The following is a 55,173-nucleotide window of genomic DNA, read 5'->3' as shown; positions in this document are numbered from 1 at the left end:
GCCTGATATCGGGCCACTGTAAGCGACAGCACATTGTCCGTGGCGTCGATCCGGTCGATGCCCGCAGCCGCGAGGGCCGCAAAGCGGCCCACCGACATGGCACCGATCGTCGCACCCGTGTCGGCAAGCGTCACCGTGTCCGCTGCCGTCAGCACCACCTTTCCCAGCGCCTGATACTGCGCCGCCGTCAGCGTGAGCACATCAGCCGTGGCATCGATCCGGTCGATCCCCTTGCCCGCCAGCGCAGCGATGTCGGCCGCCGTCAGCGCAGCCAGCGCGACACCCGTATCGGCCAACGTCACCGTGTCCGCTGCCGTCAGCGCCACCGTCCCCAGCGCCTGGTACCGGGCCACCGAAAGGGACAACACATTGTCCGTGGCGTCGATCCGGTCGATGCCCGCAGCCGCGAGGGCCGCAAAGCGGCCCACCGACATGGCACCGATCGTCGCACCCGTGTCGGCAAGCGTCACCGTGTCCGCTGCCGTCAGCGCCACCGTTCCCAGCGCCTGATACTGCGCCGCCGTCAGAATCAGGCTGTCGTTCGTGGCGTCCATCCTGTCGATGCGCTTGCCCGCCAGACCGGCGATTTGGGCCGGCGTGAGCGCCTGCAGGTTGGTGGCGCTGTCGGCCAAGACGACGACGTCAGAGGCCGTCAATCCGACCGAGCCAAGCTGGAGGTACTGCGCGACGCTCAGCTCGAGCAGGTTGTCCGTGGCGTCGAGCATGTCGACGCCGCGCCCCGCCAACTCTCCGATCTGGGCTGGCGTATAGAGCTTCAGATGCGCGCCTGTATCGGCAATTGTCACCGTCAGACCGCCGGCGACCGACCAGAACTGGTTGTGCTGCGCCACGGTCATCCTGACGCTGCCCTCTCCCATCAAGGTGAGATACTCGACCCCGGACAGCGTCGGGAAACGAGTCGTGAAATCGACGTTTCCATCCACTCCGACGTGAAGCGTGTCGGTTCCGTCCGACAGGTCGAAAGAAGTGACCTGACCAAACTGCTCATCGGTGACATTGAGAGTATCGGCGTCATTTCCGCCAAATATCTGCAACAACTCGACATTGGACAGGTTGAACCATGCTCCTGTCGTGTAGTCCGAAATGACCATATTGCCCCAGAAGGTCAGCTTCACCGTGTCGGTGGCACCGCCGCCATCGAACATTTTGAAGGCAGCGAATTGGGGCAAGGTAAGCGTGATCGTGTCGCTTGAGTTCGTGCCCACAAACGCTTCAACTTCCCAGATCGATGAACTGCTGAGGTCGGCCACTGCCCCGTAGAGTCCGAGCGTGTCGTAACCAGCTCCACCGTAGATGCCATAACCGGCTGCTGCGCCGGCAACGTAAAGAAAGTCGCCATCGTCGCCGCCGGCCAGGTTTTTTACGCCACCACCCTCTGCAATCAAGGTATCGCTGCCGGCACCGCCGTCGGCTACGCTCATGCCGCTACCGTTGATGTGCAGCGTATCGTCACCACCGTAACCCATGAGCTGATCGTCCCCGCCATTGCCGATCGCGGTATCGTTGAATTCGGTGCCAATGAACGTGTCGTCCGCCGAAGTGCCGGTAAAGTTTGCCATTTCCCGAGTACCCCCAAGTACAGTCGCCACACACCAAAGCAGGCCGCGAGGCGGCCGCTAGTCTTCAAGCGTCGGGATTTAAGGTAGCGCTGTGCGGTCGGCAGTTTCCTGCCGCAAACGGATGAGACGCTCACCCCGCGCTCATCACATTCCCCAAGTACGCGACGCCGAGCCCCCAACTTCCCATTCACAGTCCGGGCGTCAGTAAAGGGATAAAACGATTACTTGTAAATTGCCAACTGCACTCAACTGGCAATAAGTTTCCCTTGATCTGTCACATCCCGTACACAACCCGACGTTATGCGAGTCGATGTACCGGCTGCAACCCATGGGGATGCGCGCAACTGTTGACAAGCCGGAGAGGCCTCAACCGAAGAGAATAATTCACGATGCGCGCAAATCAAGGCGGGTGCTGAATAGCGGTACCCGCGGCGAAAGCCCCTCCCGGGGGCTTTCGCGATATCGAAACGATGATGAAGTCTAGAAGCCCAATGCCTTCGCCTGGACGACGCCCTCGATGCCGCCGATCTTGCCCATCAGCTCGGGCGAAATCGGCTGGTCGACCTGGACCAGCGCGATGGCCGATCCGCCCGGCTTGTCGCGGCCGAGATGGAAGGTGGCGATATTGACCTTGCCCTCGCCCATCAGGGTGCCCAGGCGGCCGATGAAGCCCGGCTTGTCGTCGTTGGTGATGTAGAGCATGTGCGGCGCGAACTCGGCGTCGATCTCGATGCCCTTGATCTCGACGATGCGCGGATGCTTGCCGCCGAACAGCGTGCCCGTGACCGAGCGCGTGTACTTCTCCGTCGTGACCGAGAGGCGGATCATCGAATTGTAGTCGGTCTCGCGCTCGTGCTTGACCTCGGCCACCTCAATGCCGCGCTCGCGGGCGATCACCGGCGCGTTGACCATGTTCACCGTGTCGAGCTGCGGGCGCAGCACGCCCATCAACGCCACCTGGGTGAGCGGCTTGACGTTGAGCTTCGCCACCTGGCCCTCGTACTCGATCGAGACGGCCTTGATGTCGGTGTCGGTGAGCTGGCCCGCGAACGAGCCCAGCTTCTCGGCGAGGTCGAGGAACGGCGCCAGCTTGGGTGCATCCTCGGCCGAGACGTTCGGCATGTTGAGCGAGTTGGTGACGGCGCCGGTCAGCAGGTAGTCGGCCATCTGCTCGGCGACCTGCAGCGCCACGTTCTCCTGCGCTTCCACCGTCGAGGCGCCGAGATGCGGCGTGCAGACGAGGTTGGGCGCGCCGAACAGCACGTTCGCCTTGGCCGGCTCCTCGACGAACACGTCGAAGCCCGCGCCCGCGATGTGGCCCGAGACCAGCAGGTCGCGCACCGCCAGCTCGTCGACCAGGCCGCCGCGCGCGCAGTTGACGATGCGCACGCCCTTCTTGGTCTTCATCAGGTTGGCGCGCGACAGGATGTTCTTCGTCTGCTCGGTGAGCGGCGTGTGCACCGTGATGAAGTCGGCGCGGGCCAGCACCTGCTCCAGGGTCGCCTTCTCGACGCCCAGCTCGGTGGCGCGCTGGTCGCTCAGGAACGGATCGTAGGCCACGACGCGCATCTTGAGGCCGATGGCGCGCTCGGCGACGATCGAGCCGATATTGCCGCATCCGATCAGGCCCAGCGTCTTGAAGCTGAGCTCGGTGCCCATGAACTTGTTCTTTTCCCACTTGCCGGCCTGGGTGCTGGTATTGGCCTCCGGTACCTGGCGGGCGACGGCGAACATCAGCGCGATGGCATGCTCGGCGGTGGTGATGGCGTTGCCGAACGGCGTGTTCATGACGACGACGCCGTGCGAGGTCGCGGCCTTGATGTCGACATTGTCGACGCCGATGCCGGCGCGGCCCACGACCTTCAGCTTCCTGGCCTCGGCCAGGACTTCGGCGGTGACCTTGGTGGCCGAGCGGATCGCCAGGCCTTCGTAGTTGCCGATGATGGCGCGCAGCTCGGCGGGCTTCAGGCCCGGCTTGAAATCGACGTCGCAGCCGCGCTCCGAGAAGATCTCGACGGAACGCGGGGACAGCTCATCGGAAATGAGAACCTTGGGCTTTGCCATGGGATGACTCCAAATTCTTTGCTGGGTGCGCGCCACTCCAGTGGCGCGTCATGCGATGCAGCAGCAGGAAGATCGCGTCACTGGAGTGACGCGTCCCCAGCTACGAGAAATCGCGCTCGATCTCGGCGTAGGCCCAATCGAGCCACGGCAGCAGCGCTTCGAGATCGGCCTTCTCGACCGTCGCGCCGCACCAGATGCGCAGGCCCGGCGGGGCGTCGCGGTACGAGCCGACGTCGTAGCCCGCCTTCTCGGTCTCGAGCAGGTCGCCCATCTTCTTGGCCGCCGCGGCCTGCTTGTCGGCCGGCAGCGCCGTGAACCAGGGCGCCTTGATCACGAGGCAGACCGAGGTGTTGGAGCGGATCGCCTTGTCGGTCGCCAGGAAGGCGGCCCACGACCGGGACTCGACGAACGTCTCGAGCACGCCGAGATTGCCCTCGGAGCGGGCCATCAGGCCCTTGAGCCCGCCGACGCCCTCGCCCCACTTCAGGCCGTCGATCGCGTCCTCGATGCAGAGCAGCGACGGCGTGTTGATCGTGTCGCCCTTGAAGATGGCCTCGGAGAATTTGCCGCCCGAGGTCAGGCGGAAGATCTTCGGCATCGGCCAGGAAGGCGTGTAGCTTTCGAGCCGCTGGATGGCGCGCGGCGACAGCACGAGCATGCCGTGTGCGCCCTCACCGCCCATGACCTTTTGCCAGGACCAGGTGACGACATCGAGCTTGGCCCACGGCAGGTCCATCGCGAACACGGCCGAGGTCGCATCGCAGATCGCAAGGCCTTCGCGGTCGTCGGCGATCCAGTCGCCGTTGGGAACCTTCACGCCGGAGGTCGTGCCGTTCCAGGTGAAGACGACGTCGTGCGTCCAGTCGACCGAATTGAGATCGGCGATCTGGCCGTAGGGCGCCTTGAGCGTGCGGGTGTCCTTGAGCTTGAGCTGCTTCACCACGTCGGTGACCCAGCCTTCGCCGAAACTTTCCCAGGTCAGCATGTCGACCGGGCGGGCGCCCAGCAGCGACCACAGTGCCATCTCGACCGCGCCGGTATCGGACGCGGGAACGATGGCGATGCGATGGTCGGCGGGAATGCCGAGGATCGCGCGCGTACGATCGACCGCTTCGACAATCTTCTTCTTGCCGAGCTTCGAACGATGGGACCGCCCGACGGCGGCATCTTTGAGAACTTCCGGTGTCCAGCCCGGACGCTTGGCGCAGGGACCCGAAGAAAAGTCGGGACGCGCAGGACGCATTGACGGCTTCGTCATTGTCATTCTCCCTTACAGAAGAAATGCACTCCGGTGGGGGAGCGTGGCCCGCGGCCGATATACGGATATCGAAGGGTGTCGTCAATGCGTGGTCTTGGGGAGAAGAACGCAATAAATGAGACTTATGGAGAGATTTTCTCGCGCGTTCGTCGCAACCCTGGCCACGCTCGTCATGTCGGTAATCGTCGCGGAGCTGGTTGCACGCTGGGTGTTCGGCCTGCAGCCGCTGCATTATCGCTGGCCGTACCAGCCACTGTTCGTCACCGGCGACTACCAGTACCTCGTGCCCAACGACCGCCTGCCCTTCGCACCGGGCGGTCCCGATTCGCTGGGCTACCGCGAGCGCGGCTTCGGCTTCTACACCTCGCCCGAGGTGGCGCCTGCCTCCTCCACACCGCTGTCCGATTTCCTGTTCAGCCATGACCGCGCGCGCTACTCCGCCGCCGAGGTCGATCGCATCGCCTGCGACGAACCCGATGCGATCCTGATCTATGTGCTGGGCGGCTCGGTGGCGCAGGGTTTCTCGGCGACCGGCAAGGCCACGACCTGGCACGCTTTGCTCGAGAAGCGGTTGCGCGAGACGCTCGGTCGCCAGGACGTCTATGTCTTCAACGCCGCGATGGGCGGTTTCGTGTCGCTGCAGGAGCGGCTCGCCTTCCATCTCGCGGTGGTGCCGCGCAACGCCACCCTCGCCCTCGTGCTCGACGGCTACAACGACGTCACCATTCCCGCCAACTCGGGCGTGCGGCCGGGCGATCCGTTCCAGCTCGGCCTGCGCTTCAGCCAGTTCTACGGCGACGGCTTCTTCTGGTGGCTGTCGACCCACAGCGCGATCCTGCACACGATGATGCAGAACCAGCTCGAAGCCGAGGTGCTGGCCTTCCGCCGCCAACTCGACCAGGACGATGCGGTGTTCACGCGCCACGCCCAGTCGATCGCCGGGCTCTATACCGAGAACATGAACGAGGTGCTGACCTCATGCGCCGGCCGCAAGCTCGCCTGCTTCGTGGCGCTCCAGCCCGGCCGCGCGATGAGCGCCGCCAACTCCGGCATCGCCCGCGACGACATACTGAGCCAGAAGCGCATGGTGGCGCTGTACGACACGCTCAAGGCTGCTGTCGCAACAAGTCCGCAGCGCGAGCGCTTCGTCGACCTCACGCACCTCTTCGACGGCGCCGACAAGCTCGCGCTCTACAAGGACAGCGTCCATCCGGGCGATGCCGGCCAGGCACTCCTGGGAGAAGCGCTGCTCGCCCCGACCCTGGCGGCTCTCGCCAATGCCACGCAGGTCAAGCCGGCGCCGCAGCGCTGCGAGCGTCTGCGCCAGGCAAGGTAGTCAGCGGCGGCGCAGCTCGTAATAGGTTCCGGCGATCGGATCCTTGAAGGCTTCGGTCGCACGGAAATCGTCGTGCAGCATCCGGTAGATCGCATCGGTGCGGCCCGCGGCGGCAACGGTGCCGAGATAGGCCGCCAACACGTCGGATGGCCATGACCACATGTCGGAGACGATGACGCGATAGCCGCGGTCGAGCGCCAGGTCGATGTCGCGCTTCAGCGACGCCGCGTGTTCGGCGGCCGTCCAGCCGGGATGGCGAATCGCACCGGCATTGACGGCAATCCATTTGAACTTCGGATCGGCGGAGGGCGCCGGTGGGATCGCGACCTTGTTGTCCCAATCCCAGGTGCGGCTCCACAACGCGTACTTCCACGTCGTGATCGGCTCGTAGCCGAAATAGAGGAAGACGCTGGAGTCCGGCGGGAAGCGCTTCTCCAGCTCAGCCATCGCCGTGAGCCAGCGCGTGTCGTCGCCGCGCCACTTGGCGAGCGCCGGGACGTTCCAGGCGAAGGGCGCAAACGACAGGACCGCAAGCGCGATGGCCGCGACGCGCCGCGCCGGCAGCGCCGCCGCGAGCAGCAGCGCCCAGGCCACCGTGAGCCACGGCATGACGTTGAGCTGCATCTGCGGATCCTGCGGCTGGGAATAGAAGTTCAGGACCTGCCCGGCTCCCAGCGTGCCGAGGAAGACAATCACGACGGCGCGCAGGCGCGGCTCGTGTCGGCGCGGCCACAGGACGCTCGCGCTCGCGATGAAGATCGCGACCTGCACGAGCACGGAAAGCGACAGTGGAAGCATGGCTTCGCGCGCCGATCGCGGGTCGACGAAGCCGCCGACCAGCAGCAGGTAGTTGCCGACGCCGGACAGCATCATCCAGGCCTTGTCCCAGGTGACGCCGGCCCAGCCGGTGGCCACGCCCTTGCCCGTCCACAGGATGTCATGCAGGCCGATGGCCCCGTTATGGCCCTCCCACAGGAGCTGGACGATGCCCGACGTGGCGAGGACCGAAGCCACCAGCACAAGCACGTGGCCGAGACGCTGCCGCACCGGCTCCGGCGCGACCAGCAGCGCCAGCACGAGCGCCGGCAAGGTCGGGAACATCAGGCGCCATTCGATCAGCCAACCCAGGGTAAACAGCACGCCGACAATGGCGACGCGCTTCCAGGTCGGCCTGTCGAACCACAGTCCGGCCAGCGCCATCGAGGCGAGGACGAACACGTAGCCCGGCATGATGTCTTCGCTGATGACCGACAGGAGCAGGACGAAGCCGCATCCGAGATGGAACACCGAGGCCAGCGTCGCAACGGCAGCCCTGCCCGTCAGGCGATGGACGAAGGCATAGATGACGACCGTGCCGAGACTCGCCCAGAAGGCATTGAGATAGGCGAACTGTTTCCAGGGCACGCCGCGCAGGATGCCGAGCGCATCGAGTAGCTGGGCGCTGACGCCATAGAGCGGGAAGAACAGGTAATTCGACGGATCGAGGCGCGCGGTCGATGGATCGGCGATCCAGGGCTCGGCCTGGATGCTCTTGTACATCCCGTTATTGCTGATGATGTGGACATTCTGCAGCCAGCCGATCAGGCCGCACAGCACTGTCAGCGATAATGCGAACGCCAGCAGGAGCTGCCAGGCTGGCGTCGTCCTCGTCACTAGTGCTTGCGGCCGACCAGGGTCACGGCGCCTTCGGGACCGAACGTCTCGGTGTGCGGGCAACCGCGCGCCATGGTGAAGACCTCGCCGGGGCTGAAGGTCTGCGTCTTGCCGTCCCAGGCGAGCGTGATTGCGCCGTCGATCACCATCGCCTTCACATCGTAGGGATGGCTGTGCTCGGTGTTGTGCTTGGGACCGGCGGTCGTGCCGGTGAGGATCTCGTCGTAGCCGTCACGTTTCAGCTCGGTCTCGAAAACCTGGCGATCCATCCATCCCTCCTCAGGCCGCTTTACGGGCCGTGACCGCATACTGCGCGCCCATCGGCAGCCACGCCAGCAGGGGATCGATACCGCGGAGGAAAGCCAGGCCGGGCGGCATGAACATCAGGTACTCGGTGTCCAGATCGTAGCGCGCTGCATCGAGCAGGCCGTGCCGGACCTCGCCCGCGTCGAGCAGGATGGCGTTGCGGTCGATCGGGGTGCGGGCGATGACGTAGCGCACCAGCGGATTGCGCGGATTGTGCTCGAAGACATAGAGCCGGCCACCGGGCTTCAGCACGCGGCCGAGTTCGGCATAGACCGAAGGCCGGTCCGCAATCGGCACGTGATGCAACACCGCGCTGATCAGGGCGATGTCGAAGCTTGCGTCGGGAAAAGGCGTGCTTGCACCCTGCTGTGGCGCCAGCGCCGGCGGCGCGCCCAGCTCGCGCGGCCAGCGCTTCTCGACCTGGCGCAGCATGCCGGTCGAGATGTCACAGCCGGTGAACGATCCCTTGGCACCGAGCCCGATCAGGACGCGCATCAGGCTGCCGACGCCGCAGCCATAGTCGAGTACGGAAAGCCCACCAGTCCGCAGCGCCGGCTCGTGGCGCAGCAGCCAGCGCGCCTTCACGGCGATGAACTGGTCGGGCGAACTGCCCATCAGGCGCTTGATGGGATTGTCGAGGCCGCCCTGGTATTCCGCCGCATAGTCGTCGAACTCCGCCGGCTCGCCCGACCAGGATGGCGGATCGGGCGTGCTCACTTCGGACCCTCGATCTGCCCGCCCATCTGGCCACCCACGATATCGCGGATCATGAACAGCGGCCGTCCCTTGCTCTGATCGTAGAGCCGGCCGAGATAGGAGCCGATGACTCCCAGCATCAGGAACTGCATGCCGCCCAGCAGGCCGACCGCGGCCATCAGCGAGGTCCAGCCCGGCAGCGTGTGGCCGTTCCACCAGCCGACGATCGAGTAGATGAAGAAGCCGAAGCCCAGGGCCGCCATGATCCAGCCGATGGTCATCGAGGCCATCAGCGGCACGACCGAGAACGAGGTGATGGCGTCGACGGCGAAGCGGACCATCTTGGCGATCGGATACTTGCTCTCGCCGGCAACGCGCGCGTGGCGGTCATAGACCAGCGGCACCTGGCGGCCGCCGATCCACGCCACCATGCCGCGAATGAAACGGTGACGTTCCGGCATCGCCAGCAACAGATCCAGCACGCGCCGCGTCACGAGGCGGAAGTCGCCGGCATCCGGCGGGATCTGCACATCGGTCAGGCGGCCGATCAGGCGATAGAAGGCGGCCGCGGTGGCGCGCTTGAACAGGCTCTCGCCGTTGCGCTGGCGGCGCTGGCCGTAGACCACGTCGGCGCCTTCGTCGATCAGCTTCATCATGTCGGTCAGCAGCTCGGGCGGATCCTGCAGGTCGGCGTCGATGATCAGGATGCGCTCGCCCCGGCACACCGAAAGCCCGGCGGTGAGGGCAAGCTGATGGCCATGGTTGCGCATCAGGCGCACGGCGACGATCCGCGGATCGCGGCCTGCGGCGTCAGCCAATACATCCCAGGTGCGATCGCGCGATCCGTCGTCGACCAGCACGATTTCGCCGGTGCCGCCGATCCCGTCGAGAACCGCGCAGACCCGGCGCAGGAACTCGGGCAGGACATCCTGTTCATTATAACAGGGCGCCACAACGGAGACGGCCGGACGGGGGGCGGGATTCATTCGAGGAGCAATAACCCATGCGCGATGGGAAAACGAGCCGCGCCTCCCCCGCCTTCCTCCTGTCTCCCCAATGTCAGCACAATGGGCTATCAAGCGGCACCATGAATTCCAACGACAACGACCATCGCGGCCTGCTCCCGGCAGGACTGGCCGATCTGCTGCCTCCCGACGCGGCGCGCGAAGCGCGCGCCATCGACGTCGCCATCGAACGCTTCGCCGCCTTCGGCTACGAGCGGGTGAAGCCGCCGCTGGTCGAATTCGAGGAGTCGCTGCTAGGCGGACCGGGCGCCGCCCTCGCGCCGCAGACCTTCCGCCTCATGGATCCGGTCTCGCAGCGCATGATGGGCGTCCGCCCCGACATGACGGTCCAGGTCGCGCGCATCGCCGTGACGCGCCTGAAGCACGAGCCCCGCCCGCTGCGCCTCTCCTACGGCGGCAACGTGATCCGTGTCCGCGGCAGCGCGCTGAAGCCCGAGCGCCAGTTCGCACAGGTCGGCACCGAGCTGATCGGCGTCGACAGCGCCGAGGCCGATGCCGAAGCGGTGCTGCTGGCGGTCGATGCGCTGCGCGCGATCGGCGTGTCGGACCTGACGGTGGACCTCAACCTGCCCACGCTCGTCGCCGCCGTCGCGGGCGGCGTGGACCAGCCCGAGGAGGCGATGAGCCGCCTGCGCCGGGCGCTCGATCGCAAGGACGAGGGCGGCGTCGCCAAGGCCGGCGTCGACAGGAAGGCAGTCGATCTTTTCGTCGGCCTCCTGCGGGCCGCCGGCCCTGCCGACAAGGGCCTCGCGGAGCTCGGCAAGCTCAAGTTGCCGGAGGCCGCTGCGGCCGAAGCCGCCCGCCTCGCCGAGGTCGTGAAACTTGTCGCCGCGGCCGAGGACGGCCTGCCGCTCACCATCGACCCCGTCGAATATCGCGGGCTGGAATACCAGACCGGCGTCTCCTTCTCGGTGTTCGCGCTCAAGGGCCGCGAGGAATTGGCACGCGGCGGGCGCTATTCCGCAGGCTATCCCGAGGACGGCGTCAGCGAATCGGCGACCGGTTTCACGGTCTACATGGACGCGGTTCTGGCCGCCTCCGAGCCACCGGCCGAGCGACCGCGTCTCTACGTCGAGATGGGCACGCGCTGGGACGATGCCGCGATCTGGCAGGCCAAGGGCTATGCCGTCGTGCGCGCTGTCGTCGCGGCGCCCGAGCCGCGGACCGAGGCCAAGCGCCTGCGTTGCAGCCATGCCCTGATCGACGGCCAGGCCGTGCCGCTCTGAGGATGCATTTCGCCTCGCTCCGGGCGGGGGGAAGTGCTATCCGACATCACGCCTCTCCGGAACCGGCCCCGGGGAGGCGTTTTCGTGTGTGAAGGGAACCGGCCGAAGGAAAACAGGCAATGGCCAACGTGGCAGTGATCGGCGCCCAGTGGGGCGACGAAGGCAAAGGCAAGATCGTCGACTGGCTGAGCGAACGCGCCGAGGTCGTGGTGCGTTTCCAGGGCGGTCACAATGCCGGCCATACGCTGGTCATCGGCAACCAGACCTACAAGCTGGCGCTGCTGCCGTCGGGCGTGGTGCGCGAGGGGAAGCTCTCGATCATCGGCAACGGCGTTGTGATCGACCCCTGGCATTTCCTCGAGGAAGTGAAGAAGGTCACCGAGCAGGGCCTGTCGGTGACGCCGAAGAGCCTCAAGATCGCCAACCATGCCGTGCTGATCCTGCCGCTGCATCGCGACCTCGACGGCTGGCGCGAGGATGCGCCTGGCGTCATCCGCGTCGGCACGACGCGGCGCGGCATCGGTCCCGCCTATGAGGACAAGGTCGGCCGCCGTGCCATCCGCGTCGGCGATCTCGCCGAGCCGGACATGCTGCCGCTCAAGGTCAACACGCTGCTGGCACACCACAATGCGCTGCGCACGGGGCTGGGCCAGCCCCTCATCGATGCGGCCAAGCTGACGGCCGAGTTGCTCGAGCTGGCGCCGAAGATCCTGCCCTTCGCGGAAGACGTCTGGGAACGGCTCGACGCCTTGCGCGCCGCCGGCAAGCGCATCCTGTTCGAAGGCGCGCAGGCCACCATGCTCGACATCGACCACGGCACCTACCCCTACGTCACCTCGTCCAACACGGTGGCGGCGCAGGCGATGATCGGCAGCGGCATGGGCAACGGCGCGGTCGGCTACGTACTGGGCATCGCCAAGGCCTACACCACGCGCGTCGGCGACGGCCCCTTCCCCACCGAACTGACCGATGCGATCGGCCAGGGCCTGGGCGATCGCGGCAAGGAGTTCGGCACCAACACCGGCCGCCGCCGCCGCTGCGGCTGGTTCGACGCGGTAATGGTGCGCCAAGCGGTGAAGCTGAACGGCATCGACGGCATCGCGCTGACCAAGCTCGACGTGCTCGACGGCGAGAAGGTCATCAAGGTCTGCGTCGGTTACGAGCTCGACGGCAAGCGCATCGAGCGCTTCCCCTTCACCATGGGCGCGCAGGCCAAGCTGAAGCCGATCTGGGAAGAGTTCGAAGGCTGGAGCGAGAGCACCCAGGGCGCCCGTTCCTTCGCCGAGCTGCCGGCCACCTGCATCAAGTACGTGCGCCGCGTCGAGGAGCTGGTCGGCTGCCCGGTGGCGCTGCTCAGCACCAGCCCGCAGCGCGAGGACACGATCCTGATGACCGATCCGTTCCGCGACTGATCGTGGAGTACGTCAACGAACTGCTCACACGGGCCAATCTCGGCACATGGGACAGCTGGAGCATGCAGTATCGCGTGCTCGCGGTGGTCATCGGGCTGATCATCGCCTACTGGGCGCTGCAGATCATCCTGCCGGTCATGCTGCGCGTGCTGCGGCCGTTCATCTTCCTGGCGGTCATCCTGGTCGCGGTCTGGGCCCTCTTCCCGGCCGAGGTCTGCTCGCTCGAGATGCTGTCCAAGATCCCGAAGCTCTGCGCGCGTTGAAGTCTTCGCCGGGCGCTTGTCCTACCACATCATCCTGAAGCCACCGGTAAGGGAGTTGGTGGAGGAGCCCGTGGAGAACTCGCCGGCGTAGCGGAGGTAGAGCTGGGTTCCGTCGGCAACGGCGGTCGAGACGCCGAAGCCGAGCGTGACGCCGTCGCGCTGCGGGGCAGCGCCATAGACCGTGAAGTTCTGTCTCGGCGCGCCGGCGAAGGCCGCCGTCGTCGGCCGCGCCGTGTCGGCATACTCGTGCGCCCAGCCCAGCCGGAACAGCAGCGCGAGCTTCTCCGCCCAGCCCACATCGATGTCGCCCGCAAGCTCCGCACCCAGCACCGTGCGCACCGACGACGTCGTCTGCTGTGCCACGGTGAGGTTGAGCGACTGTGCCCCGTTCTCGCTGAATCCCGCCTGGTTGATGCTGGTGGCCTGCAGGCGCGCGAAGGGCGTGAGGGAAGCGTTGGCCCGATCGTAGAGGCCGATCCGGTAGCCCGCCTCGGCCTGGCCCAGGAACTGGTTGGCGCCGGTGCGGCCCTGCGCCGCGCGCGCCGCCAGGTTGGGCAGCACGATCTGCCGCGTCATCTGGTTGTCGTTGTAGCCATAGCCCGCCAGTGCATCGAGGTAGAACGCGCCCGGCGTGAACGAGGCGAACAGGCTCGCCTGGTAGCTGTTGGTCGTGCCTTGCCCGCTGAACCCGCCCAGCCACTGGGTGCCGCTGGCGAAGCCGACGCCGCCGCCCAACAGCAGCGTGGGATCGAGGCGGTAGTCGAGGCCCGTGGCAAAGCCGCCGGCATTGTAGGTCAGGGTGCCGGCATTGGCGTCGCCGGCCACCGTGGCGAGGCCGCCCATGGCGGTGCCCCACAGGCTCCACGGACTCTTGCGCTCGCTGTCGCAGGCCTCAATGGCGAACGGGTCGCAGCCCTCGGCCAGCGCCATCCGGCTGACCTCGCCACGCCCGGTGCGCACTGCGGACAGCTGCTGGGCGAGCGCGCTCATGAACATCACGCCGCCGCCGACATTGGCGGTGCCGAATCCCGAGTAGTTCTGGCCGCTGATGGCGTTCATCGCCGCCTGGCCCTGGGCCAGCGTGTACGTCGCCATGGTGCCGACGACGGTGGCGAGATCGCCGCTCGACCCGGCGACGCTCCGGTCGAGCGCGCGGCCCACCGCCGACTGGTTGGCCGTGGCGCCGCCGGCGCCGAAGCCGCCCGGCCTCAGCGTCAGGTAGACGTTGTTGGCGTCGTAGCTCAGCGACGGCTGCAGGAAGGGATAGAGGCTGGCTGCACCGGCATAGGCGCCGGTGACACCGCCGGTGGCATTGAGGATGGTGTAGGTGGTGCTGGGCGCATAGACGCCGGTCGCGCCGGTCACGACCACCGTGCCGCCGGCGAGGTTGGCGGTGCCCGCTACACCGGTGACATTGATACTGTCAGCCTGACCCGCGCTGTTGGTCTCCACCTGGTAGCTGCTGCCGGCTGCCTGGGTGTAGGAGCCGTTCACCGTCAGCGAGCCGATCGAGTTGCCCGGCGCGGTGGCGCCGAGGACATTCACGCTGCCGAAGATGGTGCCGATGCCACCGAGGTTGCCGGCGGGGCCGACCGTCACGTCGCTGGTGATCGAACCGTTGACCGAAAGGCGGCCGCCCGCGACGTTGGTCGGGCCCGTGTAGGTGTTGATGCCGGTGAGCATCAGCAGGCCCGGACCCTGCATGGTCAGGCCGCCCGTGCCGGTGATGGTTCCAGCGAAGGCCGTACTGTCCTGCCCCGCCACGGTAAGGTCGGCGCTGCCCAGCGAGATCGTGCCACCCACGCCCGCCAGCCCGTTCACGGTGGCGTTGTTGCCGTTGAAGTCCATCGTCCCGCCGTTGACGACCAGCGCACCGCTCGAGGGCAGCGCCGCTCCCGGGGCCAATTGCAACGTGCCGGCGTTCACCACCGTGCCGCCGGTGTAGCTGTTGACGCCCGACAGGGCGAGAAGGCCCAAGCCGTTCTTGGTCAGCCCGCCTGTTCCTGTCACCGGCGCACCCAGCGTCATATCGAAGCCGTTGGTGTCGAAGGTGCCGCCGCTCGAATCCAGCCTGACGTTGCGCGCCGTCGTGAGATTGGCCATCGCCGTCAGCGTGCCGCCATCCAGCGTCAGCCCGCCCGAGGCATTGCCGAGGGCACTGTCGGCCTGGATCACCAGCGTGGCGCCGCTGTTGACGATCGTGCCGCCCGAATAGCTGTTGGCGCCCAACAGGAAGAGCATGCCACCGGTAAGCTCGATCTTGCCGCCGGCGACATCGTAGGCGCCGCCGCTGTCGGCAATGGTGCCGGCGTAGGTGCCGGAGGCATTGGTGATCGTGAGCTTTCCCGCACCGAGGAATATCTGGCCGCTGCCGAGGAGGTTCTGGACCGAGACGGTGTTCCACGCCCGCGAGATGTCGAATATGCCGTTGTTCGTCACGCCGCTGGACATCGCGATGCTGGCCGGGCCGGCGATGTTGAGCTGCCCTCCCGGATCGATGGTCGTCGCGCCGGTATAGGTATTGTTGGCGCTGAGCTGGACCAAACCGCCCTGTCCGACCTGCACGCCACCCGCTCCGGAGATCACGCCGGCAAGACCCAGCGGCACATTGTACCCGCTGACGATCAGGCTTCCCCCCGCCGTCGTCGCCAGCTTGGTGTCGGTGACGAAGAACGGCGTGTAGCCGATCACATTGTCGCTCAGGTCGTACATCACGGAGTTCTGCAGGAAGAACCAGATGCCACTGCGATTGCAGGTGTTGGGAGCGGTACAGGTTGGATCGGCCGGATAGAAGCCCGAGTGGTAGGTCGCCGTCGGGACCGAGGTCGGCGGATTGGCCAAGACAGCGGTCGTGGGAAGCAGTCCCGGCACCGACGTACCTCCGGGCGTCACGCCGATAGCCGACACCGTAACGTCGTTATTGACGTTTGTGCCATCGCTGGTGATCGCGGGGTTATTAAGCGCCAGTGACAACAAAGGCGAAGCGCCACTGTCCAGCAGCGTCGGGGCCGTCGAACTCACGGTCTGCCCGTCCTGCGTGAGCGAGACCGTGAAGGTGGCACCGAATGCGGTCGCCCCCTTGTTGCCCTTGTCGCCACCATAAGGGTTGTAAAAGCCGTGCGAATTCGTCTGCAACGGCACCACGCCGACCTGGCTGGTCGAGCTCAGTGGGCCGACGGGCGCGAACTGGCCGATCACTTCCGGCGTCAGGCCGACCGTGACGCAAGGACTGCACGCTATGGATTGGGATTGGCCGCCAATCGTGACGGTGGTGCCGTTCGGCTGAGGCGTAAGGAAGGTCGTCGCTCCGGGATTGAGCCAGGCGTTGGCGGCCACGACGTAGCCTTGGGTGGCGCCCGACACGATGGTCTGGCCGAGCACGCCGCCAGGCGCCGGGATTCCGGCGGGGCCCCCGGCCGAACTCCAACTGACGAAGTTGCCCGCGCCGAAGACACCGTAGTAGTTCTTGCCGTTGAAGTTGTCGGGCAGATTGGGGTTCGCGCTGCCGGCAGTGACGCTGGTGACCGCGTTCACCATGTAGCCGGGATCCGCCGAGAGGGTCGTGACGGCACTTCCAGTCTGATTGTAGAAAGTCAGCGACTGCGCCTGGAGCAGGTTGCCGGTGACGCTGCCGAGATTTCCGTTGGGACCGTAGGCATACGTGATGTTGTTGCCGTTGGGACCGAAGGGCGAGTTCGGCACGTTTGTCAGATAGTTCGCATTGAATATGGCGGACCCGGTATCGAACAGATAACGCTGCGACGCGCCGCCGTTGATGCCGATGTTGATGCCAAGCTGGTACGGGCCGTTGGGAGCGACCAGGCTCAAGGGAATGCTGACGGGCGACGGCGCCTGGGCATGGGCTTCGACTGCCATGCCGCAGCCGAGCGCAAGCCCCACCAAGGCCATCGAGACCCGCCCGGAATTCCCCGAACCAGCCAATGTCGCCGGCACGAAAACCATTCGCATCCTCCCTCCCCTTGAGCGGACGCTATATTCGAAAGATCAGACAGGACAACTCGGCAACTCACCAAATTGGGTCAGGCCGCGAAGACCGGTCTGCTTGCCCGCCAGCGTGCCGTTCACTTAATATTGCGAATTCCTACTGATCGGTGACGCCGCGTGACGCAGATATCGAAACGACGGACGGTTGCCGGAGCAGACCGCTCGCCTGCGACGACCGACGCGGTCCATCCGGACGCCCATCCGATCGGACGAATCTCAGCGGAATTCTTCCTGCGTTGCTTCGAGGTCTTCGGGTTGCTGCACGGTGACATCGCGAGCGGCATGATCATCGTGGCGCTGTGGCACGACGCTCTTACCAACGAGGGCGAGCCGATAGGTATCCGTGAGCTCTCACGCCGGATTGATCTCCCCTTCGAGACAGTGCGCCGCAACGTGCACAAGCTCGTGCGCAGCGGCGTCTGCGTCGCCAGCGACGACGGAATCACCCTGGCCCCGCCGGTACGGCGGAGTTCGCGCTCGACCGCGATGCTGCGCAAGATCCATGTCGAAGCCGTGCGACTGCTCGACGGATTCAGGCGGCTCAAGGTCGGAAACTACAGGCCGCCGCGATCGCCGCAGCCGGCCTCTCGGCGCCTGGACAGGGAGCAGACCGCCATCGTCGTGGCGTCGCTCAATGTGCTGCTCGCTGCCATGAAAGTCCTGCGCGTCTTCTTCGACGGCGACATCGTCTGCGGGCTGGTGTTCACGGCGATCCGGGCCGCCAACGTCAAGCACGTCACGAATGCCGGACCGTCGCCACAGTCCGACGTGCTGCCGGATTCCGACCGGCGCCCCGTCAGCATGATGGCGATCTCGAACTCCATGGACCTGCCCTACGAGACCGTCAGGCGGCACGCCGGCAAGCTGGTGAGGCAAGGCAAGTGCATACGTGTCGGCCGTGGAGGACTGATGGCGCCGGCAAGTGCATTCCGAAAAATGAACGTCGAGGCGAATGCGGTCCGTCAGCTCGCGCTCGGTTTCCTGGCCGAGTTGCGGGCCGCAGGCGTGAAGCTCTGATGCTTCTGCCACCCGCGGCCCGGAAGACTACTTCAGGCTGACCGTCGTCAAGTCGACGAACCATGACTGGGCCGGCTGGAAGCCCTGCACGTTCTTGCTGAAGGCGCGCGGGTTAAGGTCGTGGACGATGTAGAGCCAGGGCGGGTTGTCGACCAGCCGCTCGTGCGCCGCCTTGAAGTTCTCCAGGATGACCGCGTCGTCCGTCGCCTCGGCCAGCGTGGTGAGTGCCGCCTCGAACTTGTCGTCCTTCCATTGCTGGAAGTTCGAACCGGTCGGCGAGGAGTTGGCCGCCGCGAAGTAGCGGTACATCATGCCGACGTCGCTCGACGGCGAGCTGACGTTCAGCGCCATGGCGCCGTTCAGCGCCGGGCTGTCGGGCACCGCGCGGCCAGCGTTCAGCAACACCTGCCACTCGACGGCATCGACCTGGATGTCGACGCCGCAGGCCTGCTTCAGGTTCTCCTGCAGCGCCTCGTTCATCGGCAGCGGCAGCATCTGGCCCGAGCCCGAGGTCGAGATCATCACCTTGAAGGAGAGCGGCTTCTGCGGCGTGAAGCCCGCCTCGGCCAGCAGCTTCTTGCCCTTCACCGGATCGAACGTGTAACGGTTCTCGGGCTTGCCGAACGCGGCATCGGTCGGCTTCAGCCAACCGACCGAAGGCTCGGCGGTGCCGTTCAGCATCGACACGATGGCGTTGCGGTCGATGCAGTAGTTCAGCGCCTGGCGCACGCGGACGTCGGCCAGCGGGCTGTTCTTGGCGGCCATGTTGTAGAACCACGGCCAGACATGCGGATAGGAGTTGGTCGAGATCACGTAGCCCGCCTGCTTCAGCGACGGGATGCCGTCCGGCGGCGGCACCTCGATCCAGTCGACGCGGCCGGCGCGCAGCGCGGCGAGGCGCGTATTGGCCTCCGGGATCGGCATCAGCAGGATTGAATCGACCTTGGCCTTGTGGGTCGGATCCCAATACTCGTCATTGCGGCCGAGCGTCACCGACTGGCGCGGCACGACCTTGGTGATCTTGAAGGGACCGGTGCCGGCCGCGCCGGCAGCGCCCACCTTGCCCCAGTCCTTGCCGAGCTTCTCCCACTGCGTCGGCGACGAAGTGAGGATGTAGGGAACCATCCACGGGAAGTAGGACGCGACCTGCGTCGTGGTGAGCGACAGGGTGTGGTCGTCGATCTTCTTCCACGAGGCGAGGATCGGCACGCGCGAGCGCATGATGCCGGTGGCGGCGGCCTCGAACTGGGCGCTGTCCTTGTTGAAGATGCGCTCGAGGTTCCAGATCACCGCGTCGGCGTTGAAATCGGTGCCGTCATGGAATTTGACGCCCTTCCGGAGATTGAAGATCCAGGTCTTCTTGTCGTCCGGCGCCTGCTTCCAGCTCTCGGCCAAGCCCGGCCGCAAGGTGGCGAGCTGGTCCGACTTCGAGAGGTCGAACAGGATCAGGCCTTCGAAGATCGGGAAACCGAGGAAACGCATGCCCTCGAAGCCGTTGTTAGGCATGCCCGTGGTCGTCGGGATGTCCGACGCCGTCATGGCGATGCGGAGCGTCTTCTCCTGGGCCTGCGCTGCCGACAGAGGCAGCAAGGATGCGGCGGCCAATGCCACAGCGAGACGGAATCGGCGAAGGCTCATGCATATGCTCCTGAAGACTGCTCCCCAGGGGCGATATGCAATCAGTGGGCCATCAGTTCCACGAAGCGGTTGAGATAATCCCGGGCATGCGCCTTGTAGTCGGCGCCGGGGATCCGCAGGTGGGCGTCCGAGACCATGGCCCACATGGCCTCGCGCAAGGCGCTGGCCGCCTTCATCGCCCGGAAGGAGCACCACAGTTCGTCCGAGACCCTGCCCTCGAAATAGGCATCTAGAAGAGCCGAATCCTCGGCCTCGCCGAAAGCGCCGTTGGCCGAGAGATTGGCCAGATCGAACAGGGCCGTTCCAAACGCGCCATATTCCCAGTCGATCAGCCAGAGTCGCTTTCCGTCATCCATCACGTTGCCCGGCAGCAGGTCGTGATGACCGAACACGATGGGCATGGGCATCTGCGCCGATTCCAGCGCCCGGTTCGCCTCCAGGTAGCGCGGCACGTCCGCGGCGAACGGGCTACCTGCCGCTATGATCGTGCGCCCGTAGTCGCGGATCACATGGAACACCCAGAAGAAATTCGGCGGACCGGCGAGATGCTGGCCGACGGTGCGATGGCATTTCTGCAGCAGCGGCACGAGGCGCTGGACGTTGGCCCGCAGATCCGCCTCGGTGAAGGTCCGTCCTTCGACCAGGCGCATCACCAGGATACCGGGCTCGGTGTGGATCACTTCCGGCGAAAGGCCGGCGGCGTGCGCGGCGATCGAGGCGGCCCGTTCGCGATCGCGGAAGACGTGATGGACCGGAATGTCGTCACCGCAGCGCACGACGAATTTCTCACCGGCGTCTTCCACGACATAGGAAAGATTGGTCAGCCCACCGGTCAGCGGCGCCATCGTCACCGGCCCGCGCCAGCATGCCAGCGCCACGATCCTCTGCTCGAGGTCAGTCACGGACTTTTCGCATCGCGCGTGGTCTTCCAACCGTCATGCACTCGATCATTTCACGAGCCACGACGGCACGCTACCCTCGCCCCCTCTCAAGGAGGAAATGAAATGCCCGACGCACACGTCCCCAACACCATCACCGGCCGCGACGCCTTCCTGCGCGTGCTGAAGGACGAAGGCGTCGTCAAGATGTTCGGCAATCCCGGCACGACCGAGCTGCCGATCATGCATGCCCTCTCCTCGGCGCCGGAGATGGGCTATGTGCTGGCCCTCCAGGAGGCCGTTGTGATCGCCATGGCCGACGGCTATGCGCGGGCTTCGGGCAAGCTGGTGTCCTGCAACGTCCATGTGGCGCCCGGTCTCGGCAACGCCATCGGCTCGATCTACACCTCGATGATGTCGGGCACGCCGATGATCGTGACCGCCGGCCAGCAGGAGCAGGGTCACGGCCTGACCGAGCCCCTGCTCTACGCGCCGCTGGTGCCGATCGCACAGCCGGTCGTGAAATGGGCCACCGAAGTCAGCCGCATCGAGGACCTGCCGCGCATCCTGCGCCGCGCCGCCAAGGTCGCCCTGACGGCGCCGACCGGGCCGGTGTTCATCTCACTGCCGGGCGATATCCTGAACAACGAGGCCGCCATCGACATGGGCGACGTGACCCGCGTCGACACCGCCGTGCGTCCGAGCGACGCCGCGCTGGAGCAGCTCGCCAAGCGCCTGCTGTCGGCAAAAAAGCCCGTCATCCTGGCCGGTCACGAGATCGCCACGTCGGACGCCTTCGCCGAAGCCGCCGAACTCGCCGAGACACTGGGCGCGCCGGTGCTGCAGCAGACCGTGGCCTGGGGCGCCCACTTCCCGTCGGAGCATCCCGCCTATCTCGGTGCGCTGAACCGCGACCAGAAATACGTGCGCCGCGTCCTCTCCGACTACGACCTGATGCTCTGCGTCGGCGCCGACGTGCTCAAGATGTCGGTGTGGAGCGAGACCGAGCCGCTGCCGGAAACAACCAAGGTGGCGATGATCGGCCTGCGCGACTGGGAGATGGGCAAGAACTTCCCGGCCGAGATCGCGCTGCGCGCCGACGTGAAGGAGACGCTGAAGGCGCTGATCCCGCTCCTGAAGAAGCTGGGCGGCTCGCCGCTCGCCGAGCAGGCCAAGTCTTCGCTCGCCGGGATTTCCAAGCGCAACTGGATCGCCCAGCGCGCCCAGAAGGCGGCCAAGGTCGAGACGCCCACGACCAAGCCGCTGCCGGCCGAATGGGTGATGATGCGCCTCAGCGACAAGCTGCCCAAGGACGCTATCGTCGTCGAGGAAGGCCTCACCAGCACCATGACCTTGCCGAGCTACTTCCCGTTCCGCGACAAGAACAGCTTCTTCGGCAATGTCAGCGGCGGCATCGGCTGGGGCATCGCCGCGGCCGTCGGCGTGCAGATCGCCGAGCCGAAGCGCCGTGTCGTGGCCGTGATCGGCGACGGCAGCGCCATGTACTCGATCTCGGCCCTGTGGAGTGCGGCCAACCAGAAGCTGCCGGTGATCTTCCTGATCACCAACAACGAGGGCTACCAGATCCTCAAGAACCGCCTGAAGCTGTTCCACGGCAACGACACGCCGATCGGCATGGACTTCAACGACCCGCCGATGAACATCGCCAAGATCGCCGAGGGCTTCGGCCTGCCCGCCGAGCGGGTCGACACGGCGGAAGGCTTCGACGCCGCCCTCGACCGGGCGCTGGCCCGGACCGACGGACCGACGCTGATCGAGGCGATGGTGAAGAAGGCCTGAGCCAAGGAGGCGCCCCATGTCAGCCGTCAGGCACGCTTTTGTCGAGACACGCGGCTTCGCGACCCATGTCGCGGAGACCGGCAGCGGCCCGCCGCTGCTCCTGCTGCACGGCTGGCCGGAATTCTGGGCGACCTGGGAGCCGATGTTCGAGCGGCTGGCCGATCGCTTCCGGCTGATCGCGCCGGACTTCCGCGGCTTCGGCGAAAGCGGCAATCCGACGCCTGGTCCTTCGGACCAGGCCGGGCCGGACGTGCTGGCCGACGATATCGTGGCGTTGCTCGATCGCCTCGGCATCGCGAAGGCGGGTTTCGTCGGCCACGATGTCGGCGCGTTCGTGATGCAGCGGCTGGCGATCCGCCATCCCGACCGGGTGGCCGGGCTGTTCTTCTTCAACTGCGGCACCCATGGTGTCGGGGCGCGCTGGCGCGAGCCCGAGCAGATCAACGAGATCTGGTACCAGACCTTCCACCAGATGCCGTTCGCGCCCGCCATCGTCGGCGCCTCGCGCGATTCGTGCCGCGCCTACTTCCGGCATTTCCTCACCCACTGGTGCCATCGCAAGGACGCGTTCGACGCCGTGCTGGAACGCTGGGTCGACAATTTCATGCGCCCCGGCAACCTCCAGGGCGGCTTCAACTGGTACATCTCCCAGAATGCCGGCCGGCTCGCCGTCATGGCCGGCACCGCGCCCAAGCCGCCGGTGATCACCCAACCGACGCGCGTCCTGTGGGGCCGCCACGACCCGGTCCTGAAGTCGGCCTGGATCGACGTCGTCGGAAACTACTTCCAGGACGTGGAAGCCGGCATCGCGGAGGATGCCGGCCACTTCGTCCACTATGAACGGCCCGATCTCGCGGCAACGGAGATCGCGAAGTTCTTCGAGCGGATCGGTTACCGCTAGAGCCGCAGGAGTGGCGGAGCGCAGGATTCTCGAAGCACCAGATCGACCTCGAGCAGGGCGCGCGACTGCCCGCCGCCGAAATCGCCTCGCAGGCGCTGCAACAGGAGTTCGGCGGCGGCGCGCCCGACATCTTCCAAACTCCAGCGCAATGCCGTAATCGCCGGCGTATGGACGGCCGCGAGATCGGTGTCGCCGACCGAGAGCACCGACAGGTCTCGCGGCACGGACAAACCGAGATCCCGGGCAGCGCGCAGGACGCCCGCGAGGATGCGCGTGCCAAGGGCAATGATTGCCGTTGGCCGCTGCTCCCCGCGCAGGAGGGCAACGGTATCGCCTTGAGCGAAGTCCATGGGCGTCGTTTGAATGCAGAGTTGCGCCCCGCTCGGGTCGACGCCGGCTTCGGCGTAGGCTTCCTGGAAGCCGGCTATTCGCCCGCGGCTCGGCCGCATGTGGGCGTCGGCGGTCAGCAGGGCGATGCGCCGATGGCCGAGCCCCAGGAGATACCGCGTCGCGGCCTTGGCGCCGCCGTGATGATCGACCAGAACCGCAGGCCAGCGTGAATCGTCGCTGGCGCCAATGGGATCGCGGTCGAGAACCACGACAGGCGTGCCGCCAAGCGCCAGTTCACGCCACATCGGGGCGTTGGCGCTGCTGCCCGGAGCGACCAGCATGCCATCGAAGCGTCGGCCCTCGAACTCGCCGGCTGCTGCGCGCTCGCGAAGGGGATCGTTCGACGTGCTGGCAACGACCAGCATGTATCCGGCCTCGCGCAGATACGCCTCGGCTGCCCGCACGATGGTCGCGTTGAGGGGATTGGAAACGTCGGAGACCAGGCAACCGACCATGCCCGAGGAACGGGTACGCAGGCTGCGGGCCAGGAAGTCAGGCTTGTAGCCCAGGCGCGTGGCTGCCTGGGCGACATCGTGAGCGACACGTGCACTCACATATTTTCCGCCGTTCAGTGCGCGGGAGACGGAGCTCAGCGAGACGCCAGCGGCACGGGCAACGTCACGGATGGTTACGGCGGTCATTCTAAGAACGATTTCATACTCAACTCTCTAATAGTATTGACTCTCTTTCTCCCTGTAGCAAGAGTTCTGAAAACGTTTTCAGAGAAGAGTCGCAGTTCAGCGGCTTCAAAGGGAGGAACAAGACATGGTTGGAGTGAATTGGCGTGCAGCCTCGGCGCTGACGGCCGCCCTGTTGCTGGCGGCGAGCGGCGTTGCCGCTCAGGACAACAAGAAGGTCCTGCGGTTCGTGCAGAACGGGAACCTGACGATCCTCGATCCGATCTGGACGACGGCTTACGTTACCCGCGACCACGGCTACATGGTCTACGACACGCTCTTTTCGACCGACGAGAACAACGTCGTGAAGCCGCAGATGGTCGACAAATGGGAAGTCTCCCCCGACAAACTCGTCTGGACCTTCACGCTGCGCGACGGCTTGGAGTGGCACGATGGGCAGCCGGTGACGGCCGAGGACTGTGTCGTCTCGCTCAAGCGCTGGGTGGCTCGTGACTCGATGGGTCAGAAGCTTTCCGACTTCATCGCGGATCTGTCACCCGTCGACTCGAAGACCTTCACCCTGAAGCTCAAGGAACCGTATGGCCTGGTGCTCGATTCGCTGGGCAAGCCGTCATCGAACGTGCCCTTCATGATGCCCAGGCGGGTCGCCGCTACCGATCCGTTCAAGCAGATCGACAGCCAGATTGGATCCGGTCCGTTCATCTACGTGAACGCCGAGTCCAAGCCCGGCGAGAAGCACGTCTATATTCGCAATCCCAAGTACAAGCCCCGCAGCGAGCCCGCCTCCGGGCTTTCCGGAGGCAAGATCGCCAAGGTCGACCGGGTCGAGTTCATCGACATGTCGGACCCCACGCAGCAGGTGAATGCGCTGATCGCGGGCGAAATCGACATGGTCGAAAACGTGCCGCACGATCTCCTGCCGCTCCTGAAGCGCGATAAAAACGTGCAGACCGTGAACTGGAATCCGCTCGGCCAGCAGTTCACCCTGCGTTTCAACCATTTGACCAAGCCGTTCGACAACCCGAAGATCCGCCTCGCCGCTCTCTACTCGATGCGCCAGGAAGACTATCTCAAGGCGACGGTCGGCGAATCCCAGTACTATAAGGTTTGCACCGCTGCCTTCGTCTGTGGCGCGCCCAATGGCGTGGAGATCGAGGGCGACCTCCTGAAGAAGCCCGACTTCGAGAAGTCGAAGGCGCTGCTCAAGGAGGCGGGCTACGACGGTTCACCCGTGGTCCTCATGCAGTCCACCACCCTGCCGGTGCTGACCAACACCGCGCCCGTCACAAAATCGCTGCTCGAACAGGGCGGCTTCAAGGTCGATATGCAGTCGATGGACTGGCAGACCGTCGTGACGCGTCGGGCAAAGAAGGATCCTGCCGACAAGGGCGGCTGGAGCGCCTTCCACACCTATGCGATCGCGGTCGACATCCTCAATCCGATCTCGGCCAACTGGATGATCGCCCAGGGCGACAAGTCCTGGTTCGGCTGGCCAACCGATCCGGAGATGGAGCGTCTGCGCGATGCATACGCAAGGGAGACCGATCCCGTAAAGGGCAAGACCCTGGCGGTGGCGGTGCAGAACCGGGCGCTCGAGACGGCGCAGTACGTCTGGCTCGGCATGTGGTATGGGCCAGGAGCTGCGCGGACCAGCGTCGTCGGCTGGCTGACAGCTCCGGTCACCGTATTGTGGAACATCGAAAAGAAGTGAAATCCGAACTCATGGCCGAGGGGGAGCGGAGCGAGGTCCGTGCCCCCGACGGCACCCGGCTCGCCGTCTACGAATGGGGAAATCCGTCAGGACCCGAAATCGTTCTGATACACGGGTTCGCGCAGAGTCACCTTTGCTTCGAGCCGCAGGTTCGCAGCACGCTCGCCAGCCACTGCCGCATTGTCGCGTTCGACTTGCGCGGTCACGGCAGCTCCGCTCAGCCAGCCGATCCCGCCGCATACCGCGGAAACCGGGTCTGGGCAGACGACACCGCCGCCGTGCTATCGGCAAAGGGACTCGCGCGGCCGGTTCTGGTCGGATGGTCGATGGGTGGGCGAGTCATTCGCCAATACTTGATGACCTACGGGGATGGCCGGTTGGGTGGCGTGAACTTCGTCGCCTCGCAGGTGATCGAGGAGCCGCACTTTCGCGGCCCGTCGGCCCCGAAACCGCTGCCGGAAGAATTGTCTCTCGCCGGCGAGATCGACGCGGCCATCGCCTTTCTCGATGGCTGCTACGGTCGCAAGCCCGATGAGCAGTCGTTTCGAAAAGCATTGGCCTACAACATGAAAGTGCCGGCGGCCGTACGCCGGGCCATCGGCGGCTGGTCGACCGACGCCACCGCAACGCGCGCTTCGCTTGCGAAGCTCCGGGTACCTGTTCTGGTTACGCACGGCCGCGCGGACACGGTCGTGTTGCCAGCCGCCGCGGAAGCGGTCGCAGCGATCGTGCCGCATGCGACACTGTCGTGGTTCGACGACTGCGGCCACTCCCCCTTCTGCGAAGATGCCCCGCGGTTCAACGATGAGCTGCTGGCTTTCGTGGCCACCTGCCAAGAAGCGTGAATGCCGGGTCTCCTTGAATACTATCGCACAAACGGCAGGGCGACCGATCCAGGCAGGCATGCAGATCTCTATGCCGGTCTGCCGCTGGAGGTTTCAGCGCTCGTCCGGAGTGTCCAGGGGCTCATCGTCGACAAGGACTTCGTCGGCCTCTACGGGCTAGAACTCGCTGAGCGCGAACGCCTTGGTGAAGTCGACACACGCTATCTCCGGGATATCCTCGAAAGGCTTCTCGCGAAGGATGGGCGGTCGCTTCTGCAGGCGCGCGAACCCGCCGCCCGGTTTGTCGGCAGTTGCCGCGACTATGCCCTGCTCCTGTGCTCGATGCTCCGCCATCTCGGGATACCGGCGCGGATACGCTTCGGCTTTGCGACCTACTTTTCGAAGACGGCGGACACCTACAGCGACCACTGCGTCTGCGAATACTGGAACGATGCAGAGAGAAGCTGGCTGCTCGTCGACGCCAACGTCGATCCGGCCGTCAAATCGAAGGTCGGCGTCACGGCCAACGAACTCGACTTGAGCCGCGACGAATTTCTCGTCGCGTCGGATGCCTGGCGGCTCGCGCGCAATGGCCAGGCGGATCCCGATCGCTTCGGCGTCCCGAGCATCGGCATCCAGGGTCTCTGGTTCATCCGCGGCAGCCTCATGCGGGACCTCGCCGCCCTCAACAAGGTCGAGATGCTTCCCTGGGACTATTGGGGCCTCGCCGACCGGGTGCCCATCGACACCCTGCCCCGTGAGGAGATGCCGCTCCTCGATGATCTCGCAACGATGCTTGCGAACCCGGACGACCTGGCAGGGATCCAGGCGACGTATCGCCGTGCCGAGCTGGCCGTGCCCGGCACGATCCAGAGCTTTTCGCCCCTGAACGGCCAAACCCGGGTCGAGGTACGCTATTAGGCCGCCCAAACGAAACCGGCCGTCGCAGCGGAGGCTGGACGGCCGGTGGAAGCGGTCTGGAGGGGCTCACGCCCCTTTGAGGGCTACCGCGCCGCGGCCGGCTGAGTGCTCGGCCGGGCGGCTGCCTCGACGACCATGTTCTTCATGGCCTTCTGCAGCTTGTCGAAGGCGCGCACCTCGATCTGGCGCACGCGCTCGCGGCTGATGCCGTACTTGGACGACAGGTCCTCGAGCGTCTTGGGCTCGTCGACCAGGCGACGCTCCACGATGATGTGGCGCTCGCGGTCGGTGAGCTGCTTCAGGGCCGCGGCCAGCATGCCCTTGCGCTGGCCAAGTTCCTGGCTCTCGCCCAACCGGGCTTCCTGGTTGGGCGCATCGTCGACCAGCCAGTCCTGCCACTCCATGTCGCCCTCAGCCTTCACCGGGGCGTTGAGCGACGAGTCCGGCGCGGCGAGGCGGCGGTTCATGTTCACCACCTCCTCCTCAGGGACCCCGAGGCGGGTGGCGATCTTGGTCACCTGCTCGGGCGTCAGGTCGCCCTCCTCGATGGCCTGCATCTGGCCCTTGAGCTTGCGCAGGTTGAAGAACAGCTTCTTCTGCGCCGCCGTGGTGCCCATCTTCACGAGCGACCAGCTGTGCAGGATGTATTCCTGGATCGAGGCGCGGATCCACCACATGGCATAGGTGGCCAGGCGGAAGCCGCGGTCCGGGTCGAACCGCTTCACCGCCTGCATCATGCCGACATTGCCCTCGGAGATGAGCTCGGCGACCGGCAGGCCGTAGCCGCGATAGCCCATGGCGATCTTGGCGACGAGGCGCAGATGGCTGGTGACGAGCCGGTGGGCGGCTTTCGAATCACCGTGCTCGCGCCAGCGCTTGGCCAGCATGAATTCTTCCTGCGGCTCCAGCAGAGGAAACTTCCGGATGTCCGACAGGTAACGGCTGAGATTGCCCTCCGGCGTCAGGGACGACGGCAGGGCGGGAAGATTTGCGGTGGCTACACTCATGGCTACTCCCCCTTTCGTACGCGGGATGGCCGGTGAACGAGCATTTAGCACTCTCGTCCCCCGACTGCTAAATCCGACTGTAGAAGTCGGAATGGCCCCGGGTCAATATAATTCCTAGTAATCCCCTCGGGTATTGGGGGCTTTACTTAACGCTGTTCAGCGTTCCCACCAACTTCCTGAAGTCTTCGGGCAATTCTGTGGCAAACCGCACCTCCTTCCCGGTCGTCGGGTGTTCAAAAGCAAGCACAGCTGCGTGAAGAGCTTGCCTTGGGAAGACTTTCAACGCTGCCGGAGCAGCGCCGTTGCGGGATTTGCGGCCGTAGACCGGGTCGCCAACCACCGGGCAGCCGATATGGGCCATATGGACGCGGACTTGATGGGTGCGGCCGGTTCCTAGTTTGGCGCCCACCAGGCTGGCGACCGGGGACAAAGGCTGGCCGAAGCGCTTTTCCAGCCAATACTCCGTCAACGCCGCCCGGCCCCCGCTCTTGCGCACCGCCATGCGCTTGCGATCGACCGGATGCCGGCCCAGCGCCGCCTCGATCGTCCCGCGCTCGGGCTTGGGCGCACCCCAGACCAGCGCCTTGTAGATGCGCTCCAGGTCGTGGGCGGCGAACAGTTTCGACAGGGCGTGGTGGGTCCGGTCGTTCTTGGCCACGACCATGACCCCGGACGTGTCCTTGTCGAGCCGGTGGACGATGCCCGGCCGGCGGACGCCGCCGATGCCGGAGAGGCTGTCGCCGCAATGGGCCAGCAGCGCGTTGACCAGCGTCCGGTCGGGATTTCCCGGCGCCGGGTGGACCACCATCCCGGCCGGCTTGTTGATGACCAGCAGGTCGGCGTCCTCGAACAGGATCTCCAGCGCCATGTCCTGGGCCTGCGGGACCGCCGGTTCGGGCTCCGGAATATCGACGATGACGACATCGCCCGTTTTGACCTTGCGGGACGGCTCTTCTATCGTCTGGCCTCCCGCCAGCGCTACGCAGCGGCCCTCGATCAGCGCCTTCACGCGGCTTCGCGTCAGGGCAGGCAAGGCAACAGCCAGCGCGCGGTCCAGCCGTTCGCCGGCGGCGCTTTCGTCGAAGGTCACGGTGTGGCGACCGGCGTCGCTCATGGAGTTTTCTTGGCGTCCCCTGCTCAGGCCTCTGCACCGCTCTGGCTGAAGGTGCTGGTAATTGGAATGGGCCTGCTGATCGTGGTGGGCTTCGTCGTTGCCGTCGCCGAAATCGCCCGGCGCATCTCTACGCCCAACGCCGGCCGTTCGCCAGCATCGGCCACTGCCGATAGCTTCACCGAACGTATAGCCTTGCCCTCCGGCTCCCGTGTCGTCTCGATGAACGCCGTCGGTGATCGCCTCGTCGTGCACATCGAGACCCCGGGCGGTCACGCCGCCTATGTCGTCGACCCGCGCAGCGGCGCGCTGCTGGGTAAGATCGAATTCCCGCCGGGCGCCGGCCGCTAGGCACAACGACGCTCCAGTACGAGGACAATTAATGAATTTCCGCAGCGACAACGAAGTGGGCGCGCATCCCGCCATCCTCGAGGCGGTGACGCGGGCCTTCTCCGGCGGCAGCACCGCGCCCTCCTATGGGGCCGACGACTGGACACACCGGGTCGAGCGCCGCCTGTGCGACATCTTCGAGAAGCCCGACCTGGTGGCCTTCCCGGTCGCCACCGGCACGGCGGCCAATTCGCTGGCGTTGTCCTGCTGCACGCCGTCCTGGGGCTCGATCTACTGTCACGCCGAGGCGCATATCGTCGTCGACGAGGCCAACGCGCCAGAATTCTTCACCTCGGGCGCCAAGCTCTCCACCATCCCCGGCCCCGCCGGCAAGATCGACCAGAAGAAGCTCGCCGAAGCGCTGGCCCAGCCGGTCTACGGCGTCGTGCACCATCCCCAGCCGGCCGCCGTCAGCATCACCCAGGCCACCGAATGCGGCACCGTCTATGGTCCCGACGAGGTCGCCTCGATCGCCACGACGGCCCATCGCCACGGGCTCAAGCTGCATATGGACGGCGCGCGCTTCGCCAACGCCCTCGCCTTCGTCGGCTGCTCGGCGGCCGAACTCTCGTGGATGGCGGGCGTCAACGTGCTGAGCCTCGGCGCCACCAAGAACGGCGCCCTGGCGGCCGAGGTCGTCGTGTTCTTCGATCCCGACCTCGCCCGCGAGTTCGAGTTCCGCCGCAAGCGCGCCGGGCACCTCTTCTCCAAGATGCGGTTCCTGTCGGCCCAGCTCGAGGCCTACCTGACCGACGGGCTGTGGCTCGACAATGCCAACCACGCCAACACCATGGCGCGCCGCCTCGTCGCCGGCCTGACGGCGCTCAAGGGGACGCAGCTCCTCTACCCGGTCGACGCCAACGAAATCTTCGTCATCCTGCCGCCGCGCATGCATGATGCATTGCAGGCCGCGGGAGCGCAGTATCACCCTTGGCCGTCGGACCGGCCCGGCGAGCGCGCCTACCGCCTCGTCACGGCCTTCGACACCGAGCAGACGACCGTCGACCGCTTCCTGAGTATCGCCAAGAAAGCAGCGTGAGCGTGCCATGACCCATCAGCGTACCCTGACCGCCGCCCACTGGGGCGTCTACGAAGTCGAATACGACGACAAGGGCCAGGCGACGAAGCTCCATCCCTTCTCCAAGGATCCCGATCCGTCGCCGATCGGTCTGCACATGCTGTCCGACGAAGTGGCCCGGATGCGCGTGCGCCGGCCGTCCTTCCGCAAGAGCTGGCTGGAGAAAGGCCCCGGAGCGAACAGCGACAAGCGCGGTCAGGAACCCTTCGTCGAAGTGCCGTGGGACGAGGCGCTCGACATGGTCTCCGCCGAGCTGAAGCGCGTGAAGGACGTCCATTCGAACCGCGCGATCTTCGGAGGCTCCTACGGCTGGTCGAGCGCCGGGCGTTTTCATCACGCGCAGAGCCAGGTCCATCGCTTCTTGAACGCCCTCGGCGGCTATGTCCGCCACCAGGATTCCTACAGCCTGGGGGCCGCGCGCGTGCTGATGCCGCACATCCTGGCCAGCATGGAAGACCTGATGGCGATGCACACCACGTGGGACGTGCTGGCCGACCATTGCAAGCTGTTCGTCACCTTCGGCGGCGCGCCGCACAAGAACGCGCAGATCAGCGCCGGCGGCGCGATGGTGCATCGCCTCAAGGACGGGCTCTACGGCATGCGCGCGAAGGGCGTGCGCTTCATCAACATCACGCCGACCGCCGAGGACCTCGACACCGGCGGCGACATCGAATGGCTGGCGATCCGGCCCAACACCGACGCCGCCATGATCCTGGCGCTCTGCCATGTGATCTACACCGAGAAGCTCTACGACCGGGAGTTCCTCGACCGCTGTACGGTGGGCTTCGACAAGTTCGCGCCGTCGCTCGCCGACAAGACTCCGGAATGGGCCGAGAAGATCACCGGCATCTCCGCCGTGCGCATCCGCGCGCTCGCGCGCGAAATGGCGGCGACCCGCACCACGGTGAACATCAACTGGTCGCTGCAGCGTTCGCATCACGGCGAGCAGCCCTTCTGGGCGCTGGTGACGCTCGCCTGCATGCTGGGCCAGATCGGCCTGCCGGGCGGCGGCTTCGGTGCGAGCTACGGCCCGACCAACGGCATGGGCAGCACCTCTCCGCTGCTGTCCGGCCCGACGCTGTCGCAGGGCACCAACGCGGTCACCGACTTCATTCCGGTCGCACGCTTCACCGACATGCTGCTCAATCCGGGCGGCAAGGTCCCGTACAACGGGAAGGAGCTCACCTATCCCGACATCAAGCTGATCTACTGGGCCGGCGGCAATCCGTTCCATCATCACCAGGACCTCAACCGCCTGCGGATCGCCTGGGCCAAGCCCGAGACCATCATCTTCAACGAGCAGTTCTGGACGCCGGCCGCGAAGATGGCCGACATCGTCCTGCCCGCCACGACCGGCCTCGAGCGCGACGATATCGGCTACGCGCGCCGCGAGCCGTTCCTGATCGCCATGAAGAAGGCGCGCGAGCCGATCGGCGAGGCGCGCGACGATTACTGGATCTTCTCCGAGATCACCCGCCGTCTCGGCGCCGACGAGGTCTACACCGAGGGCCGGGATGCGATGCAGTGGCTCGTCCACATGCACGAGGAAAGCCGCGAGAAGTCGGCCAGGATGGGCGTGGAGCTGCCCTCGTTCGAGGAGTTCTGGGAAGCCGGCATCGCCAAGGTCCCGGGCGAGAATACCGACCCGGTGATGCTCGCGAAGTTCCGCGTCGATCCGGCGGCGCATCCGCTGCGGACGCCGTCGGGCAAGATCGAGATCTTCTCCGAGAAGATTGCCTCGTTCGGCTACGACGACTGCCCCGGCCATGCGGTCTGGATGGAGCCGATCGAGTGGCTGGGCTCGAAGACCGCCGAGCGCTATCCGCTGCACATGCTGTCGGACCAGCCGACCGACAAGCTGCACAGCCAGCTCGACCACAGCCCGCACGCCAAGGCGACCAAGGTGAAGGGCCGCCAGCCGGTCACCATGCATCCGGAAGATGCCGCCGCGCGCGGCATCGCCGACGGCGACCTGCTGCGCGTCTTCAACGACCGCGGCGCCTGCCTTGCCTCGGCCCGACTGTCGGACCGCATCCGCCGCGGCGTGGTCCGGCTGTCGACCGGCGCTTGGTTCGATCCGCAGGATTCGGGCTCCAACACGCCGCTGGAGAAGCACGGCAACCCGAACGCGCTGACGCTCGACATCGGCGCCTCGAAACTCAGCCAGGGCTGCATCGCGCAGACTTGCCTGGTCGAGATCGAGCGCTTCGACGGCGTCGCTCCGGCGGTGACGGCGCACCAGCTGCCCGCCTTCACCGGCCGGTAAAATCTCCCCTCCTGGCCTCGCTTCGCCATTGACATCGCCCGCGTTTAGTCTGCAAATGCGAGTGATTTGCAACCAACCAAGCGAGGCCAAGATGGACCAGACGATGCAGCTGCATTCCGCAGGTGACCTTTCCCGCGCGAAGCCGGAACGCGACGCCGCCAGCATCGACAGCAGCCAGCTCATGGCCGGCCGCCGCGAGCTCATCATCCGCCACGGCGCCAGCACCTACCGGCTGCGCGTGACGGCGTCCGAGAAGCTGATCCTCACGAAGTAAGTTCCTTCCGGCACGAGCCTGACAAAGGCTCCTGCCTGAGCGCTGCGCGACCGCAATGGCCTGTCGCGTGGCCGCGCCAGGGACGATGCCGCAAGCGAGGCATCGCTCCCGCGGCGTCGATCCTGCCGCGCCGGCCGGCCTGCCCCCGTTCCGGCCTCCGATTGCATGGCTTCGGCGTAATTCGCCTCGACGTTCCTGCGGCCCACCTTTACCTACATCCTGACGCCGGCTTTGGCGCCCGATCCGCCGGGTGCCTTGACGACGCGTTGCAGGTCACGGTGCAGTTCCGGGCAGGGACGAGCGAGATGGAGACGGTCGAGTGAAGCGGCGCCTTTTTCTGGCCTCGCCCGTCATTGCGGGGGCAACCTGGTCACAGACGACATGGTCCCAGCCGCGCAAGATCCAGAAGATCGCCTTCCTGCACGGCAACCAGCCCGATGGCGATGCGGGTGCCGTTGCCGGCATCAAGGCGGGCCTGCGGGAGTCCGGCTTCGTCGACGGCCAGAACGTAACGTTCGATTATCGCTGGGCCGCCAACGATTTCAGCCGCCTGCCGGCGCTGGCCGCCGAGCTGGTTGCGAGCGATCCCGCGATCATCATCGTCGGCGGAGGTTCTGCAGCGGCCGTTGCGGCAAAGGGTGCGACCTCGACCATCCCCATCGTCCTCGCCTTCGGCTCCGATCCGGTCGAACTCGGGCTTGCTGCAAATCTCGACCGGCCGGGAGGCAACATCACGGGTGTGATCCTGCCCGGGCAATATGCCGCCGAGCGCGTGAAGCTGCTGACCACGATGGCGCCACAGGCGAAATCCATCGCCTACCTGCGAACCGGACCGCAGCACTCGAATGCCGTGACGGAGGAGCAGGCTGCCAGCATCGAGGCTGCAGCCCATGCGCTCGGTCGGCGGCTCGTCGCCTTCAAGGTGGACAGTCGCGCCGGCATTGATGCGGCGCTTGCAACGATCGTCGATCAAAAGATCGGCGCACTCGACATTGCCGCCCATCCCTTCTTCGACGATGACGCGACCATCGCCGACCTGGCGGCACAGACGCTGCGCCACAGGATTCCCGGCATCTTCATTCAGGAAGCTTTTCCGAAGGCCGGCGGCCTGATGAGCTATGGCGAAAGCTATGCCGAGGGTTTCCGCCATGCCGGCTTGTACGCCGCCCGCATATTGAAAGGCGAGAAGCCGGCCAGCATGCCATTCGACCTGACGACGAAGGTCGAGCTGATCATCAACAGCGGGACGGCACGGTCGCTGGGCCTTGCCATGCCGCCGTCCCTGGCCGCCCGTGCGACTGAGGTCATCGATTGAGCGGCCTGCATGCCGTGATCGAAAATGGTAGTGTTCTGCGGGGAGCGGGTTGGGGGCACATGAAAAAGACTTCACGACAGGGTGGGATCGAGGATCACCATCCGGCCAGAACGGGCATGCCGAGGCGGCACCTGCTGAACGGCGGCGCCGCACTCGGTGCTTCCCTGCTGCTGTCACGAACGGCTGAAGCGCAGCACCAGCATCATGCGCCGGACCTCTCGCCGGCCCCGACGCCCGTGCAGCAGGCCCAGGCGCAACCGCGCCCCGCGCCGCGGCCGCAGCACGATCACTCCGCCATGGGCCTCGATCCCGGCCCGGTCGTCGAACCCGCCCCGCCGGCCATGGATCGGCCCCTGGCCGAGCCCGAGGTGCGGCGCTCGGTCGACGGCGTGCTGCAGACGACGCTGTCCTGCCGCTACGCATACAAGGATATCGGCGGCCAGCGTCTCTACCTGCGCAGCTACGAGGGCGCGCCCTACGGTCCCACGCTGCGCATGAAGCCCGGCGAGACGCTGAAGATCAGGCTGACCAACGAGTTCCCGCCCAACCGGGATCCGATGCCCGCGAACATGGCGATCCCGCACCAGTTCAACAACACGAACTTCCATTTCCACGGCGCGCATTGCAGCCCGAGCGGCATTGCCGACAACGTCATGCGCTCGATGGTGCCGGGCAAGAAGTACGACATCGAGATCACGCTGCCCAAGGACCATACGCCCGGCACCTACTGGTACCACCCGCACCATCACGGCGGGGCCGACGTGCAGATGGCGAGCGGCATGTCGGGCGCCATCATCGTCGAGGGCGACTTCGCGGACGTGCCGGAGATCACCGCCGCGAAGGAGCGCGTGATGCTCATGTCGCAGGTCGTATTCGACGCCTTCGGCATGATCGAGAATTTCTCGACCCTGTTTCCCGAGACGGCGACCCGCTTCATCGCGGTCAACGGACAGCGGCGGCCGACGATCGAGATGCAGCCGGGCGAGGTGCAACGCTGGCGTCTGGTCGGCTCGCAGTACCAAGACGACATGCTGCTCGAACTCGAGAAGCATGACCTGAATGTCATCGCCTATGACGGCATCGCCTTGAGCAACATGCAGTCGCTGAAGACGCTCCTGTTCGCACCCGGCCAGCGCGCCGACATCCTCGTGCAGGCGGGCGCGCCCGGAACCTACGAGTTCCGCGCCCTGCCCTACGACCAGGGCCATCCTTCTCCGGTCGGTCCCGTGGCGCGTGTCGTCGTCGCCGGCGAGCCGATGCCGATGAAGCTGCCGACGCGCCTTCCCAAGCCGCCGCTGGAAGACATCAAGGACAGCGAACTCACGGGCAGTCGCACCCTCGTTTTCTCGGCAACCTCGCCGGAAGCCGACGCGGCCGGCCACTGGCAGGAATTCAAATTCTTCGTCGACGGCAAGAGCTTCGACCCGAACCGCATCGACCAGCGGGTGAAGCTGGGCGCGGTCGAGGAATGGACGATCGTCAACACGCACGAGCACGACGATCACGTCTTCCACATCCACACCAATCCCTTCCAGGTGACGCAGATCAACGGCGTGCCGCAGAAGGACCTGCTGTGGCGCGATTCCGTCATCGTGGAACGCAAGGGCGGCAGCGTCGTCTTCCGTTCGCGGTTCCTCGATTACACCGGCGTCTTCATGCTCCACTGCCACATGATGAACCATGAGGAGATGGGCATGATGCAGACCGTCGAGGTCTACAAGGACTGATGCCTCGATGAACCTCAACACCATCGCGGAAGTGAAGCGGCCGGCTTCTGCCGACGAGATCGGCCCGTGGCGACCGAACTATGCGTGGCTGGCGGGGGGCACCTGGCTCTTCTCCGAGCCGCAGGTCGCCACAGACACGCTGATCGACCTCGATTCGCTGGGCTGGACGCCACTCACCGCGACGCCTGCAGGTCTCGAGATCGCTGCGACCTGTCGCGTGGCCGACCTGCATGCCTTCAAGGGCCCGGCCGAATGGAAGGCGGTGCCCCTCTTCCGCGACTGCATCGACGCCTTCCTGATGTCCTTCAAGATCTGGAACGCCGCGACGATCGGCGGTAACATCGTGATGTCGCTGCCGGCCGGCGCCATGATCTCGCTCACTGTCGCCCTCGAGGGTGTCTGCACCTTGTGGCCGCGCGACGGCGCGCCGCGAACCGTTTCCGTGGTCGACTTCGTCATCGGCAACCACAAGAACGTATTGCAGCCGGGTGAGCTGCTGCGTTCGATCCACCTGCCCGCGGCGGCGCTCACCAAGCGCTACGCCATGCGGCAGATGTCGCTCACCCATCTCGGACGCTCTGCCGCGTTGATTATCGCCACCGTCAACGAGGACGGAACGGACTTCCTGCTGACCGTCACGGCCGCGACGCCGCGACCCGTACATCTTCGCTTCGAGTGCACGCCGACGGCCGCGGAGCTCCACCGGGCGATCGACGAGCGGCTGTCACCGGACGGCTACTTCCAGGACGTCCACGGCTCGGCCGCCTACAAGCGCCACATCACCTACTACTTCGCCGAACAGATCCGCGCGGAACTGGCATGAGCAGGTTCGAAGTCAACGGCCATCTCTATGCGGCCGAACCGCGTCCCGGTCAGTGCCTGCGTACCTTCCTGCGCGATCTCGAAGTGTTCGGCGTGAAGAAGGGCTGCGATGCCGGCGACTGCGGTGCCTGCACCGTGTGGATCGACGGCAAGCCGTTTCATTCCTGCCTCGTCCCGGCCTTTCGCGCCGAGGGCCGCAAGATCACGACCATCGAGGGCCTCGCCACCAACGGCGAGATGCATCCGATCCAGAAGGCTTTCCATGATGCGCAGGCCTTCCAGTGCGGCTTCTGCGCGGCGGGCATGATCATGACGACGGCCACCTTCAGCGAGGAGCAGAAGGCGGACCTGCCGCACGCGTTGAAGGGCAACCTCTGCCGCTGCACCGGATATCGCTCGATCACCGACGCGCTGAACGGCAAATCCAACATCGAGGCCGACGTCGCGGGCAAAGCGTGCGGCGCCAGCCTGCCCAATCCCTTCACCGACGCCATCCTTACGGGCAAGGCCCGTTACACGATGGACGTGGCGATGGAGGGCATGCTCCATCTCAAGGTGCTGCGCTCGCCGCACGCCCATGCGCGCATTCTCGAGATCGACAGGACGGCCGCGCTGGCGGTGCCCGGCGTGGTCGCCGTCTATACCTGGGAAGATGTGCCGCGCCGCCTCTACAGCACGGCGCTGCACGAGGATCATCTCGTCGATCCCGACGACACCTACATGCTCGACAGTGTCGCGCGCTTCGTCGGGCAGCGCATCGCGGCCGTGGTCGCCGAGAGCGAGGCGGCTGCCGAAGCCGGCTGCCGGGCGCTACGCGTCGAGTACGAGCTGCTGCCGGCGGTCTTCGATCCGGTCCAGGCAATGCAGCCGGGGGCGCCCCTCCTCCACGGCAAGAATGTCCCCACCCACGACGGCAACATCTACTGCACCCTCCAGGGCGAGATCGGCAACGTGGCGAAGGGCTTCGAGAAAGCCGATGCCATCCACGAGCAGACCTATTCGACGTCGCGCGTGCAGCACGTCCATCTCGAGACCCACGGCTCGATCGCCTGGCAGGGTGACGACCGGCGCTGGCATGTGCGCACGAGCTCACAGGGGCCCTTCACCGCCCACAAGAAGCTCTGCTACCTGATGGGCCTCGCGGCGCGCGACCTGCACGTCTTCACCGAGCGGGTCGGTGGCGGCTTCGGCGGCAAGCAGGAGATGGTCTCGGAAGACCTCGTCCTGTTCGCCACGATGAAGCTCGGGCGTCCCGTGAAATGGGAATGGACGCGCGAGGACGAGTTCGTGGGCGCTACCACGCGGCACCAGATGACGACGCATGTCAGGATCGGCGCCCGCAAGGACGGCACGCTGACCGCCATGGACGTGCGCGTCGTGTCCAATACCGGCGCCTACGGCAACCATGGCAGCGAAACGCTGGCCGCGGCGATGGCGAGCCCGATCGCCGCCTATCGCTGCCGGAACAAGAAGGGCGTAGGGCAAGCCGTCTACACCAACATGGTGCCGGGCGGCGGCTTCCGCGGCTACGGCGCGTCGCAGACGACCTTCGCGATCGAATGCGCTATCGATGAGATGGCGCGCCTTCTCGGCATCGACCCGATCGAGATGCGCCGCCGGAACGTCGTGCAGCCCGGCGAGAACGTCGAATCGATCTGGACCGAACCCAGTGACGCGAGCTTCGGCAGCCATGGCATCGCCGAGTGTCTCGACATCGTCGAGCGCGAGCTGGCCAAGGGCAATGGCGTCGCCCGGCCCGACGGCGAGCACTGGGCCGAGGGCACGGGCGTGGCCCTCGCCATGCTGGAATGCGGGCCGCCGACCGAGCATCGCTCCGGCGCCGAGATGAAGCTGCTCGCCGACGGTACCTATCACCTGGCCGTCGGCTCGTGCGAGATGGGCAACGGCATCGTCACGGCGCACCAGCAGATGGCCGCCTCGGTGATGGGCGTGCGCGCCGCAGACATCGCCATCGTCAATGCCGACACCGACCGCACCCCCTATGACACCGGCACCTTCGCCAGCACCGGCACGGTCGTCGCGGGCAAGGCGGTCCATCTCACCGCCCAGGCGATGCACGCCGACATCCTGGACTTTGCCAGCCGCCATACCGGCGCCGATCCGGAGAAATGCCGCCTCGACGGCGATGCCGTCGTCTGCGGCAACAAACGGATCCTGCTGAGCGAGCTCCACGCCGCCGGCGCCGCGGTCGACCATCGTTTCGCGGTCGTCCGCAAGGCCTATCTGTCGCCGCGCACCATCGCCTTCAACGTGCAGGGCGTGCGGCTGGCGGTGCATCGCGTCACCGGCGAGATCCGCATCCTGCACAGCGTGCATGCCGCCGACATCGGATTCCCGATCAATCCCATGCAGTGCCGCGGCCAGCTCGACGGCGCGGTGGCCATGGGCTACGGCTGGGCGCTGACGGAGAACATGGTCCACGAGGACGGCCATATGGTGAATCCGCAGCTGCGCAACTATCGCATCCCGGCCTACGCCGACACGCCCCACACCGACATCTTCTTCGCCAACACCGTCGACTCGATCGGCCCGCTCGGCGCCAAGTCCCAGGGTGAGTGCGGCATCAATCCGGTCGCCCCGGCCGTTGCGAACGCCCTGGCCGATGCGACCGGCGTGCGCTTCGCCCACCTGCCGTTCACGCCCGACCGGCTGTTCGCCAGGCTCGCGGCGAGGTCGTGAGCGTCGCCACGCCCGGGCCTGCACGCAGCGTCAGCATCGTGACGCAGACCTGCGTGCGGCCCGAGCGCAACGAGGATTTCGCGCGCTGGCAGGGCGAGACCAGCAACTTCATCCAGCACTTTCCCGGCTTCATCGAGCAGCGGCTCCTGCCGCCCAACCCGCCGCTCCAGGTCGACTGGGTGATCCTGCAGCGCTTCGCCAGCCTCGCCGATGCGCAGCGCTGGCTGGGATCGGCCGATCGCCAGAAGCGCATAGAGGGTGCGGCGCCGATGCTGGTCGGCCGCGACGACGTGCACATCGTCCAAGACGAGGCGACGGGCATCAAGCCGGCGCCGGTCTCAACCATCATTTCCACACGCGTGAAGCCCGGCAGGGAAGCCGAGTATCGCGCCTGGGAGCGCAAGATCGCCGCCGCCCAGTCGAAGGCGCCCGGCCTGCAGGGCTATCGCTTCGAACCGCCGGTGCCCGGCGTACAGGAAGACTACGTCGCCATCCTGCGCTTCGATACGGAGGCCAACCTCCAGGCCTGGCTCCGCTCGTCCGTGCGCAAGGCGCTCATCGAGGAGGCCGCGCTGCTCACCGACGAATTCCATGCCCGCGTCGCCAGTTCCGGCTTCGAACAGTGGTTCAGGGACAGCGCCCCCGGCGAGGCCCCCCTGCCGGTGTGGAAGATGAACATGCTGGTCCTGCTGATGCTCTACCCGATCGTCATGCTGTTCGGGATCTTCGTCGGCACACCCCTCCTCGACCGGACGCTCCATCTGCCGTTCGCCGTCTCCCTGTTCCTGGGGAACATCGTGAGTGTGGCGCTGACGGGCTTCCTCGTTCCCTGGATCGCCGGCCATTTCGGTTGGTGGCTGCGGCCCGCAGCAGACCGGAAGCTGCGCATCAACCTCCGGGGCGCCGCTTTCATCTCGGCGATGTACGCCGCGATGGTTTTCGCTTTTTTACAGCTGTTCTGAGAGCTGGTTGCACCAGTCGACTGGGCAGTGGCAGATTGGCCTCACATCAGCCCGGGAGTGGTCATGGCGTTACTGGACGCGGCGAAGCAGCTCCTTGGGAGGGTGGCGACGGCTGCCGCAGCGGTGCGAACCAATCGACAAAATCAACAGATGGCGCCCTCTCCGGAGGTTGAGCTTCTGGTACCCACCAGGCCGCTACAGATGACGCGTTTGAGCGCCGCTTTCTCGCACCTGGTCAATTCGACTCCGCTCTCCAGCCTCGACACCCCGTCGATGATGTCCGTTCCGGAGAAGCAGTTTCTCTTCGGCCTGGCGAGCCGCTACTACGCCGGCAAGGGCATCATTGTGGACGCCGGGATTTTCCTCGGCGCATCGACCCGCTGCTTCGGCGAAGGCGTTCGCTCGAATCCCGGCTTTGAAGAGATCGTGCGAGCCTGGCCGCAGCCGATCGTTTCGTTCGAGAGAGCGATCGTGAACCCCAACATGCCGGACTTCTTCAAGAGCCATGGCCTCGCCTTTTCGGCTGAACGGGGGGAGTCGTTCGAACCCGAACTGCGCCGCAACCTCGAGCCCGTGAAGGACCTCGTCGATCTTCGCATTGGCGATTTCAACCGCGCCGCCATTCCCGACTCTCCGGTCGAAATCCTGTTTCTCGACATCCTCAAGACGGAACGCCTCTGCCTTCGTGCTGTGCGAATGCTTTATCCGAAGCTGATTCCCGGGCGGTCCATCGTGATCCAGCAGGACTACTTCTACGAAGGGCTGCATTGGATAAAGACCCATCAGGAAGCCCTGTCGGCATATTTCGATTTCGTCGGGGAAATCGGCTCGAGCGCCGTCTTCCTGTGCACGAAGGAGATTCCCCAGGCGGTCGTGGATGAATTGGACAACGGCATGCCGTCTGCGGAACAACTCCGCCTCGCCAGCGTAGCGATGCAGAGATCGGCCGATCCGGCCCGTCGCTTCTTCATGGCCCTTTCGAAGATGCACCTGATCCAGGATCTCCAGGGCGAGACGGCGGCGCGCGCCTATCTCGACGTCGTCAGAGCCGACTTCCCCGAGCAGGTCGCTCAAACCGACAACAAGCGCCTGAGCCAGGCGTTGCGGGAGGCCGAAGAGGCGCTCGTCAGGGAGCCCCCAAGCACGCCCAGGAGCGACAGGGCCGGCAGACGCGGCAGGATCGCCAGACGCCGCAACCGGCAGCCCCCTCCGGCCCTGGGCGACATCTAGCTATGGTCTTCATTTTCTTGCGCGCGGCCTGAAGGCCCGCCAGACTCGCCTTCCCAGCACGGTGGAGGTCTCATGGCCGGACGTCTCACTGCCGACGAGGTGTCGCGCTATTGCCGCGACGGTTTCCATTTCCCGGTCCGCGTCCTGTCGCCCGAGGAGGCGCGGGCCTGCCGCGACCGCCTGGAAGAGCACGAGCGTGCGACGGGCGGACCGATCGCCGGAAACATGCGCCACAAGGTGCACCTGCTCTTCACCTGGGCCAATGCGCTGGCGCGCCATCCCGCCATCCTCGACGCGGTCGAGGATGTCATCGGGCCGGACATCCTCTGCTGGAGCACCACCTTCTTCATCAAGGAGGCGCGGTCGCCCTCCTTCGTGTCATGGCATCAGGACGCGACCTACTGGGGCCTCAGCACCGACGAGGTGATCACCGCCTGGGTGGCCTTTGCCGATGCACCGGTCGAGAGCGGCGCGATGCGGTTCTGGCCGGGCAGCCACATGCGCAACCAGCTCGAGCACCGCGACACGTTCGACGAGAACAACCTGTTGAGCCGCGGCCAGGAGATCGCCGTCGACGTGCCGGAGGGCGCCGGCGTCGACGTCGCCCTGAAGGCCGGCGAGATGTCCCTGCACCATGTGCTGCTGGCCCACGCGTCGGGGCCGAACACCACTAACGACCGCCGCATCGGGCTGGCGCTCCGCTACATCCCGCCCCATGTCCGCCAGCTCAAGGTGCGGGATTCGGCAACCCTGGTCCGCGGACGCGATCCCTATGGAAATTTCGATCCCGAACCCGCGCCAAAGGCCGATCTCGACGCGGCGGCGCTCGCCACCCATCGCGAGGCCGTCGAACGGTCGGCCAAGGCCCTCTACTCAGGCACCGACCGCACGACCTTCCGCGCGTAACGGAAGACGATCAGCTTCATAGGAGCGCGCCACTCCAGTGGCGCTCATGCCTTGCTGATAGACGAGCTTGAGCGCAACTGGAGTTGCGCGCTCCCTTGAGTCAGTGGCGCCAGCTGGCGTCGACCTTGTCGATCTTGCGAACGAGCGCTGCAAACTCGAGGTCGCCAACGCCCGCGGCGGACTCCCTCTCCGAAAAGCGGTCCATGTCGGCGCCGGACTTGGCCGCGAGATTGTCGCCCAGGATATTGAGCGTTCCCGCGGCGGCCGCGTCGAGCTGGATCTGGCAGGCACGCTCCAGCTGATAGAGGCGCAGGAAGGCCTCGGGCACCGAGCGGCCAGTGGTCAGCAGGCCATGGTTGCGCAGCATCATCGCCTGGTTGTTGCCGAGGTTCGCCAGCAGCCGCGCGCGCTCGTCGAGGTCGAGGCTAGGCCCTTCATAATCGTGGTACGACAGCTTGCCGTGGAAGGCGGTCGAGACCATCGACACCGGCAGCAGCCCGTCCTTCAGCGCACAGACCGCCATGCCGGCGCGCGTATGCGTGTGCATCACGACCTTGTGGCGCTCGGCATGGGCCATGTGGACCGCCGAATGGATGACGAAGCCGGCGTAGTTCACCGGATACTGGCTCGGCTCGACGATCTTCCCGTCGAGGTCGATCTTGACCAGGTTGGAGGCCGTCACCTCGTCGTAGTTCAGCCCATAGGGGTTGATCAGGAAGTGCGGCGCATCGCCCGGCACACGCGCGGTGAGATGGCCGTAGATCAGCTCGGTCCAGCCGAAATGGTCGACCAGCCGGTAGGCAGCGGCGAGTTGCCGGCGCAGCACCCATTCGCCGTCGGCCGGCGACAGTGCGTGCACGTCTATGCCGGTGAGCGGCAGTTCGGAAGCGATCGGCATGTCCATGGCGGGGTCCTCCAGCGGCGGCGACGAAGCTTAGGCCCGCGCGCTATGGTCAGGCAACCAAGGAGGGAACGCGAGAATGCCGGAGAACCAGCGCCTCGACACGACACGGTTGCAGAAGATCGCCCAGGCCTACTGGGAAAGTGCCGCCCTGATGGCCGCGGTCGAGCTCGACATCTTCACCGCGATCGCCCACGGTCACGACACCATCCCCGCCGTCGCGAAGGCCGCCGGGATCTCCGAGCGCAATGCCGAACGGCTGCTGACCGTCCTGGCCGCGATGACGCTGCTGTCGCGCGACGGCGAACGCTTCGCCAACGCAACCGATGTCCAGCGCTTCCTGGTCAAGGATGGCGAGCGATACGCCGGCCCGTGGATCCTGTTCACCAAGCCGCGCTGGAAGGCCTTCGGCGAACTCTCGGAGCGCCTGCGCGACCCGCAGGAGAACAGGCTGGGCGCCTACGTGAACTTCTCGGTGGAAGACGCACGGCGCTACCACGCCGCCACCTACTCGATCGGCATGGGCGCCGCGCGCCTGTTCAGCCGCAGTGTCGACCTGTCGGGCCGCAAGTTGATGCTCGATCTCGGCGGCGGCTCCGGCGCCTACAGCATCGTGGCGACCAGGACCTATCCCGGCCTCAAGGCAATCGTGCTCGACCTGCCGCCGGTCACGGTGGTGGCGGACGAATACATCGAAGCCAAGGGCGCGGCCGACCGGGTCCGCACCCTGCCCGGCGACTTCACCGAGACCGCCTTCCCGTCGGGCGTCGACGTGGTCGTGATGGCGAGCAACCTGCCGCAATACGAGCCGGCCCTGATCCGCCTGGTCGTCGCCAAGGCGTTCGCGGCCCTCGCGCCGGGCGGCGAGATGCACCTGATCGGCGAGACGCTGCACGACGACCGGAACGGCCCGCTCTCGGCCGCGCTCTGGGGCCTGAACGAAGCCATCCAGAACAGCACCGGCCTCGCCCACACCGAATCGGAGGTGAAGGGATATCTGCAGGGTGCGGGCTTCACCGATGTGGCCGTCCATCCCTTCGTGCCCGGCGTCCTGTCGCGGATCGCCGGCCGAAAGCCCGCCTGAATGAGCGGGGTTGCGTCCGCGCGGGCATTCGACTATCAGTCCGCCTCTGGCCCTATGCTCCCTTCGTCTAGAGGCCTAGGACGTGGCCCTCTCAAGGCTAAAACACGGGTTCGAATCCCGTAGGGAGCGCCAGCCGGGAAGCCTTGGAAACAAGGACGGCTCCCGGCTACGGCTGGCCTGACATCCATGGAACTCCGGCAAATCCCAGGGCCTACGCAGCTCGCGCCAAACCGAGCCCCCGCTCCTCAATCTTGTCCCGGATGATGTCGATCGGCTGGCGCCGGTCGATCATGACCGACGCGGCACTGCGCAGGTGGGACCGGAGCCTGCTGCGGCCTCCGTCGAACGCCAGATGCGGCGCACAGCGGTTCATCCCCGTCCTGTAGAGAGATTCGCAGGGCGCCCCCTGCGCGATCAGGATGTCGTTGCGCTCGAGTTCGATGCCGAAGAATTCGAGGACGTCCCGGCCGTCATACGTCATGAAGGCGATGCTGGTGCCGTTGACCAGGTCGCCGGCATTCATCAGGAAGCCGTCGACATATACCGCGTGCAACGCCGTGACGCACAGATCTTCGGTCGGCGAGTTCTCGTCCAGAGCACCGCGCCGGATCACGACCGGGAGGTTATGGGGATTGCCGTCCCAATAGCCACCCACCCAGTTCAACGTGTGATCGAGCATCGCCTTGATCGGGGCGAAACCTCCCGAATGCACGGCGACTTCGTCGCCCGCCTTCAGGGTTTCGACCGGCCGATAGCCCTCGCGCGTGAGGATCTGCGTGCCCCGGGCGAAGCAGCTGCCGCCGGGGGTCGGGATGGGGCGCGGCGGCACGGGGCGAACGGGCGGCACGGGGCGAACGGGTGGGACAGGACGAATGCGATCGAGGGCGGGCTGCGCCTGCGCCGACGACTGTCTGTTCGGAAAGGTCGCCGCCAGGAGCGCACCCGTGATCAGGCCGGCCGTTTTCAGCGCATTGCGGCGTGCGCGATCAATTTCTCGCCTCATGCCAACCTCCAGCAAAGAAGTTTGTTCGGGCTGATGCTGGAAGATGTGCCCTACGCCGATCCAACGCCATAGGGATCATGCAGGGCGACCCGGTACATCGGAGTTACTCCAGATGTATGATAGTCGCTCGATGCCCGCGCTTTCATCGCCGGGATTCGGCTCTCCTCGCGGGCATCCGCCCCTCCTCGCCTCGCTCGCGTTCATAGTCGTCGTTCGAGACCATCGGGATCAACCCTTGCGACTTGCGAGGTTCGACGAACAACCGGTTCCCCTGCCGCCCGTGATGCGGCAATTCGAGCTTGATCGGTGGCATGGGCAGTCTCCCAATGCTTGGCCGGTTCACCGCGTCGCGGCTTTGCCGGACGGCTTGTAGATGTGGTCGAACACGCCGCCATCGGCGAAATGCTCGGCCTGCGCCTTGGTCCAGCCACCGAAGACCTGGTCGATCGTCACCAGCTTGATCTTCGGAAACCGCGCCAGGTCGGCCGGGTCGGCCGCCTCCGGCTTGAAGGGGCGATAGAAATTGTTCGCGATGATCTTCTGCGCCGCCGGCGAATAGAGGAAATCGAGATAGGCCTGCGCCACCTTGCGCGTGCCGCGCTTGTCGACGACGACGTCGACCAGCGAGACCGGCGGTTCGGCCAGGATCGAGAACGGCGGCACGACGATGTCGAACTTGTCGGCACCGAATTCCTTCACCGTCAGGAAGGCCTCGTTCTCCCACGCGATCATCACGTCACCGACCGCGCGCTGGGCGAAGGTCGTGGTCGAGCCGCGTGCTCCCGAATCGAGCACCGGCACATTCCGGAAGATCTTCTCGACGAAGCCCTTTGCCGCCGCGGTGTCTCCTTTGGTGCGGTCGAGTTCATAGGCCCAGGCAGCGAGATAGTTCCACCGCGCCCCGCCCGAGGTCTTCGGATTCGGGGTGATGATCGAGACGCCCTCCCTTGCAAGATCGAACCAGTCCTTGATGCCCTTGGGATTGCCCTTGCGCACCACGAACACGATGGTCGACGTATAGGGTGACGCATTGTTAGGCAGGCGCGATTGCCAGTTCTCCGGCAACCGCTTCGATTCGCGCGCGATCGCGTCGATGTCGCCGGCCAATGCCAGGGTGACGACATCGGCCTCGAGCCCGTCGATCACCGAACGAGCCTGCCTGCCGGAGCCGCCATGGCTGGTGCGGATGGTGACCTTTTGGCCGGCCGCGGCCTGCTCCTTTGCGAAGGCGTCGTTGAGCGCCTTGTAGAGCTCGCGCGTCGGGTCATAGGAGACGTTGGTGAGGACGACCTCCTGCGCCGTCTGGGCGCGGACCGCGACGACGGTGGACATGACGCCGAGCGCGATGGCCAGGGCGACGAAGAAAGTCTGACGGGTCGACATGATGGCTATGCTCTCGGATCAAAAGGGACGGGAAGCGGCGGGACGCACCGTGCGATGCAGCCGGGCCGCGGCCAGGCGCGCATGGCCCGGCGTGGTGAACTGCGTGCCGTCGAGTTCGAAGAACGGGCGCGCGGTCGCATGGAAGCGGAAGGCGTTGCCTTCGCGCAGGACGATGCCCGCAGGCTCGCCCCAGATTTCGACGATGAAGGGATCGGACATGGCTTCGCTCCTCCGGCCGAGAGGGCCGGTCGTGGCGTTACGACAACTGCTTGAAGGAATGCCGGCTCAGAAAAGCCGACAGGTCGTGTTGCACATGTCGCGTCGACAGAGGGCGCGGAGGGGGTTCGGCACAGGAGGCTGGGTCATCGCTCAATCATCCGTCGTGACGGAGCCCACGAACAACGTCGTGACGCTTTAGCCTTGGTGACGCGGGGCAAGCTGCTCCATCAAAACCGCGGTCTTCCGACCCTCCTGAAATGCCTGCGATCCCGCCCGGGAACAATAACTGTGATTGCCAAAATCGAGGCCCATCGTGAAAGAGCTGCGATGGAATCGGCCCCGCGAAGAAAGTTCTTTGCCCGACGGCGAATGAAGCGACCGCGGAACCGCTAACGACGCAGAACGGCTCCGATCAGCATTTTGAGAATCTGCTTGATGACCATCCGTCCGCCGATCCGGCCGACGCGGCTGGCGATCGGTCCAAGGGGGTTCGATGGCCCGGCAACGGGGGGAGCCGGTCGGGCCTGCGGCTCGGCAGGAACAGGCGACTGAGCCATTTCGGCCTGTCTCTGCTGCATCATCTGGGCCTTGCGCCTTCGACGCTTGAGCTGCCTTGCCGCCTGTCGGTCTTCTGCGCCTCGAACTGGCTGATCCGTCATTCCACGATCCTATTCAGCCCATCCATTGTTCATATATGGTGAGGCAGCGCAAAAAAAGAACGCCGGCGCGGTGTCACACCGCGCCGGCGTTCAAACGATTGTCAGGATTTCTTACCAGAACCGCGTCGAGCCGAGGAACGTGACGGACGTCCGTTCGTCGCGATGGCGGGCTCCCAGGGCGGCGCCGGCACAGGCCGCCGCACAACCGATCGCCAGCGTCGCCGCCGCGAGAAAGGCCGCAATGATCGCGGTCTTGCGGGCGGCCTCCGCCGCATCGCGGGCCTTCTGCTCGGCGGCCTTCAGGTCGGCATAGGTCTCGTCGACCCGCTTCTCGGCGTCAGCCTGGGACATACCCGTCTGGTTGGCCACCACACTCGCGAGATAGGTCCGGTCGCGGGCATCCAGTTGCGGCGTGGTCAGGCTGGTGGCCAGGGCGCGTGCCATCGGCGCCTCTAGATCGGCACGCGTGCGCGGCGTGGCGTTGGGCTGGGCCGCCGGCGCGCCGGCCGGGCCCGGGGCCAGCAGGCGGTCGATCGCATAGTCGGTCGGCCGCAGCGAGAGCTGGCCCATCGCTGGATTGGACGCGGCACCCGCCGTGCCCGCAGCCGCGATGGCGGTCGTGGCCTTGCCGGCCGCGGAGACGACGGCGCCGACACCGGAAGCTGCAAGCGCCGCGCCGAGCAGCACGCCGATCGCCCACACGCCGAAGCCGTGCGCGCCGTCGCGGAAGTGGCTTTCGGTCTCATCCGTCGTAAGCCAGGGCGCGCGCATGCGGCCGGCGACATAGCCGCCCGCCGCGAAGCTCGCGACCATGACGAGAGCGAGATAGACCGCTGCCAGGATGGCGGCCCCCTTCGCCGTGACACCGGCATAGGGATAGGGCGACACGATGCTGAGGCCCAGCGCGGAGCCGAAGGCCAACAGCACGACGGACATGGCCGCGGCGCCGAGGGCGCCGAGGATCACGGGACCCCAATCGAGATAGCGAAACGGAACGGTCTCGACGGGGACGGCGGTGGTGGTGACGGTGGCCATGGCCATGTCCTACCGAAGGCCGAGGAAGGACAGGACGAACATGACCACGACGACGAGACCGACCAGATAGATGATGCCATTCATGTGAATTCTCCTCAGATGAGGAGGGGAACGCCCACCTCGCGTGCGAGTTCCGCGGTCACATGCACGGCGCGCAGTATCTCTTGGTCGTCAAAGAATTCTCGCGGGTCGGGCGCCACTCCGACTGACCATGTTTGGCTACCTACGCACCGTGAGGTCATGGTCGCTGCCATCCGGATATCCGCTTTTGGGCGTGCCCCCGCTCAAGGTGGGCCCTCCCCGGCTCCCGTGCGTCGAGCTGCGTGTCTGCATTCCACGCCGCCGCGAGTGGTCATTGAATTACACGTCACGCCGTTGTCTCGCCAGCCGCGTTATCAACAATCGCCTTAGCCTGGCGAAAAGGAGGTAACGAGCGCCACCGGAAGGGCTTTCAACAGCAGATCGAGTACGATCGGCCCGGACGTCAGGTCGATGCTGCGACCGCTAAGAATATCATGCACCGCACCATCGGCGTCGAGCTTCAGACTGGTGTCGCGCCAAGCGTCGGGTCGAAATGCGAGGCTCCCTTCCTTCGACATCAGCGGCGCGACAAGCCGCGGGACGACGACCAGTATCCAATCGTTACCCAGCTGCCGCCTGAAAGCGACGACGGAGTCGCGTGCCGGACCATTGATGTCGACCGGACGGTAGGTACCTTCGGCGAACAGCTGCGGTGCACGCTTGCGCAATGCGAGGGTGCGCCGGATCAATGCCTGCTTGATGCGCCCGTCGCGCCAGTGCCGGGCCAGATTGGGCAAAGATGCGTCGTCCGTTTTCGCACGCGCAGCAAAGTCGACCGGCCGGCGATTGTCAGGATCGACCAGGCTGAAGTCCCAGAGGTCGGTGCCCTGATAAATGTCGGGTACACCGGGCGCGGTGAGCTTGAGCAGGCCCTGCGCAAGGCCGTTCACAGCCCCCGCCGGTGCAATGCGGTGAACGATGCCTAGAAGATCGTCGAGAAGATCGGGCATCCCGTCCTCGGCGACGAGGCGCATCGTGAAGGAGCGCGCGGCCTCTTCGTACGCCTCGTCGACGGCCGCCCAGTCGCTCCTGAGCTTGGCCTCACGCAGCGCCTTCTGCTGCCAGCCGCAGAGCCGCTCGGCGAAGACCTTGCGGCCCTCCGCATCGCTGCGTGCGAGGTCAAGCGGCCAGGCGCCGACCACCATCTGCAGCAGCATCGCGATGTCGCCCGGTGTCGGGTGCAACGACGAAGTGTCGATCCGGCGCGACAGCAGGCTGGTCCAGTCGGCGCTGAGTTCGCTCAGGACCGCAAGGCGCGCCCGCAGATCCTCGCCCCGCTTGTGATCGTGCGTGGCGGTGGCGAGCATCGTGTGCGGATAGTCCGCGCGACGCCGCTGCATGCGCGCATGGAAGGCGTCGACGCCGATCGAGAAGGTCTCGACGTCGAAGCCGACATCGTTGCGCGACAGAAGACGGCCGTAGCGATAGAAGCCGGTATCCTCGACCGACTTGGCGGCGACGGGCGCGCTCAACTGCTGGAAGCGTGCCATCGCGCGCGGCCACGAGCCTCGCGATGGCTGTGGCGTCAGCATCGCGGCGAACAAAGGCTCGACCGCCCATCGATCGGTGGCCAGGCAATTCCTTGAAACGTGCGCAGCGACCTCGCGCAGGATCGCGGCATCATGCCCGGAGAGAACATGGCCGGTGCCATAGGTGCGATAGACCGGAACATGCGCGAGGAACTCGGCCAGCAGCCGGCGCAAGGTCGGCCGCGGAATGAGGTCTCCCATGATCTCTTGCCAGGCCGCGGCACAGGCTTCGAGCTGCGCCGAGAAGCTTCGTGCCACGATCTCGCGCCGCGCCTGCAACTCCTCCGGCGCGAAGGTCGCGGGCCGGCCGGTGAGTTCGGCCCAGCTTTTCGCCAGCAGCGGTTCGCCGTTCGCGTCGTGCTGGAGCGCGTTCACCTCGTCCATGAAATCGTAGCCGGTCGTGCCGTCGCAGCCCCAGTCCTGGGGCAGTGTCTCGCCCTTCAGCAGGATCTTCTCCACGACAAGCCAGGCCCGCGGCCGTCCGTGCTGCTCCGCCAGTTGGTCGAGGCGCGCGCGCAGGTCCCGGCAGTAGCCGGCGGGGTCGGTGAGCCCATCGACATGGTCGATGCGCAGCCCGTCGATGACGCCCTCGGCATAGAGCCGCAGCGGCAGAGCATGGACCGCCTCGAAGGTCTCCGGCCGTTCCATGCGCAGGCAGACCAGTTCGTTGATGTCGAAGAAGCGACGCCAGTTGATGCGGTCGCCAGCCACCCGCCAGGAGTCGAGCCGGTAATGTTGCCTTGCCAGCAGGTTGGCAAGGCTGCCGCGGCCCTCGGCACTCCCGTCGCAAAGCGGGAAGGCGTTCTCGAAGTAACGCAACTCCGGCCGGCCTTCGTCGTCCGTCGCGACCGACAGTTCGCCGGCCTTGATGACCTCGGCGAGGGGGCGCCCCAGAATGGGCAGCAGGATCTTGGCCGGCCCCTCTTCCGTCGGCTCCCAGTCGATGTCGAACCATTCGGCGTGGCGGCTCGCGCGTCCCCGGCGTAGCACGTCACGCCACCACCCGTTGCGCGTATCGGCGGCCATATGATTGGGCACGATGTCGAGGATCAGGCCGACACCGACGGCACGCAGCGCGGCGGCCAGCGACAGCAGCCCTTCCTCACCGCCCAGTTCCGGATTGACCCTCGTCGGATCGATCACGTCGTAGCCATGCATCGAGCCCGGCCGTGCGACGGCGATGGGCGAGGCATAGACGTGGCTGATGCCCAGTGCCGCGAACCACGCCGCATGAGGCGCGGCATCGGCAAAGGTGAAACCGCGATGGAATTGCAGCCGCAGCGTGGCCCGCGGGATCATGGACGGCGCGCGACGATCGTGGCGGCGCGACGGGCCACCGCCGGATCGTCGAACAGGTTCGCCGCCGGCGGTTCAAGACGGCGGCGCCAGTTCGGATGTTCGTCGATCGTGCCCGGAAGATTGGGTTGCTCGGCAAGGCCCAGCAGGTCTTCCAGCGGTGCCAGCATCAGCGGCGCCGGCGAGCTGGCGACGAAGCCCAGAGCCGCATCGACGACGGGCGCCGGATCATCAAGGCCGGGCGCCGGACCTTCGCCGGTCCCGGCTACCGTGAAGGCCTGCCACAGGCGGCGGCGGTCGCGCTGCCGCCCCTCGATCTCACCTTCGGCCGAGAGGCCGAGCGCGCCCCTCGTGTCGATATCGCTGCCACGCCACCAGCCGGCGACGGTGGGCAGGTCGTGCGTCGTCGTCATGGAAACGGCGTCGGGCCGCCAGCGTGCCGGCGTCCGGAAGCTGCCGCGGTTGCGTTCGAACCACATCACGTCCATCCCGGCGATGCCCGCCTGCGTGAGGCGGCGGCGGAAGCCGCGCGGCACGGTGCCGAGATCCTCGCCGATCACCACGGCGCCGTGCCGGTGCGATTCGAGGGCGAGCAGCCGCAGGAAGTCGTCCAGGGGATAGTTTAGATAGGCGCCCTCTGCGGCCGAGGCGCCCTCCGGCACCAGCCACAGTCGCTGCAGTCCCATGATGTGATCGATGCGGACGCCGCCGGCATGGCGCATGGCTGCCCGGACCGTCGACAGGAACGGCTCGAAGCCGGTGGCCCTGAGCGCCTGCGGCGAGAAGCCGGACAGGCCCCAGTCCTGGCCCGCACGATTGAACTCGTCGGGTGGTGCGCCGATGTTCAGCCCCAGCAGCAGGTCGCTCTGGCGCGACCAGGCATGGCTGCCGGCGCGGTCCATGCCGATGGCGAGGTCGCTGATCAGGCCGATCTTCATGCCTGCCCCGACCGCGGCCGCCTGTGCCGCCGCGAACGAGCGCGACGCCAGCCATTGCAGGAACTGGTGGAAGCGGACCGTGCTGCCTTCGGCCGCCAGAAAAGCGGCCATCTCCGGATCGTCGGGCCGCGCGAGCCCTTGCCGGAAGGCCGGCGGCCAATCGCGCCAGTAGCCGCGCGCCGGTTCGCCGCCCAGCCACTTGCCGTGCAGCGCCTCGAACAGCGCGTGGCCCTGCAACAGGTCGCCGCTCTCTCTTACAAACGCGGTGAAGTCCTCCGCCAAGCCGGTGTCTTTTGCCGTGTCCTGTCTCTCGAAATCCTCGAACAGGCGGCGCAGCAGCGCGAGCTTCGCTTCAGCCGCCGGCCGCCAATCGACCAGAGGCGCCTGCTCCAGATCCTGGCCGTCGCGGCGGTGCTGAGCCACGCGCTCCGGTCCGAAGACGATCTCAGGATCGGCAAACAGCGGGTTGAAGAACAGGCGGCTCGACGGCGAATAGGGGCCGTAGCGGCCGGAATCGGCGGCGAAGAGACTATGCGCCGGGCTGAGCGCGATCGCATCGGCGCCGTGACGCGCCGCGCCTTCGGCAAGTTGGCGCACCGCCGTAGCATCGCCGATGCCGCCATCGCCGGCGCGCCGCAGACTGTAAATCTGCGCCGCAACGCCCCACAAACGTTTGCCTCCGGCACGCTCCTCGATCGTCACGCAGCGCGGCGGGGCGACCGCGACCGTCACCTGGCGGTCGCCGAATTCCAGCCGGTGATAACCGACCCGGTCGAGGGCGGGACCGATCAGTCGATCACCGCGCAGGGAGAACCGAAGCGATGCCGAGCTGCCGTCCTCGTAGGTGATCTGCCCCCTCGCCGCACCGCCGGTGCCGCGCGGCAGGGCGAGCCGCGTTCCGGCCTGTAGGGTGACCAGCGGCGGCAGCGTATTGGGCTGATCGAGCTTGCGATGGCTGTTCTCGATGTCGGCAGGTGTTGCCGCACCGAGACCGAGGGCGGCGAGGATGCGGTGCAGCGACCCGATCGACACCTGCTGTGGCTGGCCAAGGGCGTCGGTCCAGGTCTCGGCCAGGCCGGCCGCGCGCGCGAGGTGGCGAATGTCCTCGTCGCTCATGGTGCCCGCACGATCAGCGCCACCGTGGTCGCACCGGCGAGCCGGCCGCTGCGCGCCGCCTTGGCGGCTCCGGCGCGGGACTCGAACAGAAGGTCGCCCTGAAGGTTCTCGATCCGCGCGGGCTCGCCACCGAGATTGGCGGCGATCACCAAGACCGTGCCATCGCCCAGCCGCCAACGCGCCACGACCGACGACGGCTCGACGGCCGTCGCTCCCAGGGATTTCGCTCCCCCGAGCCGAGGCATCAGCGCCTGAAGGCGGATGCCGAGAAGTTCGCGATAGAGCCGATGGCGCGCCTTGTCTTTCTGGGCGCCCGGCAACGGACGGCTCTGCTCGAAGGTCGAAGGCTCGTTGGGATCGGGAATGTTCGATGTCCCCTCGCCCGGCGCAAAGCCCTTGAAGCCCGCAAACTCGCGGCGACGGCCTTCGCGGACGGCATTCGCCAGGTCGCCGATGTGATCGGTGAAGTACAGGAACGGCGAGGTCGTGGCGTCCTCCTCACCCATGAAGATCATCGGCACATGCGGGCAGAGAAGCTGCAAGGCGATCGCGGCTTCCAGCAAATCCGGATCGACATGATCGGTCAGGCGATCGCCGAA

Annotated in this window: 45 protein-coding genes and 1 tRNA gene (1 of these 46 cut by a window edge); 23 read left to right on the top strand and 23 right to left on the bottom strand. The window is 66.2% G+C overall.

All coding sequences use genetic code 11. The annotated features are described in order from the left end of the window. From AC1ROX_RS16570 to AC1ROX_RS16560, 3 genes are all read right to left on the bottom strand, one after another. On the bottom strand, nt 1-1,580 hold a 1,580-nt coding region (locus AC1ROX_RS16570; protein WP_493127033.1), incomplete at its 3' end, for a hypothetical protein. 480 nt (nt 1,581-2,060) lie between these two features. Continuing rightward, a complete protein-coding gene (gene serA / locus AC1ROX_RS16565; RefSeq protein ID WP_493127032.1) occupies nt 2,061-3,644 on the bottom strand; it encodes a phosphoglycerate dehydrogenase in 1,584 nt (527 codons plus the stop codon). A 100-nt stretch (nt 3,645-3,744) separates the two neighbouring features. Beyond that, nucleotides 3,745-4,908 (bottom strand): phosphoserine transaminase, encoded by a 1,164-nt coding sequence (locus AC1ROX_RS16560; RefSeq protein WP_493127031.1) that lies wholly within the window; start codon nt 4,906-4,908, stop codon nt 3,745-3,747. A 118-nt stretch (nt 4,909-5,026) separates the two neighbouring features. Here AC1ROX_RS16560 and AC1ROX_RS16555 point away from each other — a divergent pair, with 118 nt between their 5' ends. Beyond that, nucleotides 5,027-6,238, top strand: coding sequence for an SGNH/GDSL hydrolase family protein (locus tag AC1ROX_RS16555; protein ID WP_493127030.1), 1,212 nt, complete (start codon nt 5,027-5,029; stop codon nt 6,236-6,238). Here the strand turns inward: AC1ROX_RS16555 and AC1ROX_RS16550 are convergent, their stop codons facing one another. The 4 genes from AC1ROX_RS16550 to AC1ROX_RS16535 are packed head-to-tail and all read right to left on the bottom strand — an operon-like array spanning nt 6,239 to nt 9,879. Next, nucleotides 6,239-7,891 (bottom strand): hypothetical protein, encoded by a 1,653-nt coding sequence (locus tag AC1ROX_RS16550; RefSeq protein ID WP_493127029.1) that lies wholly within the window; start codon nt 7,889-7,891, stop codon nt 6,239-6,241. Then, nucleotides 7,891-8,160 (bottom strand): cupin domain-containing protein, encoded by a 270-nt coding sequence (locus AC1ROX_RS16545; RefSeq protein WP_493127028.1) that lies wholly within the window; start codon nt 8,158-8,160, stop codon nt 7,891-7,893. Before AC1ROX_RS16545 ends, AC1ROX_RS16550 begins: the two co-directional genes overlap by 1 nt. A 10-nt stretch (nt 8,161-8,170) precedes the next feature. Further along, nucleotides 8,171-8,914, bottom strand: a complete 744-nt coding sequence (locus AC1ROX_RS16540; RefSeq protein ID WP_493127027.1) for a class I SAM-dependent methyltransferase — start codon at nt 8,912-8,914, stop codon at nt 8,171-8,173. After that, nucleotides 8,911-9,879 carry a glycosyltransferase family 2 protein gene (locus AC1ROX_RS16535; RefSeq protein WP_493127026.1) on the bottom strand — a complete coding sequence of 323 codons (969 nt, stop codon included), beginning with the start codon at nt 9,877-9,879 and terminating at the stop codon, nt 8,911-8,913. Before AC1ROX_RS16535 ends, AC1ROX_RS16540 begins: the two co-directional genes overlap by 4 nt. 101 nt (nt 9,880-9,980) lie before the next feature. On the opposite strand from AC1ROX_RS16535, the gene AC1ROX_RS16530 reads away from it, so the two are divergent. The 3 genes from AC1ROX_RS16530 (at nt 9,981) to AC1ROX_RS16520 (ending at nt 12,819) form a co-directional block, all read left to right on the top strand. Beyond that, nucleotides 9,981-11,144, top strand: a complete 1,164-nt coding sequence (locus AC1ROX_RS16530; RefSeq protein WP_493127025.1) for an ATP phosphoribosyltransferase regulatory subunit — start codon at nt 9,981-9,983, stop codon at nt 11,142-11,144. A gap of 119 nt (nt 11,145-11,263) precedes the next feature. Continuing rightward, entirely contained in the window at nt 11,264-12,556 is a 1,293-nt protein-coding gene (locus AC1ROX_RS16525; RefSeq protein ID WP_493127024.1) for an adenylosuccinate synthase, read from the top strand. A gap of 2 nt (nt 12,557-12,558) precedes the next feature. Continuing rightward, nucleotides 12,559-12,819, top strand: coding sequence for a hypothetical protein (locus tag AC1ROX_RS16520; RefSeq protein WP_493127023.1), 261 nt, complete (start codon nt 12,559-12,561; stop codon nt 12,817-12,819). Between the two features lie 21 nt (nt 12,820-12,840). Here AC1ROX_RS16520 and AC1ROX_RS16515 read toward each other — a convergent pair whose 3' ends face one another. Further along, nucleotides 12,841-16,782: an autotransporter outer membrane beta-barrel domain-containing protein gene (locus AC1ROX_RS16515; protein ID WP_493127022.1), complete on the bottom strand. Its 3,942-nt coding sequence runs from the start codon at nt 16,780-16,782 to the stop codon at nt 12,841-12,843. Nucleotides 16,783-16,941: 159 nt separating this feature from the next. Between AC1ROX_RS16515 and AC1ROX_RS16510 the strand changes: the two genes are divergently transcribed. Beyond that, complete coding sequence (locus AC1ROX_RS16510; protein ID WP_493127021.1) at nt 16,942-17,841, top strand: hypothetical protein; 900 nt, start codon at nt 16,942-16,944, stop codon at nt 17,839-17,841. Between the two features lie 27 nt (nt 17,842-17,868). Here AC1ROX_RS16510 and AC1ROX_RS16505 read toward each other — a convergent pair whose 3' ends face one another. Both AC1ROX_RS16505 and AC1ROX_RS16500 read right to left on the bottom strand, forming a co-directional pair. Then, nucleotides 17,869-19,479 carry an ABC transporter substrate-binding protein gene (locus tag AC1ROX_RS16505; RefSeq protein ID WP_493127020.1) on the bottom strand — a complete coding sequence of 537 codons (1,611 nt, stop codon included), beginning with the start codon at nt 19,477-19,479 and terminating at the stop codon, nt 17,869-17,871. Between the two features lie 41 nt (nt 19,480-19,520). Next, nucleotides 19,521-20,381 carry a phosphotransferase gene (locus tag AC1ROX_RS16500; RefSeq protein ID WP_493127019.1) on the bottom strand — a complete coding sequence of 287 codons (861 nt, stop codon included), beginning with the start codon at nt 20,379-20,381 and terminating at the stop codon, nt 19,521-19,523. A gap of 102 nt (nt 20,382-20,483) precedes the next feature. Here AC1ROX_RS16500 and AC1ROX_RS16495 point away from each other — a divergent pair, with 102 nt between their 5' ends. Together AC1ROX_RS16495 and AC1ROX_RS16490 are read left to right on the top strand one after the other, a co-directional pair. Next, the gene (locus tag AC1ROX_RS16495) at nt 20,484-22,157 is read left to right on the top strand and encodes a thiamine pyrophosphate-binding protein (RefSeq protein ID WP_493127018.1); all 1,674 of its coding nucleotides are present in this window, start codon (nt 20,484-20,486) and stop codon (nt 22,155-22,157) included. 16 nt (nt 22,158-22,173) lie between these two features. Continuing rightward, nucleotides 22,174-23,058 carry an alpha/beta fold hydrolase gene (locus tag AC1ROX_RS16490; RefSeq protein ID WP_493127017.1) on the top strand — a complete coding sequence of 295 codons (885 nt, stop codon included), beginning with the start codon at nt 22,174-22,176 and terminating at the stop codon, nt 23,056-23,058. Here AC1ROX_RS16490 and AC1ROX_RS16485 read toward each other — a convergent pair. Then, a complete protein-coding gene (locus AC1ROX_RS16485) occupies nt 23,055-24,089 on the bottom strand; it encodes a LacI family DNA-binding transcriptional regulator (RefSeq protein ID WP_493127016.1) in 1,035 nt (344 codons plus the stop codon). The two genes, AC1ROX_RS16490 and AC1ROX_RS16485, sit on opposite strands and share 4 nt — an antisense overlap. A 124-nt stretch (nt 24,090-24,213) precedes the next feature. Between AC1ROX_RS16485 and AC1ROX_RS16480 the strand changes: the two genes are divergently transcribed. From AC1ROX_RS16480 to AC1ROX_RS16470, 3 genes are read left to right on the top strand one after another with little or no spacing between them, the layout of a single operon-like run. Beyond that, entirely contained in the window at nt 24,214-25,797 is a 1,584-nt protein-coding gene (locus AC1ROX_RS16480) for an ABC transporter substrate-binding protein (RefSeq protein WP_493127015.1), read from the top strand. After that, a complete protein-coding gene (locus AC1ROX_RS16475) occupies nt 25,794-26,642 on the top strand; it encodes an alpha/beta fold hydrolase (RefSeq protein WP_493127014.1) in 849 nt (282 codons plus the stop codon). Before AC1ROX_RS16480 ends, AC1ROX_RS16475 begins: the two co-directional genes overlap by 4 nt. Further along, entirely contained in the window at nt 26,643-27,542 is a 900-nt protein-coding gene (locus tag AC1ROX_RS16470; protein ID WP_493127013.1) for a transglutaminase-like domain-containing protein, read from the top strand. It begins immediately after the preceding gene. 83 nt (nt 27,543-27,625) lie between these two features. On the opposite strand, the gene rpoH is transcribed toward AC1ROX_RS16470, so the two are convergent. Both rpoH and AC1ROX_RS16460 read right to left on the bottom strand, forming a co-directional pair. After that, nucleotides 27,626-28,549: an RNA polymerase sigma factor RpoH gene (gene rpoH / locus AC1ROX_RS16465; RefSeq protein ID WP_493127012.1), complete on the bottom strand. Its 924-nt coding sequence runs from the start codon at nt 28,547-28,549 to the stop codon at nt 27,626-27,628. Between the two features lie 142 nt (nt 28,550-28,691). Beyond that, nucleotides 28,692-29,663 carry an RluA family pseudouridine synthase gene (locus AC1ROX_RS16460; protein ID WP_493127011.1) on the bottom strand — a complete coding sequence of 324 codons (972 nt, stop codon included), beginning with the start codon at nt 29,661-29,663 and terminating at the stop codon, nt 28,692-28,694. A gap of 9 nt (nt 29,664-29,672) precedes the next feature. Between AC1ROX_RS16460 and AC1ROX_RS16455 the strand changes: the two genes are divergently transcribed. From AC1ROX_RS16455 to AC1ROX_RS16405, 11 genes are all read left to right on the top strand, one after another. Further along, complete coding sequence (locus tag AC1ROX_RS16455) at nt 29,673-30,011, top strand: DUF6476 family protein (protein WP_493127010.1); 339 nt, start codon at nt 29,673-29,675, stop codon at nt 30,009-30,011. A gap of 31 nt (nt 30,012-30,042) precedes the next feature. Beyond that, nucleotides 30,043-31,089, top strand: a complete 1,047-nt coding sequence (locus tag AC1ROX_RS16450) for a threonine aldolase family protein (RefSeq protein WP_493127009.1) — start codon at nt 30,043-30,045, stop codon at nt 31,087-31,089. A 7-nt stretch (nt 31,090-31,096) separates the two neighbouring features. Continuing rightward, entirely contained in the window at nt 31,097-33,394 is a 2,298-nt protein-coding gene (locus AC1ROX_RS16445; protein WP_493127008.1) for a molybdopterin-dependent oxidoreductase, read from the top strand. A 91-nt stretch (nt 33,395-33,485) separates the two neighbouring features. After that, complete coding sequence (gene hemP, locus AC1ROX_RS16440) at nt 33,486-33,668, top strand: hemin uptake protein HemP (protein WP_493127007.1); 183 nt, start codon at nt 33,486-33,488, stop codon at nt 33,666-33,668. A gap of 319 nt (nt 33,669-33,987) precedes the next feature. Beyond that, nucleotides 33,988-34,983 carry an ABC transporter substrate-binding protein gene (locus tag AC1ROX_RS16435; RefSeq protein WP_493127006.1) on the top strand — a complete coding sequence of 332 codons (996 nt, stop codon included), beginning with the start codon at nt 33,988-33,990 and terminating at the stop codon, nt 34,981-34,983. Nucleotides 34,984-35,099: 116 nt separating this feature from the next. Next, entirely contained in the window at nt 35,100-36,710 is a 1,611-nt protein-coding gene (locus tag AC1ROX_RS16430) for a multicopper oxidase family protein (RefSeq protein ID WP_493127005.1), read from the top strand. 7 nt (nt 36,711-36,717) lie between these two features. Then, nucleotides 36,718-37,533, top strand: coding sequence for an FAD binding domain-containing protein (locus AC1ROX_RS16425; RefSeq protein WP_493127004.1), 816 nt, complete (start codon nt 36,718-36,720; stop codon nt 37,531-37,533). Next, nucleotides 37,530-40,232: a molybdopterin-dependent oxidoreductase gene (locus AC1ROX_RS16420; RefSeq protein ID WP_493127003.1), complete on the top strand. Its 2,703-nt coding sequence runs from the start codon at nt 37,530-37,532 to the stop codon at nt 40,230-40,232. The genes AC1ROX_RS16425 and AC1ROX_RS16420 overlap by 4 nt, the downstream gene beginning before the upstream one ends. Continuing rightward, nucleotides 40,229-41,194, top strand: a complete 966-nt coding sequence (locus AC1ROX_RS16415; protein WP_493127002.1) for an antibiotic biosynthesis monooxygenase — start codon at nt 40,229-40,231, stop codon at nt 41,192-41,194. Before AC1ROX_RS16420 ends, AC1ROX_RS16415 begins: the two co-directional genes overlap by 4 nt. A gap of 63 nt (nt 41,195-41,257) precedes the next feature. Further along, the gene (locus AC1ROX_RS16410; RefSeq protein WP_493127001.1) at nt 41,258-42,424 is read left to right on the top strand and encodes a hypothetical protein; all 1,167 of its coding nucleotides are present in this window, start codon (nt 41,258-41,260) and stop codon (nt 42,422-42,424) included. A 72-nt stretch (nt 42,425-42,496) separates the two neighbouring features. Further along, a complete protein-coding gene (locus AC1ROX_RS16405) occupies nt 42,497-43,330 on the top strand; it encodes a phytanoyl-CoA dioxygenase family protein (RefSeq protein WP_493127000.1) in 834 nt (277 codons plus the stop codon). 100 nt (nt 43,331-43,430) lie between these two features. On the opposite strand, the gene AC1ROX_RS16400 is transcribed toward AC1ROX_RS16405, so the two are convergent. After that, complete coding sequence (locus AC1ROX_RS16400; protein WP_493126999.1) at nt 43,431-44,234, bottom strand: class II aldolase/adducin family protein; 804 nt, start codon at nt 44,232-44,234, stop codon at nt 43,431-43,433. 76 nt (nt 44,235-44,310) lie between these two features. Here AC1ROX_RS16400 and AC1ROX_RS16395 point away from each other — a divergent pair, with 76 nt between their 5' ends. Continuing rightward, the gene (locus AC1ROX_RS16395; protein ID WP_493126998.1) at nt 44,311-45,315 is read left to right on the top strand and encodes a methyltransferase; all 1,005 of its coding nucleotides are present in this window, start codon (nt 44,311-44,313) and stop codon (nt 45,313-45,315) included. A 56-nt stretch (nt 45,316-45,371) separates the two neighbouring features. Further along, nucleotides 45,372-45,447, top strand: a tRNA-Glu gene (locus tag AC1ROX_RS16390). Nucleotides 45,448-45,526: 79 nt separating this feature from the next. Here the strand turns inward: AC1ROX_RS16390 and AC1ROX_RS16385 are convergent. From AC1ROX_RS16385 to treZ, 9 genes are all read right to left on the bottom strand, one after another. Next, nucleotides 45,527-46,318, bottom strand: coding sequence for a Hint domain-containing protein (locus tag AC1ROX_RS16385; RefSeq protein WP_493126997.1), 792 nt, complete (start codon nt 46,316-46,318; stop codon nt 45,527-45,529). A gap of 142 nt (nt 46,319-46,460) precedes the next feature. After that, the gene (locus AC1ROX_RS16380) at nt 46,461-46,631 is read right to left on the bottom strand and encodes a hypothetical protein (RefSeq protein ID WP_493126996.1); all 171 of its coding nucleotides are present in this window, start codon (nt 46,629-46,631) and stop codon (nt 46,461-46,463) included. A 26-nt stretch (nt 46,632-46,657) separates the two neighbouring features. Continuing rightward, entirely contained in the window at nt 46,658-47,701 is a 1,044-nt protein-coding gene (locus tag AC1ROX_RS16375; protein WP_493126995.1) for a sulfate ABC transporter substrate-binding protein, read from the bottom strand. An 18-nt stretch (nt 47,702-47,719) separates the two neighbouring features. After that, entirely contained in the window at nt 47,720-47,920 is a 201-nt protein-coding gene (locus tag AC1ROX_RS16370; protein ID WP_493126994.1) for a hypothetical protein, read from the bottom strand. A gap of 389 nt (nt 47,921-48,309) precedes the next feature. Beyond that, complete coding sequence (locus AC1ROX_RS16365; protein ID WP_493126993.1) at nt 48,310-48,579, bottom strand: hypothetical protein; 270 nt, start codon at nt 48,577-48,579, stop codon at nt 48,310-48,312. Between the two features lie 111 nt (nt 48,580-48,690). After that, nucleotides 48,691-49,614 (bottom strand): hypothetical protein, encoded by a 924-nt coding sequence (locus AC1ROX_RS16360; RefSeq protein ID WP_493126992.1) that lies wholly within the window; start codon nt 49,612-49,614, stop codon nt 48,691-48,693. Between the two features lie 407 nt (nt 49,615-50,021). Continuing rightward, on the bottom strand, nt 50,022-52,523 hold the full coding sequence (treY, locus tag AC1ROX_RS16355; RefSeq protein ID WP_493126991.1) for a malto-oligosyltrehalose synthase: 2,502 nt from the start codon (nt 52,521-52,523) through the stop codon (nt 50,022-50,024). Next, nucleotides 52,520-54,574 (bottom strand): 4-alpha-glucanotransferase, encoded by a 2,055-nt coding sequence (gene malQ / locus AC1ROX_RS16350; protein WP_493126990.1) that lies wholly within the window; start codon nt 54,572-54,574, stop codon nt 52,520-52,522. The genes treY and malQ overlap by 4 nt, the downstream gene beginning before the upstream one ends. Then, nucleotides 54,571-55,173, bottom strand: partial view of a malto-oligosyltrehalose trehalohydrolase gene (treZ, locus tag AC1ROX_RS16345; RefSeq protein WP_493126989.1) — the end only. The gene runs 1,167 nt beyond the window's last position; 603 of the gene's 1,770 nt are visible here — the last part of the coding sequence; its start codon lies beyond the right edge, outside the window — the gene reads right to left on this strand; the stop codon is at nt 54,571-54,573. Before treZ ends, malQ begins: the two co-directional genes overlap by 4 nt.

The organism is Reyranella sp. GW821-FHT14A01 (assembly GCF_058803965.1).
Note: the sequence above shows the minus strand (reverse complement) of the source record. Positions and strands in the feature narration are given on the sequence as shown.

Coding starts and splice junctions, on each gene's coding strand:
- serA (WP_493127032.1), bottom strand. CDS start 3,644: ATGGCAAAGCCCAAGGTTCTCATTTCCGATGAGCTGTCCCCGCGTTCC.
- AC1ROX_RS16560 (WP_493127031.1), bottom strand. CDS start 4,908: ATGACAATGACGAAGCCGTCAATGCGTCCTGCGCGTCCCGACTTTTCT.
- AC1ROX_RS16555 (WP_493127030.1), top strand. CDS start 5,027: ATGGAGAGATTTTCTCGCGCGTTCGTCGCAACCCTGGCCACGCTCGTC.
- AC1ROX_RS16545 (WP_493127028.1), bottom strand. CDS start 8,160: ATGGATCGCCAGGTTTTCGAGACCGAGCTGAAACGTGACGGCTACGAC.
- AC1ROX_RS16535 (WP_493127026.1), bottom strand. CDS start 9,879: ATGAATCCCGCCCCCCGTCCGGCCGTCTCCGTTGTGGCGCCCTGTTAT.
- AC1ROX_RS16530 (WP_493127025.1), top strand. CDS start 9,981: ATGAATTCCAACGACAACGACCATCGCGGCCTGCTCCCGGCAGGACTG.
- AC1ROX_RS16525 (WP_493127024.1), top strand. CDS start 11,264: ATGGCCAACGTGGCAGTGATCGGCGCCCAGTGGGGCGACGAAGGCAAA.
- AC1ROX_RS16515 (WP_493127022.1), bottom strand. CDS start 16,782: ATGGTTTTCGTGCCGGCGACATTGGCTGGTTCGGGGAATTCCGGGCGG.
- AC1ROX_RS16505 (WP_493127020.1), bottom strand. CDS start 19,479: ATGAGCCTTCGCCGATTCCGTCTCGCTGTGGCATTGGCCGCCGCATCC.
- AC1ROX_RS16495 (WP_493127018.1), top strand. CDS start 20,484: ATGCCCGACGCACACGTCCCCAACACCATCACCGGCCGCGACGCCTTC.
- AC1ROX_RS16490 (WP_493127017.1), top strand. CDS start 22,174: ATGTCAGCCGTCAGGCACGCTTTTGTCGAGACACGCGGCTTCGCGACC.
- AC1ROX_RS16485 (WP_493127016.1), bottom strand. CDS start 24,089: ATGACCGCCGTAACCATCCGTGACGTTGCCCGTGCCGCTGGCGTCTCG.
- AC1ROX_RS16480 (WP_493127015.1), top strand. CDS start 24,214: ATGGTTGGAGTGAATTGGCGTGCAGCCTCGGCGCTGACGGCCGCCCTG.
- AC1ROX_RS16470 (WP_493127013.1), top strand. CDS start 26,643: ATGCCGGGTCTCCTTGAATACTATCGCACAAACGGCAGGGCGACCGAT.
- rpoH (WP_493127012.1), bottom strand. CDS start 28,549: ATGAGTGTAGCCACCGCAAATCTTCCCGCCCTGCCGTCGTCCCTGACG.
- AC1ROX_RS16460 (WP_493127011.1), bottom strand. CDS start 29,663: ATGAGCGACGCCGGTCGCCACACCGTGACCTTCGACGAAAGCGCCGCC.
- AC1ROX_RS16450 (WP_493127009.1), top strand. CDS start 30,043: ATGAATTTCCGCAGCGACAACGAAGTGGGCGCGCATCCCGCCATCCTC.
- AC1ROX_RS16445 (WP_493127008.1), top strand. CDS start 31,097: ATGACCCATCAGCGTACCCTGACCGCCGCCCACTGGGGCGTCTACGAA.
- hemP (WP_493127007.1), top strand. CDS start 33,486: ATGGACCAGACGATGCAGCTGCATTCCGCAGGTGACCTTTCCCGCGCG.
- AC1ROX_RS16430 (WP_493127005.1), top strand. CDS start 35,100: ATGCCGAGGCGGCACCTGCTGAACGGCGGCGCCGCACTCGGTGCTTCC.
- AC1ROX_RS16425 (WP_493127004.1), top strand. CDS start 36,718: ATGAACCTCAACACCATCGCGGAAGTGAAGCGGCCGGCTTCTGCCGAC.
- AC1ROX_RS16420 (WP_493127003.1), top strand. CDS start 37,530: ATGAGCAGGTTCGAAGTCAACGGCCATCTCTATGCGGCCGAACCGCGT.
- AC1ROX_RS16410 (WP_493127001.1), top strand. CDS start 41,258: ATGGCGTTACTGGACGCGGCGAAGCAGCTCCTTGGGAGGGTGGCGACG.
- AC1ROX_RS16405 (WP_493127000.1), top strand. CDS start 42,497: ATGGCCGGACGTCTCACTGCCGACGAGGTGTCGCGCTATTGCCGCGAC.
- AC1ROX_RS16400 (WP_493126999.1), bottom strand. CDS start 44,234: ATGGACATGCCGATCGCTTCCGAACTGCCGCTCACCGGCATAGACGTG.
- AC1ROX_RS16395 (WP_493126998.1), top strand. CDS start 44,311: ATGCCGGAGAACCAGCGCCTCGACACGACACGGTTGCAGAAGATCGCC.
- AC1ROX_RS16385 (WP_493126997.1), bottom strand. CDS start 46,318: ATGAGGCGAGAAATTGATCGCGCACGCCGCAATGCGCTGAAAACGGCC.
- AC1ROX_RS16380 (WP_493126996.1), bottom strand. CDS start 46,631: ATGCCACCGATCAAGCTCGAATTGCCGCATCACGGGCGGCAGGGGAAC.
- AC1ROX_RS16375 (WP_493126995.1), bottom strand. CDS start 47,701: ATGTCGACCCGTCAGACTTTCTTCGTCGCCCTGGCCATCGCGCTCGGC.
- AC1ROX_RS16370 (WP_493126994.1), bottom strand. CDS start 47,920: ATGTCCGATCCCTTCATCGTCGAAATCTGGGGCGAGCCTGCGGGCATC.
- AC1ROX_RS16365 (WP_493126993.1), bottom strand. CDS start 48,579: ATGACGGATCAGCCAGTTCGAGGCGCAGAAGACCGACAGGCGGCAAGG.
- AC1ROX_RS16360 (WP_493126992.1), bottom strand. CDS start 49,614: ATGGCCACCGTCACCACCACCGCCGTCCCCGTCGAGACCGTTCCGTTT.
- treY (WP_493126991.1), bottom strand. CDS start 52,523: ATGATCCCGCGGGCCACGCTGCGGCTGCAATTCCATCGCGGTTTCACC.
- malQ (WP_493126990.1), bottom strand. CDS start 54,574: ATGAGCGACGAGGACATTCGCCACCTCGCGCGCGCGGCCGGCCTGGCC.